At 56.2% G+C, this 57,671-nt stretch carries 53 protein-coding genes (2 of these 53 running past the window's edge); 23 read left to right on the top strand and 30 right to left on the bottom strand.

Features of this window, described 5'->3' with window-relative positions; genetic code table 11:
- Both Pan97_RS25940 and Pan97_RS25935 read left to right on the top strand, forming a co-directional pair.
- A protein-coding gene (locus Pan97_RS25940; protein ID WP_196782223.1) for an ABC transporter permease crosses the window boundary here: on the top strand, positions 1–679 show its 3' portion. It extends 362 nt beyond the left edge of the window; the window shows 679 of its 1,041 coding nt (coding positions 363–1,041); its start codon lies off the left edge, out of view; the stop codon is at positions 677–679.
- 445 nt (positions 680–1,124) lie between these two features.
- Entirely contained in the window at positions 1,125–1,442 is a 318-nt protein-coding gene (locus Pan97_RS25935) for an RNA recognition motif domain-containing protein (protein WP_174819560.1), read from the top strand.
- Positions 1,443–1,519: 77 nt separating this feature from the next.
- On the opposite strand, the gene Pan97_RS25930 is transcribed toward Pan97_RS25935, so the two are convergent.
- From Pan97_RS25930 to Pan97_RS25920, 3 genes are read right to left on the bottom strand one after another with little or no spacing between them, the layout of a single operon-like run.
- Entirely contained in the window at positions 1,520–2,698 is a 1,179-nt protein-coding gene (locus tag Pan97_RS25930) for a hypothetical protein (protein ID WP_144977936.1), read from the bottom strand.
- Between the two features lie 9 nt (positions 2,699–2,707).
- Positions 2,708–3,931 (bottom strand): hypothetical protein, encoded by a 1,224-nt coding sequence (locus Pan97_RS25925; RefSeq protein WP_144977934.1) that lies wholly within the window; start codon positions 3,929–3,931, stop codon positions 2,708–2,710.
- A 6-nt stretch (positions 3,932–3,937) separates the two neighbouring features.
- Complete coding sequence (locus Pan97_RS25920; protein WP_144977932.1) at positions 3,938–4,669, bottom strand: hypothetical protein; 732 nt, start codon at positions 4,667–4,669, stop codon at positions 3,938–3,940.
- A gap of 145 nt (positions 4,670–4,814) precedes the next feature.
- Between Pan97_RS25920 and Pan97_RS25915 the strand changes: the two genes are divergently transcribed.
- Complete coding sequence (locus tag Pan97_RS25915; protein WP_144977930.1) at positions 4,815–5,549, top strand: carboxylesterase family protein; 735 nt, start codon at positions 4,815–4,817, stop codon at positions 5,547–5,549.
- Positions 5,550–5,607: 58 nt separating this feature from the next.
- On the opposite strand, the gene Pan97_RS25910 is transcribed toward Pan97_RS25915, so the two are convergent.
- The 4 genes from Pan97_RS25910 to Pan97_RS25895 all read right to left on the bottom strand — a co-directional run bounded on the left by Pan97_RS25910 (position 5,608) and on the right by Pan97_RS25895 (position 9,113).
- Complete coding sequence (locus tag Pan97_RS25910) at positions 5,608–6,519, bottom strand: diacylglycerol/lipid kinase family protein (RefSeq protein ID WP_165698977.1); 912 nt, start codon at positions 6,517–6,519, stop codon at positions 5,608–5,610.
- Positions 6,520–6,541: 22 nt separating this feature from the next.
- Positions 6,542–7,369 (bottom strand): 3-keto-disaccharide hydrolase, encoded by an 828-nt coding sequence (locus Pan97_RS25905; RefSeq protein WP_206668914.1) that lies wholly within the window; start codon positions 7,367–7,369, stop codon positions 6,542–6,544.
- A 199-nt stretch (positions 7,370–7,568) separates the two neighbouring features.
- Positions 7,569–8,063: a hypothetical protein gene (locus Pan97_RS25900; protein ID WP_144977927.1), complete on the bottom strand. Its 495-nt coding sequence runs from the start codon at positions 8,061–8,063 to the stop codon at positions 7,569–7,571.
- Between the two features lie 555 nt (positions 8,064–8,618).
- Complete coding sequence (locus tag Pan97_RS25895) at positions 8,619–9,113, bottom strand: hypothetical protein (RefSeq protein ID WP_144977926.1); 495 nt, start codon at positions 9,111–9,113, stop codon at positions 8,619–8,621.
- On the opposite strand from Pan97_RS25895, the gene Pan97_RS25890 reads away from it, so the two are divergent.
- From Pan97_RS25890 to Pan97_RS25880, 3 genes are all read left to right on the top strand, one after another.
- Positions 9,112–10,623, top strand: coding sequence for a hypothetical protein (locus Pan97_RS25890; RefSeq protein WP_144977925.1), 1,512 nt, complete (start codon positions 9,112–9,114; stop codon positions 10,621–10,623). The genes Pan97_RS25895 and Pan97_RS25890 overlap by 2 nt on opposite strands.
- Before the next feature lie 782 nt (positions 10,624–11,405).
- On the top strand, positions 11,406–12,065 hold the full coding sequence (locus Pan97_RS25885; RefSeq protein ID WP_144977923.1) for a response regulator transcription factor: 660 nt from the start codon (positions 11,406–11,408) through the stop codon (positions 12,063–12,065).
- Positions 12,066–12,138: 73 nt separating this feature from the next.
- Complete coding sequence (locus Pan97_RS25880) at positions 12,139–12,570, top strand: hypothetical protein (RefSeq protein WP_144977921.1); 432 nt, start codon at positions 12,139–12,141, stop codon at positions 12,568–12,570.
- Positions 12,571–12,655: 85 nt separating this feature from the next.
- Here Pan97_RS25880 and Pan97_RS26395 read toward each other — a convergent pair whose 3' ends face one another.
- From Pan97_RS26395 to Pan97_RS25835, 10 genes are all read right to left on the bottom strand, one after another.
- Complete coding sequence (locus Pan97_RS26395) at positions 12,656–12,811, bottom strand: hypothetical protein (protein WP_165698976.1); 156 nt, start codon at positions 12,809–12,811, stop codon at positions 12,656–12,658.
- Positions 12,792–13,730 (bottom strand): hypothetical protein, encoded by a 939-nt coding sequence (locus tag Pan97_RS25875; RefSeq protein ID WP_144977920.1) that lies wholly within the window; start codon positions 13,728–13,730, stop codon positions 12,792–12,794. The genes Pan97_RS26395 and Pan97_RS25875 overlap by 20 nt, the downstream gene beginning before the upstream one ends.
- Before the next feature lie 373 nt (positions 13,731–14,103).
- Positions 14,104–15,861 carry an apolipoprotein N-acyltransferase gene (gene lnt, locus Pan97_RS25870; RefSeq protein ID WP_144977918.1) on the bottom strand — a complete coding sequence of 586 codons (1,758 nt, stop codon included), beginning with the start codon at positions 15,859–15,861 and terminating at the stop codon, positions 14,104–14,106.
- Between the two features lie 80 nt (positions 15,862–15,941).
- Complete coding sequence (locus Pan97_RS25865; RefSeq protein WP_144977916.1) at positions 15,942–16,385, bottom strand: ester cyclase; 444 nt, start codon at positions 16,383–16,385, stop codon at positions 15,942–15,944.
- A 120-nt stretch (positions 16,386–16,505) separates the two neighbouring features.
- Positions 16,506–17,717, bottom strand: coding sequence for a molybdopterin molybdotransferase MoeA (locus tag Pan97_RS25860; RefSeq protein WP_144977914.1), 1,212 nt, complete (start codon positions 17,715–17,717; stop codon positions 16,506–16,508).
- 12 nt (positions 17,718–17,729) lie between these two features.
- The gene (locus tag Pan97_RS25855) at positions 17,730–18,329 is read right to left on the bottom strand and encodes an anthranilate synthase component II (protein ID WP_144977912.1); all 600 of its coding nucleotides are present in this window, start codon (positions 18,327–18,329) and stop codon (positions 17,730–17,732) included.
- A gap of 117 nt (positions 18,330–18,446) precedes the next feature.
- Positions 18,447–19,355, bottom strand: a complete 909-nt coding sequence (locus Pan97_RS25850) for a hypothetical protein (RefSeq protein ID WP_144977910.1) — start codon at positions 19,353–19,355, stop codon at positions 18,447–18,449.
- A gap of 100 nt (positions 19,356–19,455) precedes the next feature.
- On the bottom strand, positions 19,456–21,729 hold the full coding sequence (locus tag Pan97_RS25845) for a tetratricopeptide repeat protein (protein WP_144977908.1): 2,274 nt from the start codon (positions 21,727–21,729) through the stop codon (positions 19,456–19,458).
- A 131-nt stretch (positions 21,730–21,860) separates the two neighbouring features.
- The gene (locus Pan97_RS25840) at positions 21,861–22,751 is read right to left on the bottom strand and encodes a LysR family transcriptional regulator (RefSeq protein WP_144977906.1); all 891 of its coding nucleotides are present in this window, start codon (positions 22,749–22,751) and stop codon (positions 21,861–21,863) included.
- Positions 22,752–23,036: 285 nt separating this feature from the next.
- On the bottom strand, positions 23,037–25,025 hold the full coding sequence (locus Pan97_RS25835) for an adenylate/guanylate cyclase domain-containing protein (protein WP_144977904.1): 1,989 nt from the start codon (positions 25,023–25,025) through the stop codon (positions 23,037–23,039).
- 305 nt (positions 25,026–25,330) lie between these two features.
- Between Pan97_RS25835 and Pan97_RS25830 the strand changes: the two genes are divergently transcribed.
- From Pan97_RS25830 to Pan97_RS25805, 6 genes are all read left to right on the top strand, one after another.
- Positions 25,331–26,554 (top strand): DUF1444 family protein, encoded by a 1,224-nt coding sequence (locus Pan97_RS25830; RefSeq protein WP_144977902.1) that lies wholly within the window; start codon positions 25,331–25,333, stop codon positions 26,552–26,554.
- A gap of 155 nt (positions 26,555–26,709) precedes the next feature.
- Positions 26,710–27,621, top strand: coding sequence for a protoglobin domain-containing protein (locus tag Pan97_RS25825; RefSeq protein ID WP_144977899.1), 912 nt, complete (start codon positions 26,710–26,712; stop codon positions 27,619–27,621).
- Positions 27,618–28,025 carry an STAS domain-containing protein gene (locus tag Pan97_RS25820; RefSeq protein WP_144977897.1) on the top strand — a complete coding sequence of 136 codons (408 nt, stop codon included), beginning with the start codon at positions 27,618–27,620 and terminating at the stop codon, positions 28,023–28,025. The genes Pan97_RS25825 and Pan97_RS25820 overlap by 4 nt, the downstream gene beginning before the upstream one ends.
- Positions 28,026–28,081: 56 nt before the next feature.
- The gene (locus Pan97_RS25815) at positions 28,082–28,423 is read left to right on the top strand and encodes an ATP-binding protein (protein WP_196782222.1); all 342 of its coding nucleotides are present in this window, start codon (positions 28,082–28,084) and stop codon (positions 28,421–28,423) included.
- Positions 28,423–29,013: a SpoIIE family protein phosphatase gene (locus Pan97_RS25810; protein ID WP_165698975.1), complete on the top strand. Its 591-nt coding sequence runs from the start codon at positions 28,423–28,425 to the stop codon at positions 29,011–29,013. Before Pan97_RS25815 ends, Pan97_RS25810 begins: the two co-directional genes overlap by 1 nt.
- Entirely contained in the window at positions 29,010–30,311 is a 1,302-nt protein-coding gene (locus Pan97_RS25805; RefSeq protein ID WP_144977891.1) for a PP2C family protein-serine/threonine phosphatase, read from the top strand. Before Pan97_RS25810 ends, Pan97_RS25805 begins: the two co-directional genes overlap by 4 nt.
- Here the strand turns inward: Pan97_RS25805 and Pan97_RS25800 are convergent.
- The 9 genes from Pan97_RS25800 to Pan97_RS25760 form a co-directional block, all read right to left on the bottom strand.
- Complete coding sequence (locus Pan97_RS25800; RefSeq protein WP_144977889.1) at positions 30,304–30,813, bottom strand: class IV adenylate cyclase; 510 nt, start codon at positions 30,811–30,813, stop codon at positions 30,304–30,306. The two genes, Pan97_RS25805 and Pan97_RS25800, sit on opposite strands and share 8 nt — an antisense overlap.
- 15 nt (positions 30,814–30,828) lie before the next feature.
- On the bottom strand, positions 30,829–32,091 hold the full coding sequence (gene lysA, locus Pan97_RS25795; RefSeq protein ID WP_144977887.1) for a diaminopimelate decarboxylase: 1,263 nt from the start codon (positions 32,089–32,091) through the stop codon (positions 30,829–30,831).
- A 143-nt stretch (positions 32,092–32,234) separates the two neighbouring features.
- Positions 32,235–33,920 (bottom strand): hypothetical protein, encoded by a 1,686-nt coding sequence (locus Pan97_RS25790; RefSeq protein WP_144977886.1) that lies wholly within the window; start codon positions 33,918–33,920, stop codon positions 32,235–32,237.
- 396 nt (positions 33,921–34,316) lie between these two features.
- Complete coding sequence (gene infA, locus Pan97_RS25785) at positions 34,317–34,538, bottom strand: translation initiation factor IF-1 (protein WP_105331308.1); 222 nt, start codon at positions 34,536–34,538, stop codon at positions 34,317–34,319.
- 253 nt (positions 34,539–34,791) lie between these two features.
- The gene (locus Pan97_RS25780; protein WP_144977884.1) at positions 34,792–35,943 is read right to left on the bottom strand and encodes a GNAT family protein; all 1,152 of its coding nucleotides are present in this window, start codon (positions 35,941–35,943) and stop codon (positions 34,792–34,794) included.
- A gap of 434 nt (positions 35,944–36,377) precedes the next feature.
- Positions 36,378–37,742 (bottom strand): efflux RND transporter periplasmic adaptor subunit, encoded by a 1,365-nt coding sequence (locus Pan97_RS25775; RefSeq protein WP_144977882.1) that lies wholly within the window; start codon positions 37,740–37,742, stop codon positions 36,378–36,380.
- 45 nt (positions 37,743–37,787) lie between these two features.
- The gene (locus Pan97_RS25770) at positions 37,788–40,166 is read right to left on the bottom strand and encodes an ABC transporter permease (RefSeq protein WP_144977880.1); all 2,379 of its coding nucleotides are present in this window, start codon (positions 40,164–40,166) and stop codon (positions 37,788–37,790) included.
- Positions 40,163–40,903 carry an ABC transporter ATP-binding protein gene (locus Pan97_RS25765; RefSeq protein WP_241676343.1) on the bottom strand — a complete coding sequence of 247 codons (741 nt, stop codon included), beginning with the start codon at positions 40,901–40,903 and terminating at the stop codon, positions 40,163–40,165. Before Pan97_RS25765 ends, Pan97_RS25770 begins: the two co-directional genes overlap by 4 nt.
- Positions 40,904–41,065: 162 nt before the next feature.
- Positions 41,066–43,582, bottom strand: coding sequence for a prolyl oligopeptidase family serine peptidase (locus tag Pan97_RS25760; RefSeq protein WP_144977878.1), 2,517 nt, complete (start codon positions 43,580–43,582; stop codon positions 41,066–41,068).
- A gap of 228 nt (positions 43,583–43,810) precedes the next feature.
- Between Pan97_RS25760 and Pan97_RS25755 the strand changes: the two genes are divergently transcribed.
- Positions 43,811–44,560 (top strand): hypothetical protein, encoded by a 750-nt coding sequence (locus tag Pan97_RS25755; RefSeq protein ID WP_144977875.1) that lies wholly within the window; start codon positions 43,811–43,813, stop codon positions 44,558–44,560.
- Positions 44,561–44,586: 26 nt separating this feature from the next.
- Here the strand turns inward: Pan97_RS25755 and Pan97_RS25750 are convergent, their stop codons facing one another.
- Positions 44,587–46,470 (bottom strand): thioredoxin domain-containing protein, encoded by a 1,884-nt coding sequence (locus tag Pan97_RS25750; protein WP_144977873.1) that lies wholly within the window; start codon positions 46,468–46,470, stop codon positions 44,587–44,589.
- A gap of 97 nt (positions 46,471–46,567) precedes the next feature.
- Here Pan97_RS25750 and Pan97_RS25745 point away from each other — a divergent pair, with 97 nt between their 5' ends.
- The 3 genes from Pan97_RS25745 to Pan97_RS25735 all read left to right on the top strand — a co-directional run bounded on the left by Pan97_RS25745 (position 46,568) and on the right by Pan97_RS25735 (position 47,596).
- On the top strand, positions 46,568–46,789 hold the full coding sequence (locus Pan97_RS25745) for a hypothetical protein (protein WP_144977871.1): 222 nt from the start codon (positions 46,568–46,570) through the stop codon (positions 46,787–46,789).
- 95 nt (positions 46,790–46,884) lie between these two features.
- Positions 46,885–47,238, top strand: coding sequence for a hypothetical protein (locus tag Pan97_RS25740; protein ID WP_144977869.1), 354 nt, complete (start codon positions 46,885–46,887; stop codon positions 47,236–47,238).
- 19 nt (positions 47,239–47,257) lie between these two features.
- On the top strand, positions 47,258–47,596 hold the full coding sequence (locus Pan97_RS25735; protein WP_144977867.1) for a DUF3307 domain-containing protein: 339 nt from the start codon (positions 47,258–47,260) through the stop codon (positions 47,594–47,596).
- Between the two features lie 154 nt (positions 47,597–47,750).
- Here the strand turns inward: Pan97_RS25735 and Pan97_RS25730 are convergent, their stop codons facing one another.
- Positions 47,751–48,707 carry a DUF1559 domain-containing protein gene (locus Pan97_RS25730; protein WP_144977865.1) on the bottom strand — a complete coding sequence of 319 codons (957 nt, stop codon included), beginning with the start codon at positions 48,705–48,707 and terminating at the stop codon, positions 47,751–47,753.
- Between the two features lie 266 nt (positions 48,708–48,973).
- Between Pan97_RS25730 and Pan97_RS25725 the strand changes: the two genes are divergently transcribed.
- The 3 genes from Pan97_RS25725 to Pan97_RS25715 all read left to right on the top strand — a co-directional run bounded on the left by Pan97_RS25725 (position 48,974) and on the right by Pan97_RS25715 (position 51,637).
- On the top strand, positions 48,974–49,384 hold the full coding sequence (locus Pan97_RS25725; protein WP_144977863.1) for a hypothetical protein: 411 nt from the start codon (positions 48,974–48,976) through the stop codon (positions 49,382–49,384).
- A gap of 118 nt (positions 49,385–49,502) precedes the next feature.
- Positions 49,503–50,759 (top strand): serine hydrolase domain-containing protein, encoded by a 1,257-nt coding sequence (locus Pan97_RS25720; protein WP_144977861.1) that lies wholly within the window; start codon positions 49,503–49,505, stop codon positions 50,757–50,759.
- Positions 50,759–51,637: a thermonuclease family protein gene (locus Pan97_RS25715; RefSeq protein ID WP_144977859.1), complete on the top strand. Its 879-nt coding sequence runs from the start codon at positions 50,759–50,761 to the stop codon at positions 51,635–51,637. Before Pan97_RS25720 ends, Pan97_RS25715 begins: the two co-directional genes overlap by 1 nt.
- A 42-nt stretch (positions 51,638–51,679) precedes the next feature.
- Here the strand turns inward: Pan97_RS25715 and Pan97_RS25710 are convergent, their stop codons facing one another.
- On the bottom strand, positions 51,680–52,153 hold the full coding sequence (locus tag Pan97_RS25710) for a hypothetical protein (RefSeq protein WP_144977857.1): 474 nt from the start codon (positions 52,151–52,153) through the stop codon (positions 51,680–51,682).
- A gap of 430 nt (positions 52,154–52,583) precedes the next feature.
- Here Pan97_RS25710 and Pan97_RS25705 point away from each other — a divergent pair, with 430 nt between their 5' ends.
- The 3 genes from Pan97_RS25705 (at position 52,584) to Pan97_RS25695 (ending at position 54,983) form a co-directional block, all read left to right on the top strand.
- Positions 52,584–53,549, top strand: coding sequence for a DUF1559 domain-containing protein (locus tag Pan97_RS25705; protein WP_144977855.1), 966 nt, complete (start codon positions 52,584–52,586; stop codon positions 53,547–53,549).
- A 48-nt stretch (positions 53,550–53,597) separates the two neighbouring features.
- Positions 53,598–54,008, top strand: coding sequence for a carboxypeptidase-like regulatory domain-containing protein (locus Pan97_RS25700; RefSeq protein ID WP_196782221.1), 411 nt, complete (start codon positions 53,598–53,600; stop codon positions 54,006–54,008).
- Positions 54,009–54,098: 90 nt separating this feature from the next.
- Positions 54,099–54,983: an alpha/beta hydrolase gene (locus Pan97_RS25695; RefSeq protein WP_144977852.1), complete on the top strand. Its 885-nt coding sequence runs from the start codon at positions 54,099–54,101 to the stop codon at positions 54,981–54,983.
- A gap of 11 nt (positions 54,984–54,994) precedes the next feature.
- On the opposite strand, the gene Pan97_RS25690 is transcribed toward Pan97_RS25695, so the two are convergent.
- Positions 54,995–56,737 carry a cytochrome c peroxidase gene (locus Pan97_RS25690; protein WP_144977850.1) on the bottom strand — a complete coding sequence of 581 codons (1,743 nt, stop codon included), beginning with the start codon at positions 56,735–56,737 and terminating at the stop codon, positions 54,995–54,997.
- A 171-nt stretch (positions 56,738–56,908) separates the two neighbouring features.
- Here Pan97_RS25690 and Pan97_RS25685 point away from each other — a divergent pair, with 171 nt between their 5' ends.
- Positions 56,909–57,671, top strand: the 5' portion of a protein-coding gene (locus Pan97_RS25685) for a lactonase family protein (protein WP_144977848.1). Its footprint extends 434 nt past the window's final position; only the first 763 of its 1,197 coding nucleotides appear in the window; it begins with the start codon at positions 56,909–56,911; its stop codon lies off the right edge, out of view.

Genomic DNA, 57,671 nt, shown 5'->3' with positions numbered 1-57,671 from the left:
CGAAGTCGACCTGGTCCTGCAAGCGGCTGCCGGTCGAGTCAACGCGGCGGAGGTGACCTCGACCGAGCTTAGTGCGCCCGGCGGCCGGTACATCGACTTTCTGGTGCCGGGCCTCTTGGGCATGGGGCTGATGGGGGGCGGTTTGTGGGGGCTGGGCTTCGTGGTGGTCGACATGCGGCTGCGAAAACTGCTCAAGCGGTTCCTGGCCACCCCGATGCGCAAGACCGACTTTTTGGCATCACTGATGATCAGCCGTTTGATCTTCATGGTGCCGGAGGTGCTGCTATTGTTGGTCTTTGCCTGGCTGGTATTTGGGGTGCAGATCGCGGGAAATCTGCTGACCGTAGTATTCTTCATTCTGCTAGGTGCGGTCAGCTTTGCGGGGCTGGGGCTGTTGATCGCCTGCCGGGCCAAGACGCTGGAGACCGTTTCTGGGCTGATGAACCTGGTGATGCTGCCGATGTGGGTTTTGTCAGGCATCTTCTTCAGCCGCGAGCGCTTCCCGGAGTTCCTGCAACCCGCCATTCGGCTGCTGCCGCTGACCGCATTGAACGATGCGTTGCGGGGCGTAATGCTGGAGGGGGTGGGGCTGTTTTCGTTAGCGCATGAAACGATTGTTTTGGTGCTGTGGGGAGTCGTCTCGTTCGTGGTAGCGCTGCGATTCTTCCGCTGGCATTAAGGACCTGGAAAAGTACCGGTTGAGCCGTCAAATCACAGGTAAACGTTATGTGAGGGTGAATTTTTGACTGTTTCGAATAAACAGGGGCAATCGGTACGTTTTCCCATTGACTCCACTTCTCGGGGGTCGATACATTCAGGCTTGAATCTAAGCATGGCTGTCAGTCTGCCTGCAATGATCGACCTGTTAGATGTGTTTTCTGAGAGACGTAATGGCGGATAGGGCCTTCTTGCCCGAGTTCGTCCGTTTGTTCGGATGCCCGATTGGCATCGCTCGAACCACCTACTAGTTGACGATTTTGGCGACAGAAAGACGCGGTGGGCCCGACGCCACTGCATAGATGATGTGAATGACGCACTGAGCCCACGGGCGAACGTGCGACGCCCGATCGAGCGAATCGGTCACTTCCGATTTTATGTCTTTCTTGCTAGTAGGTTTTAGATCCGTGAAGAAGAAATTGTACGTAGGGAATCTCCCTTACAGCTACACCGGTACTGACTTGGAAAACCTTTTCGGTGAGTACGGTCCCGTCGCTTACGTTAGCGTCATCTCCGATCGTGAAACGGGCCGTTCGCGCGGTTTCGGTTTCGTTGAAATGGACAACGACCAGGACGCAACGGCCGCTATCGACGCCTTGAACGGTTTCGATGTCGATGGTCGTAAGCTGGTTGTTAACGAAGCTCGCGAACGCGAAGGTCGTCCAGGTGGCGGCGGCGGTGGTGGCCGTGGCGGCGATCGCGGTGGATACCGTGGCGGTCGCTAAGCTTTAAAAGCTTCCGTGCACAAATCAATAAAGCGGCCCGAGAGAGTTTCTCTCGGGCCGCTTTTTTTATGGGGACGCTAGAAAGGGATGTAGTCTGTCATCGTCATCTCGACCTGAGGATGACGCCGCTGTATCGGCTGCAATTCTTCTTCCGTGACGGACGTTCCCTGCAAGTAGATCGTCCGCAGGCCGGGTAGCGCAGCAGCGGTTTCGACGTGGTGTGGCTCGATCGCATTGCCGCGAAGCACCAGCGTACGAAGAGTAAGCTTCCTGAGTTGCGGCAAATGCTGCGGTTGGAAAACGGGATCGTTCGTTCCGATAATCCGCTGAGGCGCCTTGGAATCCATCTTAGGCAGAATCAAGGAGTCTAGCTGAGGGCATTTCGCAAGCTGCTCGACGGCCTCCAAAGGAAGCTGCTCGCGAACGTCCACGACCTCGATAAAGGGACGCTCGGTTACGGCTTCGAAGGTGGATCGCCAATCGGCACCGGGCTGAATCTCGGCATAATCATCGTGATACAGCAATTCGAGATACTGATCGCCACCCAACAATTTGCGCAGCCACTGCGGTCCTTCGTAGTTCTGTCGCGTGATCATCCGACCGCTGTAAAAACTTCGCCCAAATCGTGTCGTCCAAAACGACTGGGGTGGATCGATTGCCTGATCTTCCAACGTAGAGATGCGATGATGATAGGTGTAGTAGCCCATGGCCAAACCAAGAAACGTCAGGCCGATCAGGAGATCCGACAAACCGAATTTCAGGAGTCCTTGGCGGCGATGAATTCTCCACTGGATCAGTGCTCCGGCTAAGGCGATTAAAAGGATCGCGATGCCGAAATCGAGCAGGAACGCCCCAGGACGAAAGAGCCAGTTCTCGGCTGAAAAGGGCCAGTTCTCCAGGTTCGTCCACGAGATTTCCTCACCTGTGGGAAACGGGACAGCATCGACAACCGCTCGAGCCAGGAAAGGACTGGGCCAGCCGTGTTCAATAATCTTCAAGTCGGGCGGGCAGATGGTGCTTCCATTTTCGGGATAACCCTCCGACATGCACATCGCATCGATGGATTGTTGGTAGGTATCGGCCTCCAATTCCATGCATGCGTCATACCACGGCTGCGGACGCTTTTCCAAACTTAGGTACAGCGACTCTCCCGGCACCATGATCAAAACCAACGCAGTCGCCGTCAGCAGCATCGCGCACCAGGTTGCCCGGTGCAGACGTTTGAGCAGCGATAGTCGCGGCCAAAGATGTTTCATGCGTAGCAATTACCCTGGCGAAGAAAACACCTGAAGGTCCGGTATCTCGTGGAAGTCGACTTGGGGAAACTCCTGGCGAAGTTCTTCGATCTGCTCTTCGGTCGCGCTGGTCGATTGGATCTTGATTTGGCGCATTGTCGGTAAGGCGGCAAGTTGAGCGATGTGCTGCTTTTGGATGAAGGTGCCGCTGACCGTTACCTTCGTCAGATGCAACGCTTCCAACTGGGAAAAGTCCTCCGGTTGCAGGGCCTTGTCTTGGGTACCGGGGATGAGCCGGGGTGTGTCCAGCTCATACATGCCGAGGTAAATCTCTTCTAGTTGCGGACACTCTTCGAGAATGGGGATGGCAGCGACGGGTAGGCCGAATCGCGGGTGGATCGTTCGCAGATAGGGGTATCTTCGAAGCCGCGCGAAGTTCTCTCGCCAACGGTCGTCGACGGTGATCGATACGGTATCAACATGATGGAACAGCGGCAGGTAATACTGATTCCCGACAAGCTTCCGTAGCCAGATCGGTCCCTGGTAGTTTTGCGCGTACGTCGTCCAGCCATCGGTGGAGGTAAACGCTGGGACCGCCATCGGTCGACCATCGAAGGATTCCCGTCGGCGCAGATTGTCGTGGTAGAGGTACGTTCCCAGGCCGATGCCGATGATAGTCATCACTGCCAGCATGTCGGCCAGGTGAAAACGCAGCAGACCGCCGTTACGTTCGATCCGCCACTGAACGAGCCCTCCCACTCCGGCCACAATGCCCAGTGCCACCAGCAGATCGAGCAGCAGCGACCAGGGCCGCAGCAGCCAGCCATCGGCCGAAAGGGGCCAGTTGTCGTAGTTGCTCCACGAGACGTTGTGATAAAGCGAGCCCCCCCAAGATGTAAACGAACTCTTCTTGCCTAGCCACGGTTTGCTCGGGCTTCGACGGTAATCGTAAACCAGGGCCCGAACTAAAAACGGACGGGGCCACCCGTGCGTGTACGCAGCCACATGCGTCGAGAGGTAGAAGCTCGGAGGCTTCAACTCTTGCTCAGCCGCCTTCTGGCGTTTGGCAGAAGCATCCAGTCGAAGCTGGTAGCACTCTTTTTCCCAATCGGTCAGCGGAAGAATAGAGCCCTCGATCTGGTATTCGCCTGGGACGACGATCAGGAACAAAGCCAATAGCGTGACGGACACGGCCACCCAGGTTGCCCAGTGCAGTCGTTTGAGCATCGCCAGATAGGTCAGCACGCGGCGCATGTCGGGTCAGGCCTCCACCGTAAGAAGCCAGCTGGCGAAGTTCTCGAACTTCTTCAGCGTGTTCCCATTTTGGTGATGGGTGTTGTTTCCCTTGGACATCCAGGCGAAGCCAGGACCGATCAGCGCATCGGGGCTGCGCATATGCAGGGCGATGCAAAGAGCGCGAAAATTCATCTCGCGGCTGGTATGCATCTTCAGGCCGGTCGACTTGTAACGAAACAGGTTCCGATCGATACGCATTCGCAGGATTGGATCGGAACAGACGATTTCGAGAAACACGCTCACATCAAATCGCGATCTCCGTTCGGTTCGATGGGAATGGCTTTCTCCATCACTTTCTTCGATGGTGACGAACTCCACTTTTTCCGCCACCTCTTGCACGATGTCCAGCAGGCGGATGTTGTCCCAGCGAAGGCGCCCTTCCCATTCGACCGAACGGAAAACGAGGTGTTCCTCCGTGAACTCCATCCCTCGAATGGCAACGCGGGGAGGCGTCGGCACCCGGATAAGGTGATCGTCATGCACCACGCGACACGGCATGCCTGCCAGAATCAACGCCTTGGCCATGTCTCTGGCGGCATCGTAGGGAACCATCTTGGCCAATACGCCCGGTCGATCGTGCAGGGCTTGGAGCATGTCGGCCTTGGCCAAGCCCAGGCACGGCCCCATGATCTCGGCAGCTTTGTCGAGATCTACGCGACAATCGGCTTCACGCAAAATGGCATACGTGTCAGGCATGTTCCTACCTGGGAGAGAGACTCAGTGCACTTCGTTGTACCAAGGGGCTACCAATCGAGCAAAGCTTTCTGCAGCATGTAGAAATCGATACAGGCCAGGAACTAGAATAGAGGCACTATCTCCTTCTGTTTACGAGGTTTTTTTCATGAAACTATCACGCGTATTTTGTCTGTCCTTGTTCCTCTTGTTTCCACTTGCCGTTGGCCTGCAAGCCGCCGAGGAAAAGCCGGCGACCCAATCGGAAGAGACGTTCGAGCTTTCCGACGGGAAGGAAATGAACTTCCTGCTCTATCTGCCCAAGGGATACGAACAGCAGCCGAAGTGGCCGCTGGTTCTGTTTCTGCATGGTGCCGGCGAGCGAGGGGACGACTTGTCGTTGGTCAAGAAACATGGCCCGCCGAAGCTGATCGAAAAGGGAAAGGAGTTTCCCTTCATCGTCGTCTCTCCCCAGTGCCCCAAGGGAACGTGGTGGGTGACCGAAGATGTGGTGGCACTGATGAAGCACATCATGCAGATCCACAACGTCGATAAGAATCGCGTTTACATCACCGGGCTGAGCATGGGAGGCCGAGGTACCTGGCAAGTCGCCGGTGCGATGTCTGGCGAAGTCGCCGCGATCGCTCCGATCTGTGGACCTTCCGACGTCAGCGTGGTCGAGAAGATCGCTCACTTGCCGATCTGGGTGTTTCATGGCGCGAAGGACCCGGTCGTGAAGATCTCGCACTCCGAAGACATGGTCAAGCTGCTCAAGGAAAAGGGGAACGAGCCCAAGTTCACGATCTACCCGGAAGCCAACCACGATAGTTGGACCGAAACGTACGACAACCAGCAGCTGTACGAGTGGCTGTTGTCGCACAAGCTGGAGACCGACCAAGAGTAGTCTCGTGAATTCTCACGGCGCGACCGAGGCACGCCGACGTGTGCTTCGGTCGTTCATCTTAGGCTGAAGCGTTTCCGTCGAACGCCGCATGCATTCCACCGACAACCATTCTGGCTGCCGGCACGATGCGGAACTTCAGCGAAGCGAACGTCGCCTTCTCTCCATCCAGGCTGCAGGGAACCTCCGGCGAAGCTTCGAATTCCACTTCCTGCGCAGCGTAGGTAACGATTCTTCGTTCGGCATCCTCGTTGGTCAGCATGAAGTTAAGTCCCGATTCGAAGAGTTCGGCCGTGGAAAGTGCCGGTAAGACGGTCACATGGATCTTGCCGTCGTTCAGCTGGGCCTTGGGGGCGATGACGAAGCCCCCACCGGCGCAGCGACCGTTGGCAACGCAGAAAGCATACGCTTCTTCTTCGATCACTTCCTGCCGATCGAGCGTTAAGCGAATGCGAAAGACAGGCGGATCGGATAGTACCGAGAATGCCGACATCCAGTAGGCCAGCGCCCCGTAGGTCTCTTTCGTTTCGGTTTGAATCTCTTCGGCGACGACACCCCCGATGCCGGCCGTAACCGCATTCATCAGTAGCTGGGGCTGGCCGATGGAAGTTTCGAGAACGTCCATCGCTTTCGCCTCGCCACTTACGGCCAGATTCCAGGCTGCTTCGACGTCATTCAGGGGAATATCAAGCGACCGAGCCAGGTCATTTCCAGTACCGGTCGGAACGATGCCGAACTGCAGATCGCTGGGAGAAGAAAGGACGCTCAGCGAGCGAGAGATCGTCCCGTCACCCCCGACAAGAATGACCCGGTCGGGGTTTTCCGCTTGAATGACCTCGATCAACGCTGCGTCGCCAGAGAGTTGATCGATCGGGATCCAGCAAAGCCCGTCACGCTCCGCGAGCTTTTTTACCTGCGGGCCGATCGCTTGGGCTCCGCCCGATCGGCCATTGAAGAGCGTACAGATTTTCATGCAGTCCTTTGGCTCCGTGCGACTACTCGTCCAGCAACATGATTTCCACTTTGCGGAACTGAACAGGGTGGCTTTCCGATTGCAGCGAGATCGTGCCACCGGACAGCATGACGCCGCCATTCTTTTCGATCAGCATCTTCGTGTGATCGGGTTCCGAGATGGAACCATTGCCTGGGTCGAGCTGCGACTTTTCGTATTCCAGGACGACTTTGCCATCCATGATGTGCTTGATCGTGCCGTTGCCGTGCACTTCGATCTCGCAAGTAACCCACTGGTCGCCACGGTACGTTTCCGACGTACTGCTCGTGCAGTGCGGCTTGAACAGCTTGCCATCCATTTCGACGTGGGTGCCTGGGGTGCACAAGTTGGCGGTCGTACGACTGCCGGTTTCCTTGCCGCCTAAAAGCTGCACTTCGATGGAAGCCGGGAAGTTCTGATCCTTGCCCATGTCCTGGGGCGATTCGCCATGAATCATCACGCCACTGTTGCGGAAGGCCCAGCCTGGACCATCTTTGCACTGGTCGCCGATGAAGCGGTATTCGACGCGCAGACGATAGTTGCTGAAGGGCTTCTCATAAAACAGGTGGCCAAACGTTTCGTTGAAGCCGTCTTCGTAACCGTCGGCATACGAAACCGTCAGTAGACCATCTTCCACGCGAAACGTGTCGCCAGGGTTTTCGCCAGCTTCGTGATAGCGGATTTTGGGAATCCAGCCGGTAAGGTCCTTCCCGTTGAAGAGCTGAATCCATTCCCCTTTGGGTTCAGTCGTTTGCTTATCTTCCGCCCGAAGAGCCACCACACATGTCAGAACCAACAACAACGAAAGGGACAGAGACCGGTGCATCGTCATGGGGGAACCTCATTGATAGAGTCGGACCGCACAGGGGGCGGCGTGGATTTCAGTGAATGATCGACTTGGGGCGTCGAAAGAGATTCCCCCAGTTTAATCCACCGCCAGCTGCGTCTAAAGCCGCTACCGGCAATCCCATTGAAAAACTACCCAGCAACAAATGATGGGTAGTTTCAAGTTTTTTATGCTGGCACGAGGACTAGTAGCCAATGATCGGCATTCCGACCGTCCGAGGGACCGGAGCCGGCGTGCTGTACCAGTAGGTCTTGGGATAGTAGTTCACTGTCGTTGGGGCGGAATAAGTCGTCGCGGGAACCACCTGGGACGTTGGTGCGTAGTAGGTGGTGGTTGCCGGCGGCGCGTAGTAAGCCGTGGTGACCTCTGGCGTGTAATAGGACGTCGTCGGAGTGTAGTAGGAAGTGGTCGGAGCGTAGTAGCTCGTGGTTGGCGTGTAATAGGTGGTCGTCGGTGCATAACTGGTGGTGACGACCGGTCGGTTCACGACGGTGGTTGCTGCACCCGGCACGACGACCGGCTGAAGTTCGGACCGCAGACCGAACAGTCCTCGACGAACGGGAATGTAACCGACTGCCGTCGGTGGGGCTACCGTCGTATAAACTTGCGCCTCAGCCGTGTTCACGGCAAACAGCGGGGCCAATGCGACGGCACCCACAATCAACCATTGCTTGAACATCTCGATCCCCCTTAGGTATGGATAAGTTGTTTTTGTTTCGGTGGCGACGAACAGCGCATCAAAGCATTGTTCCCTGGCTCGAAGGTGAGACAAGGCAAACCCAGTGCCAATATCTCAACAGATAAGGATTCTGCACCAGTTTAGGACACGGTTGGTCGCATACCCGTCAGGTTGATCGTTAGAATTCAATGGTTTCGAGCCCGACGATGGATTTTCCGCCATTTATGGTCATATTGAAACAATTGTTATCAAAATGATCGCAAATCTTCTCATGACGCTTCCAGTCGCAGCCGGAAGAATCGTCATAACTTGCCGCGTGGTTTGAGTTTTGGGGAATCAAATCGGATTGCGTCCCATTGGCATGGACCCTGCACTTGGGTCTGGTACGCACAGTTACGTACCTAGTCCGAAGACCGGAACGTGTTGCCAAAACGTAAATGGCACTCAAGCGCGTTCGGTTGAGGTCGAGAATAACCAAAGGAGTTCCATTATGTTCACGCGCTCCGTCTGGCTGGCAGGTCTATTGATTTGCCTGATCGGACTTCCCCAACTGGGTCAGGCCCAAGACAAGGGGCGAGGCAGTTCGCGCGGGTCCGACAAGGGCAGCAGCGCCCGCGGCAACAGTTCGCGTCCCACCCCAAGTGTCAGCCGTAGTCGCAGTAGTGCAGCGCCGTCGGCATCGTCCTCGTCGCGCAGTCGTGGTCCGTCTCCGAGCAGTCGAAGCATCCAACAGCCGACGCGATCAACACCCACACCACCGTCTTCGCGAAGCACCCCTTCGATTTTCAATCGATCGTCGCAACCAAGCGTGACCCCTGGCCGCACGCCAAGCCGCAACTCAACGAGTCCTTCTTCGATGGGAAATCGTGGATCGTCATCGCTGGATGCCTTGCGAGACCGGCTGCGATCTTCGCAGCAACCGAGCAACGCTTCGGACCGATCGCGTTCCCCGAGAACGCCTTCGCAAACGCCATCGAGTGATTCCAATCGAAGTCGGACATTCAGCCCGCGTCCTGAAACGTCGCAGCCGACACGCGACCTGCGTGACATGTTCAATCGCACGAACCGCCCTGATTTTGATCGGGATCGTGGATCGTCGGCGACGCCCAGTACCACGCGACCAGGCTCAGATCGTCCGACGACGACCCAGCCAAGCCGCGACATTCGCGAAATGTTCAACCGTACCAATCGGCCGAATCTCGATCGAGACGGTGGTTCGGGTCAGCCGTCCGGCAATCGTGGATCCGATGCGAGCCCCAGTCGTACGCCAAGTACCGATCTCCGCAATCGATTCCGCCCTGGCGATGCCAGCGATATTCGTGATCGCCTCCGTGAATTGAATCGAGGGGACGCCAATGCACGGCCGGCGCTGCCGGATCGCGGCAGTCAAGATCGCTCCAATTCGACGGATCGCGATGGTCGACCCAATTTCGATCGCGAGGCGTTGCCGTGGAATCGTCCCGGCTCCAACCGCCCCGATGGAGATCGGTTAAACTCCGATCGACCAGGGTCAGGTCCCGGTGACCGTGATCAAGCCGATCGCAATCGCCCCGACCGAGGTTCTTCGGAACGTGACGCGGACCGCAATCACGCGCGACCCAATTTCGATTGGCGAGATCGGGCGACGCGCGACCCGCAGTTCCGCAACCAGTTGGAAGATGTTCGTCGCCGCGGAACGCTCGACGACGATGCGATTCGCGATCGTCTAGCAAATGTCGAAAATCGTTTCCGCGATGGGAACCGAGGGGACCGCGACGGCAATCGAGATGGCCGCCGTGGTGATTGGGACCGCGACCGCAACTGGGATGGCCGTTGGGATGATAACCACCGACGCCATGTGCCGGACGACTGGTACCGCCATGCCCGCAATGTGGGTCATCACCACCACGACCGGTTCGCCTATGGGTGGAACAGCCGCTGGTACCCCAACAATCGGTATCTCAACAATTGGTACTTTCATACCTACCGTCCGCGACCAGGCTACTGGTGGACGTGGTGTTCGCCGTATCGTTTGAGTACCTGGTCTTTCTGGGGTAGCTACCCTTCGTACCCGGTTTACTACGACTATGGTTCGACGATCGTCTACGACACGCAGTATATCTACGTGGAAGAAGAACCGATCGCCACGCGAGAGCAATACGCTCTGGAAGCGATCGCTCTGGCGAACGAAGGACGCAAGATCCTGCAAAGCCGACCGCCGACCCAGGGAAATGGTAATCCCGATGACTGGCTGCCGCTGGGGGTTTTCGTCCTGACCGATACCCAGTCAGGCCAGGGAGACATCTATCTGCAGTTGGCTGTCGATAAGCAAGGTCTCTTGGCTGGTACTTACTACAATGCTTCGACCGGGACCTCGCTTCCCGTTTGGGGTAAGGTCGATCCGCAATCGCAACGCGCGGCATGGCTGATCGGCGAGAGTTCGAGCACGGTCATGGAAACAGGGATCTACAACCTGTCCCAGGAGGCCGCCTCGGTTCTGGTGCACTATGGTACCCAGCGCGACGAGACGTGGATGTTGGTTCGCTTGCCCGAGGACGAAGTCACCAATCCTGGCGCGTAGTCGCAACCACATCATGATCAACGCAAAGCCCTTGCTACCTTTTGGTTTCAGGGGCTTTTTTTTAGGCGTTTCGCTGCAGAAAACCAATGTCAGACAAGCTTCTGGTGGGGGGAAAGTTTGGGAAAAAAGGGCGGTCTCCCGCATTTTTTCGTTAGGAGTGTAAGAAAGTTTCTGCGAAAATTATTAAGATGAATCGCGCTTCGTCCCGCCGTTGCTCATCCCGTCTTTGCAGCTACCTTAGTGACGCAGCTAAGCGCACTAAGGCAACTCATCAAGCGTTTCACGAAAAAAAACGACCCAGAAAGGATAACCTTCCGTACGAAGTAGAAACGCGACCTATATTTACGATGGGTCAGAGACCTTCAGTGGCAAGACCGTGGGATTTTTGCGGTCGAAGCGCAGCGAAAGCCTGAAATTGCCTGTTTTGTGTAGTCTTACTAGACAAAACAGGAATACGATGGCTTTTATTTGAGGTGCCTCGATGGGAATCCGATGAAGGTACTGAAAGTAGAATCTGATTCAACATTCGTTAAGGTTTTGGTGACACTGGCAAGCAGCCGGCGCGATTCTAAAATCGCCGTTTCGGCCTTTCCGATTCACAGCTATTAACGACCCATAGACGTTCTCACCAAGATTCTCGCTGGAAATTGTCGCACTCGCACGTGCGGCACTTCACGGGGCAGCGAGATTTCACCTCTTGGCGGTGAACGGAATCAAGGGCAGCAACATGACTAGGGGTAAAACCGGTATGACCGTTTTCCTGGGTAGACAGTTTGCATCCCATGACTTCAGAATTGATTGTTCATTTCGTCGATGATGATCCCGCCGCGCGCGAATCCCTCCTGCAGCTTGCAAGATCGGTAGGGCTGATTGCCTATACCTACGGCTCTGGTGAAGAGTTTCTCGACCAAGTACAGCCAACGCAGCCCGGCTGTGTCGTGCTTGATATTCGCTTGCCCGGTATTTCAGGACTGGAAGTGCATCGTCGGATCAATCAGGCGAGCTTGCCGCTGATCGTGATCTACTTGTCCGCCCACGCCGACGTTCCAACGACCGTTCAGGCCATGAAGCTCGGCGCCTTCGAATTATTTCAAAAGCCGTGCAATACCACGCGATTGATCGAAGCCATTCGTCAGGCATTGGATAAGAATCAACGGACGTTTGAAAAGCACATCAAACGCAAAGAAGCGGATCAGCTGTTGCAAGATCTCTCGGCCGAGGAAACCAAGGTCCTCGAACTAATGTTCCTGGGACGGACCAACCAGGAGATCGCCGATCGTTTGCAGCTTAGTCTGCGAACTGTGCAGTTCCGTCGATCGAGCATCTTCCGCAAGACGAACGTCACCTCGAAGGCCCGGTTGTTCGACATGCTGTTCGATGCCGGCTGGAGCCCGACGCCGCAGGTCCCCCAGATCCAAGAAGCCGGTCGTCATGACGGCTAGACCCAATTCCGGCGGAAAGCTTCCCTTCTTTCTATAATGCGAGAGGGCCAAGTTACTTTGCCAGGGATCTGTCGTGGATACGCAAAACCCTTACCGCTCACCTCAAACCGGTAGTACGTCCGAGGTCTACCTGAACAGCGAGATCTTTTATGGAACGACGCTGGCTTGGTTCGTCGATCGGTACGAGTTCTTCGTGCCGGAGATCGCCGAGGTCGTGCCGCAAGCAATTGCGTTCTACGAAGGATCGGGTGCTCGGCTCGTTGCCCAGGAACCTCTGACGTTCTGGCGCGGCAATTGGTGGTCGACGCTGTTGGGACCCGAACGCCGTGCCCGACAGCGGATTGTCCTGCGAACGTCGGCCAGCGAACACCGCGTCAACGTCGAGTATCACATCAATATGATTCTGCCGACACGCGTCTATTACAGCAGCCAGCGAGAAGCGATGCGCCTGGCCACCGATCTGGGAGCCGTCCATCCGGAGACGCTACGCCAGGCGGACAGGTAGCTTCTCTATGGCGAGCTGCGAGCAATAAAAAAGCGAAGCCTGATGGCTTCGCTTCGTTGTTTTGATTTCTACTTGTTCAGGTGAACTAAGTGTTCCACTGAGGCCAGGTGCCGTAGCGCTGGAGTTCCATGAACAGCAGGATGGCTCCGGTCGTCAATGCGATGAACGACAGGATCAGCATCATGGTGTAGACGTTGAGGTTGGACTTGCGTCCCGACTTATCAGAGCTTTGTGGAGACATAGTCACCCTTCTTAATCAGGCCGCGGCGGTAGTCTCGAAGAATTTCACCAACCGCACGGTCTGGAGCGGTTTCCTTAATGACGATGCGGCCGAGATAGGTATCGCCGTTGAACACGTCCAGCGTATTGCCTCGGCGAATGCCATCGTCAGATCCGACCGAGATCTCGACCATGTTGTTGTCGTTGACGGCGGTGACGACGGCTTCCAGCTGTGGTGGAATGCCATCGACTGGAGTGTACTGGTCCATTCCGTGTGCCGTCAAAACACGCTGCATGCGAGCGGTCGTGTTGACCAATTGCTGTTCGCGTTCCTTCAGGCGGTCTTGTTCGACTTTGTACTGTTGAAGCTTGTCGGTCAGCAGGACGACTTCCTGGAAGTTGGTGTCGCGATCGGCCTGAGCCGTCTTGATGTCGCCACGCAGTTGAGCGACTTCCTGCTTGAGGTTCTTGGAATTGGTTTCGGACAATTCCAGAAGGATCTTCATGTCAGCTTCCGACTTGACCAGACGCTCGTTCTCTTGATCCAAGCGTTGCAGTTCAGCTTCTTGCAGCTTGGTGCGAGCCTGCAAAGCAGCCAGAGCGTAAACGCGAGCGGCGCGCTCTTGCTCGATCTTCGTCTTCAGCGTTTCGATCTCGTCCTGCAATGCCGCGGCGGCGGCCTTTTGTTCGGTGATGGTTGCTTCCATCCCCTGGCTGCCGGCGCCGTCCCCTTTCGCCACGTCGCGCCAGTTCTTGTGCGTGGCGTACACCATCATGGCCACGGTCATGAAGACCAAGCTCATGATGAGAATCAGGACGGTAAAGATCTTTCCGATCAATGTCATGGATGTGACTCCTTCAATGGCATTCGCCAAGGCCTTGCCTGGGTCGGTTTCTCGTCGCTCGCGGCCGCGTGAAAGGACTTCACGCGATTCAGGCAAGCCGCGTCCATGCAGATTGACGGATCCAACAACCGAAAAGCAGCCTCTTCAAGACCGCGCTTAAAGAGTGCCGGGTGTTTGGTTAGGGACAAGATGTGTGAGTATTTACGGCCAGTATAATTCTGGGGTTTGAACGGTGTCAACAAATCGGACAAATTAGTTTGGGGGTTCTGGGAAATGTGGCTGTATAACCGGAACTCGCTTCGCAGTGCGCCCAGTCCCTGATCTAATATAAACGACAATAATGCTTTACGACGGACTCAGACTGAGAAATTTGCCTCTCTTCTGCAAGCCGTACGTCCGATGGGGGAGCATCATTCGCTTTCTGCGGATAACCGATCACCGGGATAGGCAACCGAAACCCCTCTGTCGCCTAGCTTGCGTTGCCTGCCAGAGGGGCTGGGGCGGTTCTCGCTTTCACAAGCCATCCCACGATCGCCCCTACAATCGTCAGAACCAGACAGCCGGCCGCAAACCAGTCGCCGTAGCGGGTGTAAGAGGTAAGAGGGCGATGGGTCGGGTAGATCTCGGCGACCAGGTAGGTTGTCTTTCGCACCGGCGTGTACTGGGTCAGGTGCCCCGAGGGACTAATCACGGCCGAGATACCGGTGTTGGCCGCGACCAGCATCGGGCGACGGTTTTCAATGGCCCGAAACCGCGCACAGGTGAGATGCAGGTCTAGGATGCTCGAACCCCAGAACCAACCGTCGTTGGTGAGGGTGATCAGTGCATCGACGTTGTGCCCTTGGTCGTGGAGTTGGCGTACTTGCCCGGCAACGAGTTGAGGGACGGTGTTCTCGAAGCAGATGCAAGGGACGAGCGAAACACCTTCGACGTCGACCACCACCGGCCCCTTCCCCGGCGTGAGACCTCCGCCAATGGGGAGCCAATCGTAGACGAACGGAACGTACTCGCCGAAGGGAACGTACTCGCCAAACATGACCGGGTGGACTTTGTCGTACCGGTTGACGATCGTCCCCTCGTGCCCCACGTGAATGGCCGCGTTGTATTGATCCAGCCGCTGATCGCCATAACGCAAGACGGACGTTCCCAGCAGTAAGGGGGCCTTCCAGCGATTGACGGCCAGGTCCTTCAAAAAGCTGTTGAACCCTTTGGCCCGAGTAAGAATCCGCTTCTTGTGCTCTTCGACGCCAATGGGCAGATCGGCTGGCGGAGCGTAGTCTTTCCCCAACTCGAATACCATGTGATCCCCCATCGTCGTTTCCGGCCAGACGATCAAGTCGAGATCAGGATGCTTCTTCACCAGGTGATCGGTCAACGCCGTGTACTGCTCGAACGTGCGGGACGACTGCGTCGGGTCGCCGAAGACGGTGTCGATCGATCCTTGAACCAGGCCGATGCGAACGCTTTCGGCGTTTTCGTCGGTATGGTCTGCTCGGTATCCCCACACAACCATTCCGTTCATGTCGACGACGAAGTAACCGAAGCAAACGTAGCTTACACCTATTAGCAAGGCGGCAACAACGAGAAAGACTTGGCATACCCACTGTGGGATGTGCGGTAATAGCGTACGCCGATTGGCCGTTGGAATGGCCATCGTGAGTAGCGCCGCGACCGTCATCAGCACGAAGCTCACGCCATAGGCACCGACGAACTCCGCGATCTGAACCAGCGGCAAAATATCGACTTGGGTGTGTCCCAGCATGGCCAGCGAGAACCCAGTGACAAAGTAGGCCCGAAAGTATTCCAGGGCGGTCCACACGATCGGGGCCACGATCGCCAGCGGCGCGTAGGTGCGATGTACGATGAGGCGGCTGAGGGCGACGAATAGCGGGATGTAGCAGGCCAAATACCCGCTAAGCACCGGCCAGCCGAACGCCCGGGTGGCCCAGTGGGCGTTGCCGACGCCGTAAAGCACCGTCAACCAGAAGAGCAGGCCGGACAGGTACAGGATCCAGTACGATCGTTTGGGGAGCACTGGCGTCTGGATCAGCAACAACCAGCCCATCGGGGCGATCCAACCCAGCGGAAAAAAGTTCAACGGGGGAAACGCGGCGGCCAGCAACAAACTGCTGGCGATAGCAAGCGCCAACACACCCCGCCAACTGAGCGAAGGGGTCGCTAGGCTATCAGCGACGAAGGTTGTGGATGAAGTTTCGGAAACGTGCACAACGATACTCGTGGGAAACCGGGCGATGGAGAGCCTCTAATCTAAGCGGTTTCACGAGTCAGTCCTAGGTCGACTTGCGACTACGGCTCGTCTTCTTCAGGCGGAGGATTCCCTTTGGCGGCACCCACAAAGATCTGCAGCATGCGCCCCTGGTTCCAGCAGTCCCATCCTTCGACGAATTTGTCGTTTTCGTCGGCTTTCAGCCAGGTCATGCCGCGGAGCGCGACACGCGAAAGGGTGGGAGTGAATCCAAATCCATCTCCGGTATGCGTTCCGGTCAGAAACCATCGGACGACGACGTGAGGTCGTTGTTCGATTACCGCTTCGATATTCATGTGAAGGTCTGGCATGGCGGCCAGAACGTTGTCTCGGAACTCCTTGAACGTCTCCATGCTGAAATAACGGATGTCTGACTCGGCGTATCCGACAGCGTTCTTGGCAGACAAATCAAAGATGGCTTCGTCACTACGCTGGTTCCATACCAGTTCGAACCAATCCCTGGCCAGCTTCGTCAATTGACTCACGTGATGCCTCGACTTCAATGTGCCCCTTCAAGTCGAGAGTACCCTCAGTTCTGGTACTCCGTATATCACGGAGAAGTGTAACCCACATTCGGCTATTGACCAATGACCTGTAAGCAGGGGCTAGACCATCACAGCCGACACGAATTGTCCAGCTTCGTACTGGCTATTCTCCTCGAAACAGGCCAGTGCGTTGGCCTGGGCGAGCGTGGCCAGATCGGCTGAGCCCTTCCAGTTGAGTGGAGCGATCGTCGCACCGCCACCCTCTTTGCGACTGGCAAACGCCGGGAAGAAAACGGGGCGATTACCAGGATTGACGAAGTCACGTGTCAGTAAGAAGCCGGAAACGAACGGGGAGACGTTGCTTCGCCCCACCAGTTCATTCAACGCCGTCCGCACAAACAAGTGGAAGCAAACCAGGCTACTGGCCGGGTTGCCTGGCAGACCAAAGACGAGCGTCGGATTGTCGGTGCCACCCTGTTTGCCAAACCAGAGTGGCTTCCCAGGCTTGAGCTTGACTTTGTGAAAGATCTTTTCAACCCCCTGCTCTGCCAGAAGCGAAGGCCCCAAGTCCTTCACGCCCACCGACATTCCGCCTGAGATCAACAAGACGTCCGCTTCCAGGCCCTCGGCGATTGCAGCGGAAAGTTCATCCCGGTTGTCGCGAACGATGCCCAATTGTTTGACGACCGCACCCGCCTCGATCGCCATCGCTTCGAGCATGGGTCCGTTGGTGTTGCGGATTTGTCCGGGGCCCGGTTCGATGTTGGGACCCACCAGCTCATCTCCGGTCGAGATGATGGCGACCGTTGGGCGGCGATGGACGAGCGCTTTGGCTCCGGTGAAATCAGACAGGATGCCCACCTCGACTGGGCGAATGATCGAGCCGGCAGGGATCACGACCTGCCCTTTGCTAAGCAGTTCCCCTTTTTTCAGCACGTGGCTGCCGCGCTTTACTTGTTGGAGAATCTGCACGCGATCGACGTTCTCGGAGTCGATCTGCGTATCTTCGACCATGATGACCGAATCGGCACCCGGCGGCAGCGGTGCTCCGGTCATGATGCGTGCCGCTTGCCCCGACTCGATGGCTTCGCTGGCCGTGTTTCCGGCGGTGATCTCTTCGACGATTTCCAGATTGACGTTGCCGTGGTCGGTATCGGCGGCAATCAAAGCGAAGCCATCCATCATGGCTTTATCGAAGGCGGGGGACTCGACCGGGCTGATCACGTCTTCTGCGAGAGCCATTCCCATGGCTTCGATCGCGAGGCACTCTTGCGTGGGTAAACGAAACGCGTGGCGAGATACTTCTTCGAGGGCCTCAGTGACCGATAACATGGGTGAACTCCTTTAGGGACTCGTGGCTGGTTGAATCTCCAGAAAACGCTTTAGCATGTCCGTACCCGTTTCACTGAGAAAGCTCTCAGGATGGAATTGCAGACCCAGCAAGGGAAGCGATTTGTGGCGGATCGACATGATTTCCTTCTCGCCATTGGGCATCACGCTCCAAGCGGCGACCTCGAAACCATCGGGCAGGGTATCCGGCTTGATCACCAGGCTATGGTAGCGCGTGGCGATGAAAGGATTGGGCATCCCTTCAAACAGCCCCTTGCCATCGTGGTGGATCTCGTCGGTTTTGCCATGCATGAGTCGTTCGGCACGTACAATCGTTCCACCAAATGCCTGTCCCATCGATTGATGCCCCAGGCAAACGCCGAGGATCGGCAGCTTGTCGGCGAAGTGCTTGATTGCTTCGACCGAAATGCCAGCTTCGTTGGGCGTGCATGGCCCTGGAGAAACGATCAGATGCGTCGGCGCGAGCTTTTCAATCGTCGCGCAGTCGATCTGGTCGTTTCGGTAGACTTGAAGATCCAAGGTCGGATCGATCTCCCCCAGCCGCTGTACGAGGTTGTAGGTGAACGAATCGTAGTTGTCGATCAGCAAAATCATGCGTGGTTTCAGCGGGGCTTAACGTGCTTACAAGGGGGTAACGCCATTTTTCCCTAATCCGCCGTGAGGGACAATATCGGACACCAAAGAGTTCGCCTGCGTGAACGCTTCGTTCCATCACGACTGTGAGGAATCGTGCTTCGAATCAGAATCAGAAGCGCCCGAGGCATCGCGATCGGTTTTCTTCTGAGCCCGTGCCATGGCTAGAATGTCCGCCGTACTCGGCTTTTTAGGGGTTTCTTCCGTGGCGGATGAATCGGATTGAGTTGGCTCGGTTTGCTTCTCGCCGCGCAAGAGAGCCAGTTTCTCGGCGGTTGAGAGCTCCTTCTCCTCTTTCGGGGAGGATTCTTCTTTTTTCTCTTCCGCCGGCTTCTTTCCTCGAGCCATGGCCAGAATATCGGCAGTGCTCGGTTTTTTCTGCGCGGCGGCGTCGCTTTCCGATTCGTCTTTCTTTTCTCCGCGAAGCATCGCCAACTTCTCGGCCGTGGAGAGTGATTGCTCCCCCTGCTTCTCTTTCGGCTCGGCCGTTTTGCCTCGAGCCATCGCTAAGATATCCGCCGTGCTGGGCTTGTTCGCCCCTGGCTTCTCCATCGGGGGCTTCTTCTCACCTCGAGCCGCCGCCAAAATATCGGCCGTGCTCTGCTTGTTGGGCTTCGTCTCGGTTGGCTTCTTCCCGCGGGCCATGGCGAGTATGTCGGCGGTACTTGCACCGGAGGCCGACTTGGCAGCTGTCTTGGCCGAGGGCTTTTCCGGCGTCGCGTCGTTGGCGATGACCTTTTTCTCAGGCTTCTTTTCTAGCCCCGGTTCCGGCGGTCGATCGACGATTCTGAGGAAGTCGACGTCGATGTCGTACCACGAAATGTCGTTGGTACCAAGGAACTCAACCAGCGCACGGCCACTCATGTTGACGGTCCGGACGATACCGGTTCGCCCCTCGAATCGCTTCAGTTCGGGGACCATATGACCAATGGAAACGTACTTGTCGGTATATTCCCGTTTGAGCTTCTCGATGTGTTCAAAGACCATACGCGGCTCGGAATGCAGCTGCCTGGATAGAAGAATCCGGTGAACTCGTTCACCAGTTCCATCATAGAGAATGCAAATGGCTGCGGAAAGTGAACCGCGGTTATCGCGAGATCGTATTGTCGCCCAGCGCCTGGCGGATTTTCTGGGCCGATGCCGTATATTGGGCACTCTTCTGGGCATTGCCCAGTTCGCGATGCATCTCGGCCAGATTGTCGAGCGGAACGATCAGCTTCTTCTGCAAGGCCGCGTTTTGAGCGGTCGCCGACTCGATCAGCGACTTGCCTTGCTCGGTCAACGCAACGCCTTGCTCGCGGTTTCCGGTCGCCCAGAAGGAAACACCCATGCTCACCAGCGATTCGCCGCGGCGATCGAGCATGATGTTTTGCAGGGACTGGTCGGTGAGGTGCTGCATGGCCAGTTCGTACCAGTGGACAGCTGCGTTGTGATCCTGCTTCTGGACGGCACAAATGGCACCGGCACGAAAATAAAGATTCCCGAGCAACAGGTGATCGGCGATGCCGACTTCTCGGCCGGCCAATCCACCTCGGAGAAAGGCTCGGGTCTGATCAGCCAGTTTCAATGCGGAATCGTGCTTGCCGCGCGAGTGTTCGATGAAGACGGCCTGCGACAGGGCCTGGCCTGTTTCCCATTCCAAAGCACGGTGGAAGAAGGGATCGTCCGTCTTGCCATGCAACTCGCGATATTGACCGACAATCTGATCGATCGAATCGCCGGGATCGAACGGAGCATTGTAAAAACTATGCGCCATCAACGACTTAGTCAGCCATGCCATGCGAAGCTCGCCGGTTCCCTCTTCGTTGGTGACCATGTCATCGATATAGACCTTCGATCGCAAGAGCCACTGATTGACGGTCTGTTCTTTCTTTTCCCAATCGCCGGTGGCGATATCGATCGCCAGTGCCATGTGAGCATCGACGAGAACCTGCTTGGCTGCGCGGCGTACCTGCTGATTGGCATCGTTCACCAGCGGCGAGGCGATCTCGATCGCTTTGACGTGATGCTGCACTGCTTCGCGGTTTTTTTGCGGTCCTGCCATCTGCAAGAGATCGCCCCATTGGCAATGCGCTTTAGCCCGTACGTGCTCAGGCACGGTCACGTCTTCCGCGATCTGCTGCGTGTTGTGGATGCCGCTGGCCAGGTTGCCTTGAACGACGGTCAGCAGCGTGCGATGCAGACGATGTTCGGCGGAAGAGCCGACGCCGGAGGTTGCTTTTCTGGCCGCTTCGAAGGCTTCCGTATCCCGTCCCAAGCGATGCAGGATCAACGAGGTTTCGTACCAGGCTTCCGCGGAATACGGCTCCTGGGCGATTGCCAATTGATAGTCGTTCAATCGGTCGCGGAATTCGAGCGGCGAGCGACTGCTGGCCCGGATCATAAACGATTCGGCCGATGGAGCTTGAACGATGATGCGATCGACCTCCAGAGGACTTCCTTCCGCGGACTGGGGAATTAGGACGCCGCGTTCGGGATAAATCTTTCCGAGGTGACGTCCCGACGAGTCGCGCACGGCGGCTGGTTCGATGTTGGTGAGATCAAACTTCTGCTCTACCAGGTCAAGCGACATCGGTTTGGCAGGGATCAGAAACACTGAAACGATCTGATCCTTTTCGACCGCGATTTCGACTTTGGCGAAATCTTGCTGCTGGTATAGCCGAACGTGCTTGTCTTGATCGATACGTCGTGATTGAACGGGCTTGCCCCATTGACTTTCGATTTGCGCCAGCGATGTTTTACCAGGGAAGATCTGCCAGACCGAGAAAGCCTCGGTTGCGGCTGCCATGGTCGTAGCATTCGAAGGCTCGACAGTCGCCGGGGATGTTGTCTTAGCTTCAGGATTAGGCGTTACCGAAACCGGTGCCTGGGAGAATCGCGAGAGTGGTGCCTCGTCCATCGGTGATGCATCGACCTGGGCTTTTTTGGTTGGCTGGAGCGGCGTGGTCGACTGGGTGAATCTCGAAGTCCCTTGGAGGGCCGCAGGATTGTCGATTTTCTCTTCGTGAATCCCATAGACCCGCAGCGGGCCGTTGGCTATCGGCTGTGCAACCTGAGCGCCATCGGGGGGGCGGACCGATACCCTGGTGTCTTGGTTGGGTGTTGGTGGCTCTTGGGCGGAAGCCTGACGAACGGCGGAAGATTCGGGCGGATCTCCATCCGCGGTCAGCGAAAGGGAGAATGGGCGCGAGGCGGTCGGGCGGATCGGCTCGGTATGTTGTACTGGGGCTACCGTTGCTGCGGTGACTGGCTGGTCGGTCTCGTCCAACGTGAGACGAACCGGTTCGGCAACAGCCCACCCGCAAGCAGCGAGGACCAAAACCCCTGAGCAGATCAGTTTGTGAGTCGATAAAATACGCATGGTTTCCTCGGCCAGGCCACTCTGCCTCATGCTTTCTTACCCATCAGAGACAGTTCCAGGCGGGCGAGAGTATAGCGACGTGCCGAATTCATCCAAGATCAATTTGTGCTAGCACGCTTGCGCTGGGCTGCTTACTTGGTCGCAACCGGTTCTTCACGACGGAGAATGTCGAGCAACAGGTTCTGAGGACGCGTGACCGTTCGATGCCGATTCCAGGCCGCGGCGATGGTCCGGAAGGGTTGGATTTTGCGAATCGGCAGATAAACACAAGAGTCGTCCGCTGGGTCAATCGCCATTTCGGGAAGCAATGAAATCCCCACGCCCAGACGAATCAGTTCCTGGATCGTCGAGATCTGGGCGCTCTCGCAAACGACGTGTGGCTGGAACTCTTGTTGACGGCAGAAACCCAGAATCTGTTCCCCCAAGCAATGCACTTCGTGCAGCAGGACGAACGGTTCCTGGCGGACCTGGTTGAACGAGAGGGAAGGCTTATCGGCAAGTGGGTGCGAATGAGGAAGCACGACCATCAGCGGCTCGCGAAATAAGGGTTCAACCTGGATGCGCGCGTCGTCGATAGGCAGGGCCAAAACGGCGACATCCAGGGTGCCCTTGAGCAGCCGATCGAGAAGGTGGTCGGTATAGTCTTCGACTAGCGTCAACGTGACTTGTGGCATCTCCTGTCGAAAGTGCTGGATGATCTGCGGCAGCTGATAGGGAGCGATCGTCGGCAAGGCCCCCACGCGCAGACTGACCGACTCGGGGCCTTCCGGCTTCTTGAACCAACCTTCGGCCGAGTCGACTTCCTTGAGGATTCGCCGGGCGCGCGGCAACAACTCTTTGCCTGAGTCGGTCAGTACGACCGTTCTGCCCAGCCGATCCAGGAGCCTTGTCCCCAGTTCGCGCTCCAGCTTGGCAATTTGCTGGCTGAGCGACGGTTGGGTGACATGACATTGCTCGGCGGCACGCGTAAAGTTTTCGAGTTCCGCGACCGCGACGAAGTATCGCAGCTGATGAATTTCCATAGGTAGCACTTATCACCAAGATAGGAACAACGAATTTCCGTTATACCTGGATGATCGCTATTCTGGAAGCTAGAGCGTTTCGAAGTTAGCGGTAGCGTCATGGGCGCTGCCGCAGCCAGCCAAGGACGCTACAGATGAATTGGAAACGCTCTAATGCCAAGAACGCGTCGGTCGGCCCTGTCGATGTGTGGGAACGGTGACCTGGTGCCGATCGACGCGTTCTTTTTCTCTTCAGGTAGTGGCTTTCTTAGGAATCAGCCACTGGGGCAGACCTGAAGAGAGAGTTTATTTCTGATCGAGCATCCAGACAGGATGTTCTTTGCCGATCAGCTTGGGATTCTGCAGAAGCATCAGGGCTCGATCGCGAAGGCACTTGGTAGGCCCGTCGGACTGGCATTCTTCGACTTTGGAAATCCCGTCCAGCGTATTGAGAGCTTCCAGGAAGTTGCGTTCTTCAAACTGGCGATAGGCCGCCTCGTAGTTCTGCCGCAATTGGTTCCAGCTACCGGAAGCTCTGGCAGACAGTTCATACACGCGAACAGGCTCGGGAATGTTGACGACTTTGATCGTTCCGAGGAAACGAGTCGGCATGTTGGTCGTTACGCCGAGCCGAGTCGATTCGGTGATCAAGATCTCCGGCGGATAATAGAGCGTTCCCGATTCGTCCCGCTCCTGCTTGGGACAGAACTGCTTGGTGGCACCTTGAATTCTACTCGCGATATTAACGGTGGGGCCAAGCGGTCCCCACATGTATTTGTAATCGGTCCCCTTTTTTCCGACCACGCAGTCGCCGGTATTGATCCCGATGGTCAATCCGAAGGGAAGCAGATCGTCCGGGATACGATCGGACCATAGCTGATTCAACTGGTCGAGCTTGCCGATCATGTCGATGGCTGCCTGACAGGCGAGGTTGGGGTGTTCCGGTTGATAGTCTGGGGCACCCCACATCGCGACCAATTCGTCGCCGACGTATTCCAATAGCACGCCATCGTGGCGAATGACGCTTTCGGAAAGTTCCCCCAACACTTCCCGTAGCCACTGCAGCGTTTGAACCGAGCCCAGCGCGGAACTGATGGTGCTGAAACCACGAATATCGCAGAAGAGCACCGTGATGTTCTCTTCGCGAGTTTCCAGCAGGGTCTCGTCGTACAGAATACGATCGGCGATGCCGGGTGGGAAGAACTGGGCCAGGCAAACTTGTTGCTTGGCGGCCTCTTGCTCCTTCTTGAGTCGCTCGAGCCCGACCGTGAGGCAATCGCGAATGACTTCGACGAACTTGACTTCGCAATCGGCCATCGTGTCGTCGCCGAGTTTGTGCGGCCGCTTCGATGCGTAGAGCGCCCCAACGACACTCTCGTGGGAAACGACGGGAGTTACGACGACGCGCTCTTGAGGTTGCTGCTCTCCGTCGATGATGGGCGTCGACCACGTTTGGCGATTGGACCAAATGTACTCTAGTGCCTGGCTGTCGAAGACGGGACCTTCCAACGAGGCGGAGTCGGTCGCCGGCCAGGTTGCTTCGCACTGCCACTGGTTGGCAAGTTGATCGAGTCCCAGGTACGAGCACGAATCGAAGTTGCCGAGTTTGCAGACATTCTCCGCGGCTGAAGAAAAGAAGTCAGGCGAGCTGGCTGCTTTCTCGAGAACGTCACTTACCGCGCCCAGGATTCGTTCGACATCGGCACTGGACGGACCGCTGGGTGTGGCGTAGCCGTCAGCCATACGACTTTGTCGCATCATTTCGGCCACATCCGCCACGCTCTGCGAGATGTTCGTGGGGCTTGGTTCAGGAAACGGATGATCGACCGGAGCGCCGTAACCGCTTAATTGAATGGCCAGGTTGTCCCCGATCAACAAACGAACGGGGCTATGGGCCAGCTCGCTGGTCACGAAGGTACGGACTTGCTGATGGGTGATTCGACCTTCCGACGAAGGAGACATGGGAACTTCGTGATTGCCGATGTTCCCCACGCGGAGATAGTTGCCGGCGGCATCGGGAGCAATGTCGAGCGAGCGACGCGAAACCTCTCGTTGCTGAAACGAGGTGATGATCAGCTTTCGATGGTCGGTGAACGTGATCGTTCGGAACGGACCTGGATCCCCTTTGGCAACATCTTGCCGACCAAGAATGATTCGCTGTTTCAGACTTAACTCGAGAACCTCTTTCCCCAACTGATCGTCGAAGATCGGTTGCTGTTGACCATCAACGAAGATGCTCAGCGAGACTCCGGCAGAGCCTTGCGGGTCGTGTGGTCGGGGGTGAGGATTGTGCATTGCTGGCAGACGAAACTTCTCAAAGTGTCAATCAATGGATCCGCCATTAATTATTATTCTTCGGCCCTAGTCCGTACCAAAGCCTCAATCTTTCGAATTATCGACGATTATCTTGCCGAATTTTCTTAAGAATAGCTGAAAGAATCCCAGATTTCCAACCTGGAAATGGGGTTATAGGACTTACTAATCCTCAGTTTGAACTCGCCCCCCAATAGTGATTTTCGTTGGTGACTACTACTTAACACGATAGAATAGCGTTGAGCTTTCCATCGCACCAAAGTCGCCAACTTAAAGCAGCATGTGCCATGGATTTACTACGGTACCTATTTGGTTCTTCCAAGCGTGATCAGTTCGCCGAGCGCTTGATGCATCGGGTCAAGCAAGCCGGTGAGAGCCGCGAGATCCGCTACGAAAGGCAGGCGTACCAATTCAGTTTTTACGACCAAGGGGAACTGGCTGGGGTTGCCAGTCTGGGCAACATCTTTCGCGAGTATGATCGTCTTCCGGAAAGAGAACAGGAAGCGTATTTATGCCAAATTACCCGGGCCATTCTCTCGCATCACAAGTCGATTCCTGAAGAATTCGAGGACGCTCGGCCCGATATCTTGCCGATCGTCCGCAGCCGCGCCTACCTGGAAATCGGCAATCTGGAACGTCGGCTGCGTGGAGAGCAACCCGCCGAAATTACTTCGACGATGGTGGGCGATCATTTACTCGCATTGCCTATCTTCGACCTGCCTGAGGCGATGCGAACCATCGACGCAACCCGGATGAGTCAATGGGGACGCTCGATCTATGAGTTGATGGAAGTCGCGCTGGAAAACCTGGATGAGTTGACCGCCACGGTGACCACGATCGACGACCGAGTGTTTCTGTTCCGAAATCAAGATCATTACGACGCTTCGCGGCTATTGCTGACCGACCGCATTCGCCGACTCGAGTTGCAGGGCCTGCCGGTGGCAATGGTGCCGACTCGCGATTGCCTGATCGTTACAGGGGATGAAGATGAGATCGGGCTTCAATTGATGCAAGAACTGGTTAACCAGTACATTTGCGATCCTCGCCCCATTAGCTTGACGCCATGTCGTTTGACGGCTGAGGGGTGGGAGACGTGGCTGCCCCCGGTCGGGCATCCCCAGCACGGCGTTTTTTGGGAACTGCACCTGCAAGGTCATTCAGCCGAATATCGCGAGCAACACGAAGCCATTGAAGTAGGGTTCGCTCAAACCGGGCAAGAAGGCTTTGTAGCAAATTACTACCTGCACCGTGATTTGAAGACACGACAACTCCATTCCTACTGTGTCTGGCCAGAGTGCCCGCACGCGCTTTTGCCGATGAGTGACGTCGTTGTGTTCATGGATAGCGCGCACATGAAACCATTGGCAAGTGGAACATGGGAAGTAGTTCAAGAGGTACTGGGCTCACAGATGGAGGACCTGAAAACGTATCCGCCACGTTATCGGGTGCTTGGTTTTCCCGATGAAGAAGCGCTACGACAAATCGGTTCAATTCCTCGTTTTCGCCTATGAATTAAGGAGTTTTTGACAAGTAATATATCGGCCAGAATGCTCGACTGTGCATGAAGGACGAACTACCATGGATCTACCGCTACGCGCAAGGCTTCGTTGATTTTCACGCATCTGGATCCACCACCGCAAAAGCCATCTACCCAATAGCCAAACTCATGAATGCGCATTGTGATCTCGGAAATCTGTCGGCTGGCGAACTTCGAGAACTCTATCATGTCACCGAGGAGGATCTCGAGTTAATAGTCCACTACGGCCAGATCGTCATGCCGCATCTGGATGCATTCATCAACGAGTTTTACCAGTGGCTCAGAACGCAACCGGAATTCGATCTTTACTTTAATGACAGCGCGACGTTGCATCGGGTGCAATCTCAGCAGAAGCGATATTGGGAAGATTTCTTCTCAGCCGACATCAGCGAGGTATACGTTCAGAAGCGGAAGTCGGTCGGAGCGAATCACGCCCGAATTGGCTTGCCGCTGCCGACCTACGTCTCTTCGATGTATCGCTCGCTGCGGATCTGGACGGACGTCCTGTATGACCACAGCTTAGAGCCGGAACGCTATGCTCGTTCGCTCAAGGCGATTACCAAGCTGATCATGTTGGACACGGCGATCGTGGTCGACACCTTCATGCGGCAGACCAATTGCATCATTGCCGAACAACACGATTCCTTGATGCAGATGTCGACTCCGGTAACGGAAGTTTGGAATAACATCTTGATGTTGCCGATCGTCGGGATCATCGATTCCAAGCGTGCTCAAGACATTATGACGGCCGTGCTGCACAAGATTGCCGACACGCATTCGCGTTGTCTCATTCTCGATATTAGCGGTGTTGCCGTGGTCGATACGGCCGTGGCGAACCACCTGATCAAAATTACCAAGGCGACTCGCTTGATGGGATGTACGTGTACCATCTCAGGCGTTTCGCCGGCAATTGCCCAGACGATTGTGGAACTTGGCATCAACGTAGGAGATATACGAACCACGGCAACACTCAAGGACGCCCTGCGGGATGCGTTCAACGATTTGAAACTGGTTTTACATGAAGACGGAACCCCTCCATGATTCACGATTCCTCGGAAGTGCCGCGCGTTCCCATGCAACTAACCAGCGGTTGCCTGGTGGCGTCGATTCAAATCGATTTGAACGATGAGGTTTTGTTCCGCTTCAAAAGAGACCTACTCGAAGAAATACGCCAGACGCAAACGCGTGCCGTTCTGCTCGACGTGTCGGGCGTCGACATCATGGACCGTATCGAGTTCGAGGCAATTTGTGAGATCATGCGAATGTCTCGCCTAATGGGAGCACGTGCGATGCTCGTCGGCGTCAAGGCCGAGATCGCTTGCTCGCTGATGGACTTCGATCTTGATTTCAGTCAAATGGAAACGGCCCTGACGCTTGATCAGGCGTTTGAGAAACTGCAGTCAAATGGGGCCAGTAACGGAGGTCGCCACGAGTCAATGCAATGAACCTGCCGGAGATGCGGATATGGATCAGTACGGAGGCAAACTTAGTTCGATCAATCATGGCATCTCGCAAGATGGCCGAATCGGCCGGACTTCAGGCAAACCAAGTCGCATTGGTCGCGACGGCCGTCTCGGAACTCGCTCGTAACATCATCAAGTATGCTCAACATGGCGAAGTGATTCTTCGCTACGTTACTCACGGACCAAAACAGGGAATCGAGGTAGTCGCCTGGGACCATGGTCCCGGGATTGAATGTGTTGAATCGGCAATGAGCGATCATCACAGCACCGGCGGAACACTGGGACTGGGACTTCCCGGCGTCAAGCGTCTCATGGACGAATTCGAACTAGAATCCGAAGTCGGCAAGGGAACCAGGATTACGGTGAGGAAATGGAAGTAATGACGCCTCGCAAATTGGACACCGGTAGCTTCGTCCGAACGGCTACCGGGCACTTCGTAGGAGGCGACCTGGCAATCGTCCGGTCGCACGATGACTATTTATTTCTCGCTCTTGTGGACGTATTGGGGCATGGCCCGCAGGCCTATTCCACGGCCTTGGAATTGGAGGAAGTTATCCTCGGTTGGAAAGACAAGTTTGACATACTGGCCCTCATGAAAGCGCTGCACAATCACCAGAAGCAGGGTCGAGGTGCCGTGATCAGTCTTTGCACCATCGAGTCGGATTCTGGAGACGTGCGTTACGTCGGCATCGGGAATGCGACCTGTCGCATGATGGGCGAACATCCCCATCACATGCTTACGCGGGAAGGGGTCGTTGGTCATACGCTTAGAACGCCTACGTTGGAACGGATGACGCTCGACCAGCATGACATCCTGCTGCTGTACAGTGATGGGGTGTCGAGCCATTTCGAGCTGGCAGAACCGTGTCAGCTCTTCTTCGAGCCGCTCAATAGCGTCGCTCGCCGGGTGGTTGAACAATTTGGCCGAGACCATGACGATGCTTCCTGCATCGCGGTGAGGTATGCATGAGGACGCACCTGGGAGACGTTCGTATTTTTGATCAATCGGCGGTCGTGGAAGTCCGCTCGAAAGTGCTCAGTCTGACCGCCGCATTTGGCTTTGGTTCGGCCATGTCGACCCGCATGGCCACGATCCTTTCCGACCTGGTTCGCCAACTGCTTAAGAATTCCGAGCCAGGCTCGATGTTCGTCGATCTCGAAGATATGCAAGGACAGCTCATTCTAGGGTTGAGATTTCTCACGTCGGAAACGATTCAGATCTCGCCTGCTTTACACGATGTATTTGATGACGTCCGACAGTTAGCCAACGGGGACGCGGTTCGGGAAATTTCGTTGCGCAAGATGATTCGCAACATGCCGGGTTCACTGACGCCGGAGTTCCTTGATTTTCAGCGCGATCGAATCAGCCTTAAGTCGCGCGCGGCATTGCTTGAGGAACTGCGTGAGAAGAATCAGCAACTCGAACGATATAACGCCCACCTCGAGGACCTGGTTCGCGAACGAACCAACGAGTTGGAACTTACCAACCAGCGTATGCAGCGAGACTTGGATGCCGGAGCAGAATACGTCGCGCGGTTGATCCCCGAGCCAATCACGGGGCAGATCTCGATCGATTGGCGTTATGTTCCCTCCGAAGAGCTGGGTGGGGATGCGATGGGTTACCACTGGATCGATCCCGATCATATGGCGATCTACCTGCTTGACGTCACCGGGCACGGAATCGATTCGGCCCTGCTGGCCGTCAGCATCATCAACGTGGTGCGTGGAGCTTCGCTGCCGGGGGCCGATTTTCGCAACCCCAGCGAAGTCCTCAAACGACTCAACCAGTCGTTCACGATGGACATGCACGGCAACAAGCTGTACACGATGTGGTACGGCGTGTTCCATCGCCCCTCGCGGACGCTGACCTGGGGGGGTGGAGGACATCCCGACGCGCTGCTGTACGTCAAAGACTCGCGCGAGCCGATCCGGCTGGCATCACAAGGGCCCCTCATGGGGATGATCGAATGGCCTCACTTCGAGACCGACTCGATCGTCATCGAATCGCCGTCGAGCATGTTTCTTTACAGTGACGGGGTGTTCGAGATTCATAAAGAGGACGGAAATGAATGGACGTTCGAGGAATTCGTCGACTTCATGAACCAGCCGGTACCCAAAGGGGATACCAAGATGGACGATCTTTACCGCTATGTCCGTGAGTTATGCGGCTGCGAGCATTTAGGGGACGACTTCTCGATTCTTGAATTGCGCTTCAATTTGCGCGACGAACACTTCGATGGCGTGCATGGGGCCGGGGCGGCTATCTAATCAGGTGGTCGAGATAAGCCCCCTCAACGAGATCCTCGCTTTGAATCCCCAGCTTTTGCATCAGCTGATGGGCAATCGCTTCCCCTTCGGCCTCGGTTTGCGATGGATCGAGAACGACCTCCAGTTCCAGGTAGCTACCTAAGTCTTCCACCTCGTCCAGATGGATGCGCGTCTGTCCGACCAGGTAAAGCGTTCGCGTCTTCTTGACGATGCCAAGCGGCTCTAGCGCCAAGGTCAGCAGTTGGGCGAGCTGGTCGGGGTGAACAATGGGAACTCGGGAATAGTCTGAAGTCTTCGGCCCGGCTGTGTCCCAGCGGCGATAGAAAATCAACTCGGCGTGCTGGCCATTGATCTGGCGTAGTTTCAGCCGCCCATCGGGGACGCGATAGAACTGATCGATCTGTTTGAGAACGATCGGACCCGAGTCGGCGATCGGAGCGATACGGTCTTCAAGTTCCGATCGCTGAGTGAGTCGGGCTTTGATTTCAATATTGCGAGCCATCGTCGCTTCTCGCGGTTAAACCATTTCGTCGGCGATGAAGCCCTCGAACGTTTGGCGACGACGAATGATGCGTGCCTTGCCATCTTCGATCAGCACTTCCGCGGCCAGCGGCTTCGAGTTGTAATTGGAACTCATGCAGTAGCCATACGCCCCGGCACATTCGATAACCAGCAAATCGCCAACCGCAGCCGGTGGAAGCTTGCGATCGCTGACGAAGCCACCTTCCTCTTGCGTGAAGATGTCGCCTGATTCGCACAAAGGACCGCCCACGATCACGTCGTGTTCTTCGCCGACTACCTGGCCGTCTTTACGGGCCACCGAAATCGGATGATAGGCGCCATACATGATCGGACGCGCGAGGTTATTGAAGCCTGCGTCCGCGACATAAAACAGATTGTCACCCATCTGCTTGACGGCGCGAATCTCGGTGACGAGATACCCTGCTTCAGCGGAAAGATATCGACCCGGCTCGATTTCGAGCGAGATACTGTGGTCGAAGGTCTTTTCCAGCTTCTTGCGTGTAGCGTCCCACAGCTCGAAGTACTTATCGAGATCGACGTACGTTTGCTGGCTGTTGTAGGGAATTGGCAAGCCACCGCCGGCGCTGATGGTCTTGATGCTACGACCGACTTCCAAGGCCGCTTTTTCCATGGAATCGCAAACCTGCGAGAGGTGATGCAAGTCGGTGCCGCTACCGATGTGCATGTGGAGACCGGTGATTTGCAGCCCGTTGGCATCGGCTAGAAGCAGACAATCGTTGAGTTGCTCGTGCCAGATGCCGTGCTTCGATTGCTGACCGCCGGTGTTGGTCTTCTGGCTATGACCATGCCCAAATCCGGGATTGATGCGTAGCGTGATCTCGCGTCCGGGAGCCAATTCACCCAGCTGCCGAATCATGTCGGGCGAACCACAATTGACGTGCAGGCCGTGTTTTACGCACAGTTCCAACGCTTCGCGATCGAAGATATCGGCCGTATAGACGATTGGCGGCGGGTCGCCATGAACCTCATAGCCGGCGGTCAGAGCTCGACGGATTTCCCAGGCACTGACCGCATCGACGACCACGTTGTTTTCGCGAACCAGTTTCAGAATTGCCAGGTTCGAGCAAGCCTTCTGGGCATAGCGGACGACGTCAAAAGCGGCGAGGTCTTGGATACGCTGAACGATCTTCGCGGCGTCGTAAACGTAGGTCGGGGTACCAAACTGAGTAGCCAACTGCAAAACGGAAACGCCGGCGATTTCCTGGCGAGAGGTCGAAAACGTGGGGACTTGTGGCATAGCGAGCACCAAAACTAAAAAGGGCGTGAATCGTACACGTTATTGTAGTGAGACACGAGATTTCGCCCACCGGGCACAAAAAAAGAGACCTTTCCGTAAAAAGGTCTCTTTCATGGTTCAAACTGTCGAGTTTCGAGCCTTATTTAGAAGGCCGGAGCGTCCTCAAACTCGGCGTTGGCGTCGGCGGCGTTCTGGGCGGCGACACCGGCACCGATGGCCTTGATCACCCCTTCCTGAAGCATCATTCGCAAACGCATGTAGCGCTGTTCCATGTCGACCGTGACCATGAACTTGTCTGATCCACCGGAAAGAGCCTGGACCGCGGCATCGACGCCTGGCACTGGCTCTGGGCTACTCTTCTGAATCGTCTTCAAGATCGGCAGAATGGCTACGTGCATCTGCATTACGCCAACCTTGGCATCGGTACCGGCGATCGATGCGTCAATCGCCTTCTTCAGGTTTGCCATGGCTTCGTTGCCGCCGGCGAGGTAGACGCTTTTTTCGCCAATGCCGAGGATCACTTCCGGGTTTTCTCCCAAAACGTCCTTCGCTTCCGGCGGGGCGTCGTCCAGCGGAATTTGCATCACGTGCAAGCGAATCGCCTGGTAGGTGTCGGCGTCCCATTTGACCGGTGGAACTTCCCCATCGGCTGCGGCGAGCTTCAGCATTTCCTTCACGCCATCTTCGACGCGTTGTCCATCGGCGACATGAGCACCGGCCAGAAACGTTCCCTTGCCGTCGGTCATGTCCACCATCATGGCGCCATCCAGCGAACCGGTACGAGCCGTTTCGACCAGGGTGTCGATGGCCAGATCGATGACCTTTTTGGCTGATTCGAGTTCATCCCCTTCCAGTTCACCTTCACTTTCGAGCTGACGGATCCCTTGTTCACGCAGATCGTTCATCTGCTTTTCCATTCGGGCGATGTCAGTTTCCGAAAGCTTTTCGGTAACTTGAAAGTTGATGGCCGCGGCGCTGCTGCTGAATCCGGCGAACTCCGTAGTGAGGTCCGAGTTCATGGCCATCGTTTTGGCGAAGTCACTTCCGTCGACTGCGGTGTAGGCGAAGTCCAGGTACGTGCCCTGCTGCGTGGCATCGACGTTCCAGCCGATGATGATGTCCTCCAACTCGGTGAACATTCGTTCCATTTCGGCCATCTGATCGGCGATCTGCTTCTTGCGAATCTCGAACTCTTCGTCCGTTTCATCGGCCTCTTGTTCCAGCGAAAGCTCGATCCCCGTCTTCATCTGTTCGATGATGACGTTGCGGTAGATTTCTGGAATGTTGCCAGGGAAGAATTGTAATGCCAAGTCGTACTGCTCGGGCAGATCCTTCAAGAACGCGGTAGGATCGTCCAATGGATTGGCCAGTTTCTCCTGATCCATAGCCAGGATCGCCCAGTTGCCGGCGTCCTTCACAAAGATTGGCATTTGGTTCGGGGTGAACATCTTGATGCCATCACCGACGTCTTGCGGTGGACCAATCTGTTCGGTCGCAGTGGTCACCAGTTTGTCGAAGTCGGATACCGGCAGGTAAGCGGTCGGAGCGAAGTCCTGACCGTTGGTCATGACGACCACACCCACTGGGCGAGTCTTGTCGATTCCTTCGGTAAACGGAGCCGACAGCAGAACGGCCATTCGGCCTGCATCCGTCTGACCAGCGGCATCGGCAAGATATTGAACGTCGGCTAAAACCTTCTTCACAGGGGCAACCGAAACCACGGCAACTGGCTTGAATTCGGCGTCCTGAGCATGAAGTGCGACCAGCGGCATGGCGGCAAGCAGCAAGCCTGCGATTGCCAGTCGACTACGTTGAATGAATTTGTTCACTGCGTTCGTCTCCTGAGAGGTGATCTTTAAATCGGAACCCTGTCCCCGGCGGCCGAGGGGAAGGGTGGGAATTCGTTCAATGGCTAATCCTTGAGAGGACTTTCCAAATGTACCGCAGACCGGGTGCCCGTTAAAGCCAAGGCAAATAGCAGAAGCGATGCGCGCATACCGAGTCCATAAAACCTACCCGGCGGATTGAATAGCAGTTTCACGACGGGCCAAAAAGTTTCCGGCGCTTGATGGATGCTCAAGCAGAAGCGGCAATGGAATGCCTATAAAACCTTGGCTGTGGCGAAACACGAACCGCGCCAGGAGAGAGTCACTCAACAAAGTGAGCGCACTGTACTAACCTGGGGGATCTAGGCGAGAGTGCAGAAACCTCCCGCGGTGCGAGCTTTAACGCTCTCGGAAGACAATGCGACCTTTGGTCATGTCGTATGGGGAAAGTTCCACTCGGACACGATCGCCAGGAACAATACGAATAAAGTGCTTACGCATTTTCCCGGCCACGTGGGCCATAACCGTCGGGCCAACGTCCAATTGGACGCGGAACCGTGTGTTGGCAAGTGCTTGCGTCACTGTGCCTTCGACTTCGAGAGCCTCTTCTTTCTTAGACATAATACTCCTTGAGGTAATCTACATATTCTCAGATACGGGGGGACAATGACAATCGTCCCAGCATTAGTATATCGGGAAGCCCCTTAAAATCAAACGCATATTGCGTACCAGTGGAAAGCTGGTGGCGCAGAGAGATGAATCGCGGTTAACTAACGGTCGGTGGGTGCGAAAGCCCCTAACGCCTTACCCGAATTGCTAGTAGCGCACTGGTGTTGGCGTCGTTTTGGGAGGCCCCATGGATGCACTCAACGCTTTATGTCGTGCTGTCCCCCGCAGCTTCGGCGGGTGCATAGTCGAACATGCGGTAGGTCTTCGATTTCTTGGCCCCGCCCCGCTCAAGAGAAGCACGGGAGAGATGATTGCTTTCCAGAACCCAGGAAAACTCTACTTCCTGAACCCCCCACTTTTTGATGTCAGGGACCAGACGTTCCAGGATCACCAGGCCGATGCCCCAGCGCTGGTACTCCGGGACCACGTTCGTTGAGATCAATCGCATATTCTTGATCGCCTTCTTATTCCATAAAAGGCGCATGAAACCGAAGGGGAACAATTTCCCGTCGATCTTTTTGATGCGTGGGTTGTAGTCGAGCATCCCAAACATCGAACCGATGACCTTGCCGTCGACTTCACAAACGGAAGTCAACTCCGGCACCAGCAAATGCTTCAGGTCCTCGGCCATCTTGTCGACTTCGGCCATATCGATGGGGACGAACCCCCAAGTCCCGACCAACGAACGATTGTAGTTATCGAGAAACGTGTAGACGTCTTCCTTAAAACGCTTTCGATCCATCCGGCGCAGCTTCAAATTGAAACGACTTTTGGCTTCATCGACGATGAACTTCAGCTTCGGGTCCAACCCTTCCAGCATGTTGATATGCCCCCAAAACGCATACATGTCTTGGGTTTTCTCGTTACCGTAGTCCGTGATCAGCTTCTCGTAATAAGGGGGGTTATAGGTCATCATGAATGCAGGTGGGCTGTTAAAACCCTCAATCAGGGTGCCTACCTCATGGTTGAGTGACGGATTGGCTGGCCCCCGCATCTTGTGAATGCCTTGCTCGGCGAACCATGTTTTCACGGCGTCGAACAATGCGCCGCTAACCTCCGTATTATCGATCGACTCGAAAAAACCCCAGAAGCCTCGCTTCTCGTCGTACCGCTCGTTGTGGCCGACATTCAAGATGGCAGCAATGCGTCCGACTACCTGTCCTGCACGCCGCGCCAAAAAACACTGGACCTTATTTCGCGCATAGAAGGGATGCGGGGCAAAATTGACTAGTTCTTTTAGATTCTGTCGAAGCGGCGGTATCCAGTTGGGATCGTCCCGATATAACTCCCAAGGAAACTCGACGAACTCGTTTTGCTGTCTTTTCGTAGTGACTGGCTCGGTAGTGATCGAGGACATTCGTCTCCGCTTTGGTCAAAGGTGATGGACGAAATAGAACGACTCGGGATGGAAATCAGCCGGAGAATGGATCGCCACTAAAGGTGAAATGCCCTGCATAGGCAGTCACGAACATGTTCAACGATACCGAGATGACAAAACCACCGCAAACCCATCACTCGCTTCTTCATGCCCAGATCGCCATGTAATGACTGAATGGGGGAAAACGTATGAATTTTTGGTGAATCGACTTTTGGAGCGAGACAAATTTGCAATAATCTGAAATTCATATGAACAAATTGATATGAGCTTTCCATGCGTTACACTAAACCGTCTGACGTTGGTGAAATAGCGAACTAAGTGAATCCATTGAAATGAAGCTGGTCGCGCTAGCGTGACTAGGATCGGCCCCACAGGCTCTGCCCCGTCTGTGGGGTTTTTTTATGCGCCGGCACTTAAGGGCTGTTTTCGATCGGCGTTACCTTCGCTCCGTCCGACAGTGAAGCCGCGGGAGAAATAAGGATTTGATCTCCTGATTCAATCCCCTGGGTGACTTCAACACTCAGATCATTCATCAGGCCTAATTGCAAGTTTCGCCGTTGTAGTTTACCGCCCGATACGGCATACGCCTGCCAGTTGCCAGAGACGTCGCGGAAGATGGCGGACCGCGGAATCACTAAGGCCTGGGCTTTCTCTTCGGTATAAACACGAACCTGCACACGATAGTCGACGCCCAATCCATGCTGCTCAAGCACCTGTGCGAGTTGACCGGACTCGAAGCGAAGAATGACCAGCACGCGCTGCTGTTCAACCCCCAATGAACTCACCTTGGTGAATCCAGTTGGATAGACCCGCTGCACCTTCATGGGGATCCCGTGGCCTGCTTCTTTTCCCAGGGACGGACCGTAGATCTCGGCGCGGTCTCCTGGTTTGATTCGGGTTGCATCCTGACTCAGGATTTCCGCTTCGACTTCCAACTGCGAGAGCTGGCCGATCTCAAGCAGCGTTGTGCCGGCGGCAACTTGCTGTTCGCTGGTCAGTTCCTTGGTAAGCACAATGCCGTCGACCGGGCTGGTCATGGTCGATCTCTGCATCCGTAGTTCGGCCGTTCGCAGACGAGCCTCCGCTTCGGCCTTCTGCTGCTGAAGTACGGCAACCGAGAGATCTTTGCGATCGATATATTGAGAAACCATGCTGGGAAGTAGTTTCGTTGCCGCGTCGATCGACAAGATGGCCTGGTACGTCAGCGCGTCGGTTTGAAAATCGGTATCGCTCTCTACTTTTTGCAGTTGCGCTCGATCGAGGTCGTCTTCTGTTTTGGCTCCCTTGTCGATCAGTTGTTGAACACGTTGGAGGTAGGTCGTGGCATATTCAAAGCGCGACCGGCTGGCCGTCATTCGCGTTTTGGCGGCTTCCACCGTGTTGACCATCGAATCGACAAAGAATTCGGCCTGTTGCCTGGTTGTCTGTTCGACCGATTTGTCGCCGGTTTCTCGAATCGATGCGGCCAGCCGCTCGACGGCGGCCTTCGATTCGTCGTACTCGGCTTCGACGTCTTCTTGCACGATCTTGGCGACGACCTCCCCCTTGGTGACGTGGTCCCCTTCTTCGAGCGTGATCTCGCCCAACCGGGCGTCGAAGGGCATCGAGATAACGTACGTACGAGGAAGTCGCGTCTTTCCCTGCTCGTCGACGTACTCTTGGATCGGGGCCAAGGAGGCCGTGACGACGTCAACCGGCGGGCCGCCAGACTGCGTGACGTAGACGATGCCCCCCACGACTAGGATGGCGCCCACAATAATGGCAATCGTTTTGATCATGGTAAATATCTTTCTGCCCACCCAAGCTGCAGCGGGCCTGTCGGTCTACTCACGAACTTTCAAAGATTCCAGCCAATTCATTTGATGAATTCGCCATTGCACCACCGCGTGAGCCAACAGCGTGAAGAGCAATGCGGTAACGAATGCACTGACATAGATCCAGGGCGCGGTCACGATCGGAAAACGCACCAGGTCCTGATCGATCATCTTGGTCATTAGATGAATCAGCAGGTATCCAACGGGAAGTCCCAGCACCGCGCCCAGCATGTTAATCACGATACTCTCGCGGAGAAACAACAAACCAATTTCCCAGCGCGTGTATCCCATGGCTCCCATCGTTGCGACTTCGCGCTGACGTTCGGAAAGGTTCACCAGCGACGCATTCAACACATTGCCAAAGAAGATGGTGCCGGCGAAGACGACGATCATGCCAATCGCCACATTCTGATTCTGAATGATCGTCTCGCGCATGTTCTTGATCAATTCCAGGCGGGAATTGATCGCTTCCATCGCCGGCATCTGTTTCAGCGTGCGATACAGTTCTCGCTGGGCATGTTCGGTCTGATTGATTTTCAGCTGAGCGCCACTCATGGCAAACGACTCGTCACGAATCCGGCAGAGGTATTCAAGGTCGGCGTAGACATTCAGCCCAAACTGGCTCTCGCTGATGACCGCCAGGGGAACTTTCAGCGGGTCGCGCCGCCCCGACTTGGGGTGAATTTCGACTAGGTCTCCCACCCTCAAGTGAAGGTGATCGGCCAAGCGGCGTTCCATGACCAGGCCTACACTGGGGATGCTGATGCGTCGTTTTTGCTTGTCGGTCGGTACGGTTAACTGAGCATCGCGGATAATTCCCTGGATGGCTCCCTGCCGATGGTACGGACCATTCGCAAAGTCACAGGCCACGCTGAAAAGCGGTTCGGCCCGATCGACCCCTGGTAAATGGGACAAGTCGTACCAGGCCTGGCGGTCAAGCGCATCTTTGAAGGTCAGGTCGATGTCGCTCCGATTCCGCAGTTCGAATTCGTCGCGGATGAAATACTCGGTCGCTTCCATCATCATCAAACCACTGACCAGGATGCCTGCCCCGACGGTACCGGCGAACAGGGCAATCGCCGTTCGCGTGCGATGACGAACCATCGACCGCAGTGTGACGCGCCAGCCGGGAGAAAGCTTGTTCCACAGCAGCGTGAAGTGCTCCAGGAAGATCCGCCCCCCGGTCGCCGGCGGCTCAGGACGCATTGCCTCAGCCGGACGCAGCAAAAGCATCTGCCGTGCACCGTACAGGCTGCCGAGCATCGCACAGATGATGCTCACACCCCAACCAATGACATGGGTTTGCAGATAAAAGTCGTTGCGTAGGTCGGGGAACTGAAAAAACTGTTGGTACTGCAACACCATTCCAAGCGTGACCAGTGTTCCCAGCCCGCTGGCCAGGATGCCTGCGACCAGCCCGACGGCGACTCCAAACTTCAGGAAGTGCAAGAAAATGGTTCCGTCGGTGTAGCCAAGCGCCTTGAGGGTTCCGACCGTCGTCCGCTGCTGCTTGGCAAGCCGGGTCATCAGCACGTTCAAAATCAGCGCCGCCACAATCAGGAACATGCTTGGCAGAAAGCTCGACATGGTGCTTAACTGGTCGATCTCGTTGCTGACGAAGTAGTTTGAAGTGAAATCTTTGAGCAGGGTGGCCGAAATGAACCCGGACGATTCCAGCTTTCGCTCTGCCAAATCAAGGACCGCACTCTTTTGCTGGTCGATGTCCGGTGTGAATTGACCAACGACCTGGTTGGCGGCTCCTTCGAAGTCGAATAACTCTTCCATCTGCTTGCGTGGCAGATAGAACACGCCGAAGTTTTCCGGATCTGGCGTCAAGCTGCCGGGGCCAATCAAGTAGGTAAACTCCGAACTGATCGCCGTTCCAACAATCAGGAATTCTTCTCGGCGATTGTTCAGCAGTAGGTGCAGTTTCTGACCGGGATGAAGACGATTGGCCTCGGCGAACTTGTCGTTCACGATCACCTCTGGCTCGCCACGATCGGAAAAGTAGTCGCCGCGAATCAGCACGATGTCGTTGGTCACGGTCTGCCGGCGATCAGGCATCGAGATCACGCTGCCGTTGAGTGGCCGCATCCGCTGATCGAGGTCGACCGTTACCGGAAATTGAATGCGTTCCCGCCAGCTTCGAATGCCGGGGATATCGTTTAGCACTTCCAACTCGGCGAGGGGAGCCTTCTTCAGATCAATCCAGAAACCGGCCATGTGACACTGGTGATAGTAGCGATCTTTGGCGGCCCGCATGTTGTAGAAGGTCGACTGCATGCCGATCAGCAAGGCCGAACCGAGCATCATGATGCTGATGATGGCGAGCAACAATCCGCGAGCCGCAAACAGGTCTCGCAGCAACTTGCGGTTGAGAATGCTCACCAGACCACCTCCGAGGGAGGCAGCGGCTGTTGATTTTCTTCGACGCTGACGATCTCTCCGCTACGAAGATGGATCACCCGGTGCGCGACGGCGGCCAGAGCCGTGTTGTGTGTGATGATCAGGATGGTGGTGCCCAGATCATGATTGAACTGCAGCAGAAGTTCTAGCGCACGAATGCCGGTTTCAAAGTCGAGCGCGCCGGTTGGCTCGTCACAGAGAAGCAGCTTAGGATTCTTGACCACGGCTCGTGCGATCGCCACGCGCTGCTGTTCGCCGCCAGAAAGTTGCGATGGAAAGTGGTCGGCGCGATCGGTTAGCCCCACCTTGTCGAGCATCTCTCGTGCATCGAGTGGATTTTCGGCCAGTTCGGCGGCAGAGAGAACGTTCTCTAAGGCCGTCAGATTCGGCACCAGGTTATAAAACTGAAAGACGAAGCCAACATGCTTGCGGCGATAACGAGTGAGCACACTCGAAGAAACGTTCGCCATATCGATTCCGTCGAACACCACGCTGCCGCGATTAGGTTGATCGAGGCCGCCGATCAGGTTCAAGATGGTCGACTTGCCGGACCCGCTGGGACCCACCATTGCCAGGACTTCGCCGTCGTAGACATCAAAGGAAAGATGTTTCAGAACTTCGACCTTCACCTCTCCCATGATGAAGGTACGCTCGACGTCGCGTACCGTTAAAACGGCTGGCGTCGACAGAGGCTGCTCGTCCTGGCTTCGATTGCTCACAGTACCATGGGGGTATGGGGGGTCCGAAAAACTGCACGATACTCCGCTGCGTGGCGGTCGAGAACAAAAGCGCAGCTTTCAGGCATACATTCCATGGTAGTCGAATGCGTCACACAATGCCGCCACCCTGGAAGAAAATCGGTTTGTGAGGCTTGGGTTGGCTCACCGTCGCGGCTCGACGCCGTAGAGCTTCCGGACGAAGAAGTCGCGTGTGCGCCGCATGCCGTAGCGGCCGCTGCCGATCCCGTGCCCTTCCCCAGGAACGACCAACAGGTCAAAGTCTTTGTCGGCTTTCACCAGGGCGTTGACGACCTGCATGGTACTGGCCGGATCGACGTTGGTGTCCATTTCCCCCACGATCAGGAAAAGATCTCCTTGCAACTTGTGGGCGTGGGTGACGTTCGAGTTCTGAGCATAGGAGTCATCCACTGGCCAGCCCATCCACTGTTCGTTCCACCAGATCTTGTCCATGCGATTATCGTGACAACCACAGTCGGCAACCGCCACGTCGTAGAAGTCGCCGTGCCAAAGCAGGGCCGCCAGCGCGCTCTGCCCGCCAGCCGATCCGCCGTAGATCCCGACTCGGCTGAGGTCCATGCTCGGGAACTTCTCGGCGGCCGCTTTCATCCAGGCAATCCGATCAGGAAAGCCCGAATCGGAAAGGTTCTTCCAGCAGACGTCATGAAAGGCCTTGCCGCGATGGTTGGTACCCATGCCGTCGATCAGAACGACAATGAAACCGAGTTCGGCCAGTTCGCGCTGCTGATCGAGCATCGAGAAACGCTTCGGCACGAAAGCGCTGTGAGGCCCAGCATAGATGTACTCGATCACGGGATACTTCTTGGCCGGGTCAAAGTTCGTGGGGAAGTAAAGCACACCGTAGATATCGGTCTCGCCATCGCGCCCTTTGGCGGCAAAACGCTCGGTCATCTTCCAGCCGGTTTCCAGCAACTGGCTGGCATCCGCTTGTTCTAGCTCGCAAACGAGCGAACCATCGTCGGTGCGTCGCAGCGTGTGCACTGGTGGAAGATCGACGCGGCTATATTCGTCAATCATGTAACGACCCTCCGGCGAGAAGTTGATCATGTGCGTGCCATCTCCTTCGGTGAGGACCGTCAGCCCGCTGCCGTCGAAGTTCACCCGGCAATGATGCAGAAAATAGGGATCTTGCCCAGACACGATGCCCCCGGCCGTGAACCAGATCTGCTTTTTGTCGCGGTCGACTCGTTCGATTTCACGAACAACCCACTCGCCGCTGGTGATTGGATGCAGGACTTCTCCTTTCGCGGCGTCGACCAGGTAGAGGTGATTCCATCCGGTGCGCTCCGACATCCAAACGATTTCGTTCTGGTCATGCTCTGGGTTGTAATAGACTTTGTTGGTGTAATCGACAAAGGTTTCGCTCGTTTCTTCGACGACCGTCCGTACCGCGGCGTCACGATCGATGGCCACAACGCGGATCGCCTGGTGACCTCGCTGGTTATAGAGAAAACGAAACTCGCTGCTGTCGGTTTGCCACGACGCTTCCGAGATGGCAAAGGGGTTCTCAAACAGGCTGCGGTCGAGCAGTAGCTCTTCTATCTTCTCCAGGTCGAACAGCCGCGGCCACTGCTGGCGGATCTTGTCGCCTGGCTTGTCGTACGAGAAGGTATGCACCTTGGGCTGCAACTGGTCTTCGGGAGATGACTCCACGAAGGTGACTTCCCTCCCCTGCCCCGGCGTCACTTCCATCACGATCAATCGTTTCGAGTCTGGCGACCAATAGAAGCGATCGTCCAAATACTTATCCGCGGTCCCGTCCGTCGTCAGGCGAATTGGTTCGCCGGATTTCTCTTGGCGAATCACCAGGTTGTGATTCTCGATCGAGGCGGTCCATTGGCCGTCAGGTGACGTGCGGCCTGAACGTGGCCTACCGTCGCGGCGGCGACGTCTGGGCAGCTCGCGGGCATTCTTTCCGTCGACCTTTAAGACGCTGATCGGATCGATGGCTTCGTAGACGGCCAGTGCCTGGTCGCGGCTGTTGAGCACCAGCCAGACATGCCCCACGAACGTGCGTCTCTCGTGTTCCTTCTGGGCGGCGATATCGTTGTAGAAGACCGGTCGTCCGTCACGATCGATCCAGAATAGTTTTACGGTGTCGGTCGTTTCATTGACGACTTTCAACAGGATCTCGCCCCCTTTGTCGGTTGACGGGTAGGGTCGCCGAAACGCTGGTATGCTGGAAACGAGCGCTTCGGCTGGTTGATCGAGCCGCGTTAAGGATTGATCGCCGCGATCGACTTGAAAGGTGTCTCCCGAGACGTTAAAGATGATCCGCTCGAAATCTTTCGAGAACTGAATGCGCTCGAATGGAAGCCGCGTCGGCGCGACTTCTCGCTTCAGCTGATCGCTCAACTGCTGTGCCAGTTTGCCGTGATCGAACGCTGGCTCGCGGAGCCCCTTGGTTGCGTCGACGAAGACGAACTCGTGTTCTCCTGATCCCGTTCGCACGCGATACCAGAAGTGATCTCCTCCCGGCAGCCAGTTGGGTGTGACTTCGTCGCGAAAGACCTTGCCGCCTGTCATGCGGCCTAACTGCTGCATCCGCTGATAATCGGCCGCCGTTCCCTGAGCGAAGATTGGCGCGGTCAGGGCGAATAACAAAGTAGCAAGCAGGCAAGTACGAAGCGCAAGCGACATAATAAACCGAGAGAAAGAGGGAACAGGCGGGGTTCAAGGGGTACTTTCATCATAGATCCAAGCCCGCTGGCAGCAACCAGATCGATCCCACGACCGGGCACCTTTTCCCACCGCAGCACATTTTGCATCGGACACTGGATTTTGCGCATAGAGTCAGGCATGCTGGAACTGCTGGCAAGTGATCGAAGGACTCGCCACATGCGTTCATGACACTCAGGGAGAACGAGCATGTCTTTGGATGAAGACCATGACTTCGCGTCAGTCGAAGAGGCGTCGCTTCCAGCTGCCCAGTCGCAATTGACGCTACTTGACATAATGGTTGGCGTGACGGTCGCCGCGGTTACGTGTGGATTCTGGTTTCAGATGTCACAGTCGCAGATGCCGATGTTCCAATTCGCGATGATGGTTCCGACGCTGATCATCTTCGTCCTGGGTGGAACGGCCCTGTTCTCGTTTAGTCGCCGCTACTTTCTGAAACAGCCCATCGATTTCCAGCCAGGGCATTGGCTGCTTTGTTTGATGGGGGTGACGTTCGTCATTCAATCAACCGCTCACCTCTTGCGATGGGCGGTCATTACTTCGGACGACTTCACGGTGTCGATCGACCAGCACGGTGTCATGTTGTTCTTCCTGGGGCAGCATGCGGTCTTTTTGATCGGCTTTCTTTTAGCAGGAATCTTGCTGCCGGTGAGGCCTGCTTGGCGGTTGGCGCTAGTAGCCCCGGTTCTGCAAAACTTGCTGACGATCTTGCTTTTCGGCAACTTGCTGTTGGAAAACCAATGGTATTTATTTAGCGCTATCTACTCGTATGCCAACCTGACGTTCAACTTGCTAGGAATATTCACGGTCCTTGCTCTAACCGCGTGGGACCGGGCGACTACCCACGATCGCCGAGACTGGCTGCACTGGCTCGGGGTAGCCGCGATGTTGATATGGGACCTGCCGACGTTGATCATTCAACTCTCTGGCTGGTTTTAGAGTGACCGCAGGCTCCTTTCGAATGCCTATGGTTCCACTAACTCTGCCGCCATGCGCGACGTGCTGTTGGGGTGATCGTTCAAGAGCGTCGAACTCGACTCAATCGTCTTTTGCGCCAACGTGTTGTACTGCTCGGCCTGATCAGGGACCAGCTTGGCGAGCTTCTTCAGATTGCTGACCGAAACGGCATTTCCGCTGGGCAGAGCGCCATCGGTGTATAGCTTGCCGCGGACGATCAGGTTCGAGTTATCGTTCGGGGTGAAGTAGAACCCGCCGAACGCCTCGTCCCCGTAGTGCTTCTGCTGCATGCCTTGCAGCTTGACCGCTTCATCGAGCCAACGCTGATTGTCGGTCGCCTCGTGCAAAGCGAGAAGACCATCGATCAGCATGGCATAATCATCGACGTAGGCCGGAGGATGATTTTCCCTCTTTTCGGACGTACGGCGGAGGCGACCATCGTTAGCGGCGGCCGATTTCAATAAATAGTCGGCTGCCTGGGAAGCGGCTTCAAGGTAACGAGGCTCATCCAGGATTCGCCCGGCATCGGCCAGGCCGCGGATCATTTGCCCATTCCAGCCAGTGATTACCTTCTTATCGAGAAACGGCTTGGTTCGCTCGTTGCGTATGGCCAGGAGCGCCTCTTTCAATTCGGCCAGCTTCTCAGCTTCCGGGGCGCCGTAGAACTGGGGAATGTAATACGCTTTCTCGAAGTTGGGCTCGCCGGTCATGCCGAAGGCCTGTTCGGCCAGACGCAGTTGATCGGCCGAGAGTTTCTCTTGAAGTTCTTCCGGCGTGAAACGGTAGTAGGCCCCTTCTTCGCCGTCCGAATCGGCATCGACGGCGCTATAGAACTGTCCTTCCGGTCCCGCCATGTCGCGGATCACAAAGTCGGCGATCCCCCGGGCAACGTCGGCGAACTCCGGCTTGTCGAGCGACTTCGAGGCTTGGGCATAGATGGAAAGCAGTTGGGCGTTGTCGTACAGCATCTTCTCGAAGTGCGGGATCTTCCAGTGCCGGTCGGTGCTATAGCGATGGAAGCCGCCGCCAACCTGGTCGTAAATGCCGCCGTGGGCCATCTTCTCGAGCGTCAGCTCCAGCATGTTTCCGGCGTTGGCGTCGCCGGCGTCGTTTCGCTTCAGCAGATAAACCAGGTACGAAGGCTGCGGGAACTTGGGAACGCGGTCGTTCCCCTCCTCGAACTCGAAGCCGCCGAAGCGTGGATCGAATTCCTTTTCCAGCGTCCGGTCGAACGTGCGGAAGATGCTGTCGCGATCGGCGAGCTCAGGCGGCAACAGGGGACGGCCAAGAACTTGTTTCAGGGCCCGGGTGACGTTGTCTCCCACTTCTTCGAGTTGCGGCTGCTGCTCTTTCCAGGCAATCGCGACACGCTTGGCCAGGGTCAGAAAGCCTGGCTGCACGCCGACCGTCTGACCGTCGGCAAGTGGGACTTCGCGATCTTCCGCCGGTAGATAGGTCGTGCCGATAAAAGGCTTGGCATCCGGCGTCAGAAAGACGTTCAACGGCCAGCCGCCGCTGTTGGTCATGATCTGCGTGGCAAGCATGTACACCGAATCGACGTCAGGGCGTTCCTCGCGGTCGACCTTGATGCAGACGAAGTGCTTGTTGAGGAACTCGGCGATCTTGGAGTTAGAGAAGCTCTCCTCTTCCATCACGTGGCACCAGTGGCAACTGGCGTAGCCGATCGACAGAAAGATGGGCTTCTGCTCGGCCTTGGCTTTAGCCAGCGCCTCGTCACCCCAGGGATACCAATCGATCGGGTTGTCGGCATGCATCTGCAAATAGGCCGAGGTTTCCAGCCGCAGTCGATTTTGCTTGGGGGCTTCTTCGGCCCAGGCGAAATGCGCCGCGAATACCACTAGGATTGGGGCCAGGGTGGCGAAGTATTTCATGAGTCGGTGGCCTTTAGGTGGGATGCCGTTCGAGAGGAATGTCCCTTGAGGATAGGCGATCGGCGGTAAGATTGCGAGCGCGAAAGGAGAACCAAACGTGGATGTCAAGTGTCCTGACTGTGACGTGTTGATGGAAAAAGGGTTGGTGCCGGAGTTTCTTCACTCATCCGTCGTGATCCAGTCTCGCTGGATGAAAGGTCCAGCAGCGTTTTCCAGCCTGGCCTCCTTGGCGTTTGGCGGTTATGCGCATGCCATGCGAGTGACGACGTTCCGCTGCCCGGAATGTGGACTACTGCGAGAGTACGCACTTGGCAAATGAGGCCGATAAAAACTCGCGTTGCCTCCGATCTCCCTGGCAAGGTAAGTTGATCGTCATGGCAGGTTCCAGGTGGAGCACTTCCCAGGAGAACGGAGATGACTGGACGGATTGGATTCGCGTTGTGGCTTTGTAGCTTGCTGCTGCCGGTTCCCCTTTCGGCCGAACAGCCGGAACGAACAGGACGCTTGAGCGGAAGCAATTCGCCACACGACAACCGCGTGAGCGTGATGATCTACCGCCAGGGGCAGGCAGCCTCGGCCTTGCCCCACTGGTGGCACGATCCCCAGCGGATGGTCCTCCCGGTGAAGCAAGTGGTGGAGCAAGTGGTGGAGCAGGGGCCTCTGGAACAAAAGATCATCAAGGACAACCATCAACCACCAAGCTTTCAGTACTTGGGACCACGCGGCCCAATCATTCAAGAAGAAGAGCCCCTGCTCGGGCTCGACTGACCACAGGGCTTGCAAAAACATGCCGTACATCATGCTGATCCACTGGGTCGCCGACTTCCTCTGTCAAAGCCGGTGGATGGCCGAGAACAAGAGCAAGAACCTCCTCGCCCTTTCATCCCACGTGGGCGTCTACACGGCCGTACTCGGCGTGGCCTGCATACCGATGCTGGGGCTGGTGCCAGGCATCCAGTTCGCGCTGATCAACGGCGTGCTGCACTTTGTCGTCGACTTCTGCACCAGCCGCGTCACCTCGTACTTCTACCAGAAACAAAACATGCACGCATTCTTCGCGACGGTGGGGTTTGATCAGTATTTGCACTTCGTGTGTCTGTGGTACGTCAAAGCGTGGGTCACGTAAATGAAGCCTCGGGTACCCCATTCAGAACGAAGGCTTCCAACAAAAAGCCCAGGGAGGACACCCTGGGCTATGATCTTTGGTTTCGTTCGATTGTAATGACTGCCTGAATCGTGAAGCGGGTACCAGGTGTCCGACCCGCGACCCCTGCCGACGCTTAATAAGCATCCCCAGAAACCACTTCACCACCGCTACGTGTCGCCAAGGCTTGATACACGCCCAGGTCGATCGTTTCGGTGATCAGGTGGGCCGAGCCGTCGGCGAAGACGAAATTCGTTCCGGCTGGGTGGCGGCTGCCGAAGTCGTCGAGGTGATGTTCTCCATGGTCATGATCGTCGTCCCCGTCGTGATCATGGTCGTGTTCTTCGTCGTATTGGCTGTTGGGGGCGTGATCGGCGATGCCCAGGATGCGGGCAATTGCTTCTTCGCCGCCACTGACCGAACCGACCCACGTACTGTACAGAAGCTCATCCGTTCCACCGATCGAGGTGGCTCGTTCGCCGACCATCAGCGTATGGCTGGTACCATCGGTCACGTCACGCATGGCCCGCTTGGCATTGTGGCCGAGCATACCGTCGCCGTCGCAGCGCTGGCCGGCCGGCAGGCCTTCGCAGTCATGCAGTTCGACCGTACCGAAGCAGCCAACGTAGTTCGCCGAAGCCAAATAAGTGAGTGGATTCTCACTCTCATCGTGCAACTCGAAAATCTCCGGCGAACGATCACTGGGACAAGCATACGGTAGAATGATTGTTTCGCGGGCCTGTTGGTTGCTGCCATGGGTGATGCTTAGGCGATAGTCGATCAGGCTGTCGGCGATGTTGCCTTGCTCCATCTGCGGCAGAATCAGCGAAGCCCAGCCCCAGCCGGGTTGGCCCTCGGCCAGAGGCGTTTTGGTGTCGGAACTGGTGGCGATGTAGCCGCTAGGGAAACTGCCGAAAGTGTCGTGATAGTTGTGCATGGCCAGGCCGACTTGCTTCAGATTGTTGAAGCAGGAAGTCCGGCGAGCCGCTTCGCGAGCCTGTTGCACGGCAGGTAAAAGCAGAGCGATCAGCACTCCGATGATGGCGATCACAACCAGAAGCTCGACGAGCGTAAAACCTTTGCGTAGGGTCATTTCTCAAGTTCTCTATGGATATGGGCAGCCCAAAACACACCGAGTGTGTCCGGGGGACTTTATGAAACCTGGTAAACGTAACGATGCCGGCTTCGCGAGTCGCGCGGAGCCTGGGCGGATGAAAGTGGATCGTGAAGGGGAACCGGGGCGATGGTGCCGCAGACCCTGGACCTCTGTCCTCAACTCTTGAGGCAGTGGAATTCATCGTCGGCGCACGAGCGATGCGCCGTGGCAGAAAGTTACGCGACCGGGGGTGCCCGAGGAGAATGAGGACCCAAACATTTCGCCGTGATCAGGCGAGTCGATTGCGGGACAATCTCGCGGAGAACCACGCGATCGACCGTGGCAACAAGGGGCGTCTGAGCCATTTGACCCAGGGCCAGATGTTGGCAAAGCAAACAGCCGTCAATGACGACGCCATGCGAGTGTTCGCCGGTGTGCCAGCCGGGCACTTCATGCGAAACAGGTTCAACATGGGCGTGACCATGATGATGTCCGTGATCATGGTGGTGATGGCCATGATCTTCAGCAGCCGCGACGGGCCCATGGAAATGACCCGGCAGGTGCGCGTACTCACAGCCCGACCAGGCATGGATTACCTGACCAAAAAGCTGCACCACCAAATAGGTGGCAATCAGGGTGTAACTGCCGAACTTCCGCATGACATTCCTGGATGACATCAACAATCATTAAAGCGACCGTCATTCTAGTCAGAGTAACTCGGTTTGCTCAACGCATTCATCAACACTTCATGGCGAATTCGCGGAAACCACCGACCCCAACCGAGGGGCAAAAATGCTTGACAGCGGTGTGGTTTGCGGTACGCTGCCAGCTTCTTCCGCCCCTACGTTCACCTTTCGAAAGCCCATCGCGATGCGAACCTCTCCTTGGACACTTTGGCGCAGTTGGACCGCTGTTCTACTTCTGGCGGCCATGGCCATGCCGATCCTGGCCGAGGATACCGGCCGAAAAGTCCCCGTCATTGACCAGGTCGATCAGGCCGTGGCCAAGCTGGTCGATAAGAACGTGGTGGCTGGGGCCGTTACCTTGGTCTCGGAAGACGGCAAACTGGTCCATTTGAGCGCCATCGGCAAAGCCGATATCGAATCGAACAAGCCGATGACGCGGGACGCCATGTTTGCGATTGCTTCGATGACCAAGCCGATCACGGCTACCGCGTTGATGATTCTGGTGGAAGAGGGGAAGGTGAATCTCGACGATCCCGTTTCCAAGTACATCCCTGAGTTCGCCGACGTCAAACTCGATGGGAAGAAGCTGGAGAAGCCGATCACATTGCGTCAAGTGTTGACGCACACCTCGGGCTTGGGGGGCGATCAACGCGTCGTCAGGTCGCTGGAAAACCAGGGCAAGATCCTGGCCGAGCGTCCTCTGCATAGCCTGCCGGGTACCAAGTGGCAGTACAGCCCCGGGCTGAATGTCGTCGGCCGCGTGATTGAAGTCGCTTCCGGCAAGCCCTACGGAGAATACCTGCAAGAGAAGATCTTCACGCCTCTACATATGAACGACACGACGTTTGCCCCAACCGACCAGCAGAAGTCGCGCATCGCCACGCTTTACGCGCTGGATAAAGATAGCGGCGAGTTGAAGCCGAGTACCAGTTGGATTGGGAACGTTAAGACGGACCCCTACCCTAACCCCAGCGCGGGACTTTACTCGACTGCCAGCGATCTGTTTCGCTTTTACCAGATGATGCTCAACGGGGGCTTTCTCGGGGACACGAAGATTTTGTCGCGCGATTCGGTCACCGAGCTGACCAAGGCCCAAACGCCTGATGACATTGTGACAGGCTTCACGCCTGGCAATCGCTGGGGACTTGGTTACTGCGTGGTGCGTGAACCTCAAGGAGTGACCGAAGCGTTAAGCCCTGGCACGTTCGGGCATGGTGGCGCTTTCGGTACCCAAAGCTGGGGCGATCCCAAGACTGGCCGCGTCTATCTGCTTCTCGTTCAGCGTTCCAATCTCGGCAACAGCGACGGAAGCGACCTGCGGAAAGATTTCCAAAACGCAGCCAATGCCTGGCTGAGTAAGTAATGGCCAGCGTTCCTGTAAGTGTGTTGCACTCGTGCCGATTGGTAGTCGTTTGGGCGGTGCTGGCAATGCTGCCAGCGTCGCCGCTTTGGGCTCAAGCCCAGCCTGATCCGCCACTGGTCGACTCATTTCGCCAGTGGCATGACGCCAGCGGAAAACTTCTGACAAAATCGCGCCTGGCCTATCTCGACGGCGATCGTATCGCGCTTTGGGCGGAAAGCGGGCAAATGTTGCTCATTCCCCAGGCACAAGTTTCCGCGGCGGATCAAAGCTGGATTATCGCGCATCCGGTGAAGATTCTTCGCGGCAAGGTCATCTACGTGGCCGATGGCGACACGATTGGTCTGCTGGACGCTGATGAGAAACAGCATCGGATTCGCTTAGAAGGAATCGACGCACCAGAACGCGGACAGGCCTTCGGAACCAAGAGCCGACAGGCGCTCAACGATGCGGCTTACGGCAAGGATGTCATCGTCGCCTACGAAAAGCCGGATCAGTACGGAAGAATTCTTGGCCATATTTACTTGAACGAGCGCTGGTTGAACTACGACCAGCTCGTCAGCGGAATGGCCTGGCACTACCGTCACTTTAGTGGTGACGCTTATCTGGCCCAAGCACAAAAGAGGGCCGAGGCCGAGAAGGCAGGACTGTGGCGGGATGTAAGTCCGTTGCCTCCCTGGCGATATCGTTTAGCAGAGAAACGTCAGCAAGAGATGAAAGATTCCGAAACCGCCGCCAAACCGATGCAGCCCACCGGCTACTGGCTGAACACTTCCAGCGGCGTGCGGCACAACGAGACATGCGAGCACTACGGCAAAACGAGCCGTGGAAAATATTGCGGCGCGGAAGATGGAAAGCCGTGCGGCATGTGCGGCGGGTGAACTAAATCACCATCGCCGTTGGCTTTTCGCCTCACTCGCGAACTAAGCAGAGGCCTTCGTTTTGACCTGTTGCTTGTTCCAGAACCGCGTCCAAAGAGCAACTCGTCGAACCATTGGCAGGATTGTTGCCGCCAATTGATCGGCCTGGATGGCTTCTTCGTGGTGGAGGAACAAAGCGCGAGCCAAGGTCGGAATCTGTCCTTCCTTCTTGGCTTTGGTCATCTTGCGATGCCACGAACTGAGCAGGTCGTGCTTGTATTCCAGCGGATTCCAGAGATCGATATCGGTCAGACGGCCCACTTCCACGGGGCGTTTGGCGATGGTCGTTCCTAAGAACATAAGTCCTTGTATTCCCTCCGTTTGCGTCTTGTTGACGGCCCCGATTGGCGTGGTTGGAAGGAGCTGTAAGTTGGGGAGCGTGTCCGCTTCGAGGGCATCGACGATGCCTCGCAAAAGATACATTCCGCCAGCCAGCTGGTCGTCAAGCGAGACGACAACAACGGCTTTTTGACCCATGGTTTGGGTTCCTGATGCAGAGAATAAGTTGATCGTGCGTAGCGTATTAACGCTTATTTGGGCCTGACTTAGCAAGACGAAATGGAGAAGATTGTTACGATCTTCACCAAGCTTTGAAGCTTACGCTACAAAGCGGCTTGGTCCGTTCGTTTGGCAAAGCTGAGCACTGCTCTATTCAAAGTGCAAACTGTGTGCCTCTTGGGCTCTTCGCACGTGCTAGCCGCGTCGCTCTCTTGGTATTAGATCCCATCGATCAGGCTGATGCCGAAAATTCCCTTGGACTCACGAAAATATGGGAAATTTCTAAAAAAATGTTTTTCTGTCCCGGAGAGTCGCTACGATAGGGGGATAGATGACAAGCCTTTCATGTGGCTTGAGCTTTTTGTCGCCTCTCTCTACTCATCCTATCTATTCTTGTTCGGAGACCACCATGCGACACCTAAAGGGTTTCACCCTCGTTGAGTTATTGGTTGTGATCGCCATTATTGGCGTCTTAATCGCTTTGCTTTTGCCTGCGGTTCAACAGGCCCGGGAGGCTGCTCGGCGGATGCAGTGCTCCAATAACTTGAAGCAGATCGGCATTGCCGTTCACAACTATCACGACGTCTATGGGAAGTTCCCCAGTGCCATGATGCTGGATCAGGCTCGCTTGGCCGTAAGCAGTTGTCCCGAAGGTAAATGTGGTACCTGGACATGGACCGCGTTTTTGTTGCCACAGGTCGAGCAGGACAATCTTTACGATCTTCTTCAGGTGGGCATTCTGCCTGGGGAAGTCTCGCTGGGGGACGCTACCCGGCTCGCGGCCGCGAAAGAAGGCTTCGATGGATATCGTTGTCCATCGGCCAGTGGCCCTGATCAAAACACGGAGCGCAAGGTGCCCTCAGGCAGTGGAGACAGTAGTGCCGATTGTACTGGAAGCGGCTGCGATGCGATCGCTTTGGCCAATTACGTGGGCGCGAACGACAGCAACACGCTCGATCGAGACAACTGGAATGGTTTCATGGCCAAGGATACCAAGCGGCGAGTATTCACCTTCGCCGACATGATCGATGGAACCAGCAATACAATTGCCATTGGCGAGCGCGCCTACAAGCTGGCCAATCGGACGCTGCGGGCCGGAACGCAGCTGGTGGCCAACGGCGACACCGCCAACCATAGCCGCCAGGGACATTCCTACATTACCGCCGGCGGTCGCTGGCCGATCAATTGCACCAACTCGCAAGATTGTGATCGCGGCTTCAGTAGCAATCATCCCGGGGGCGCTCAGTTTCTGTTTGTCGACGGCTCGGTGCATTTCTTACCGGAAACGATCGACCACGATACCGACAGCGCCGTTGACAGCGTATACGAGTACCTCATCTGCAAAGACGACGGCAATCCGATCGGAGAATACTAAGCCTGAGTTGGTTGCCCATCTTCTTTTGCTACTCAACGTGAGGTCCTCATGCTTGTTCGTATGTTACTGATGTGGATGCTTTTTTGCTGCTTGATCGGATGCAGTTCATCCGGTCCGCAGCTGGGAACGGTCGAAGGATCGGTGATGCTCGACGGCGATCCTTTACCTGGTGCGGTGGTTTCGTTTCGTCCTGTCGAAGGGGGACGCACTGCGGAAGGGATTACCGATGAAAATGGTCACTTCACGATCGAATTCGCCGCCGGGGCCAAGGGGGCCCTGCTGGGGGAACACGAAGTCCGCGTGACCACATTCCGAGAGAGAGTAATCGGCGATAACGGTCGGGTAGAAGATCCCGGAATGCCTGAGAAGGTACCCAAGAAGTACAACGAAGAGTCGGAACTCATCCGAACCGTCAAATCAGGAGAAAATCACTTCGACCTGGAACTAACCAGTTCCTAGTCCAAGATTGCAATCGTTCCGTGGGCAGGCTAACCTCAAAGGTCGATCCTGCCCTTTCTCATTTCTTGCACTCTGATTGAACCACCCACCATGACTCACATACGACTACTCTCTGCACTCGTTCTACTCGCGATGGTTTCTACTTCGTTTGCTGCCCAACCGGTTGCGGTGGACTTGTGGCCCGAGGGCAAAGTGCCTGGGCTGGCTGCCGGCGAGAAGGAAGAGATCGTCGACGAAATCGACGATCGAATCGGAAACCGCGTGACGAAGGTCACTAAGCCGAAGATCACCGTCTATAAGCCAGATGCCGAAATAGACACCGGTGCGGCCGTGGTCATTTGCCCGGGTGGTGGTTACAACATCCTGGCCTACGACCTGGAAGGGGTCGAGGTTGCCCAGTGGTTGAACAAGATTGGCGTGACCGGGGTCGTTCTGCACTACCGTGTTCCTCGAGCCAAGGAAGGTGAAGTCTACGCGAACCCCCTGAGTGACGCTCAACGCGCGATTCGTGTAACGCGAGCCAATGCCGAAGCCTGGAAGATCGATCCGCAGAAGGTTGGCATCCTAGGGTTCTCGGCCGGCGGGAACCTGGCAGCCGTGACTTCCAACGCGGAAGACTCCGCCTATGAGCCAATCGATGACGCCGACAAGCTGAGTGCTCGGCCTGACTTTACGTTTCTCATCTATCCGGCGTATCTGAATAAGAAGGACGCCGATACCGAGCTGACGCCGGAAACGTCGGTCGATGAAAACACTCCACCGGCGTTCCTCGTTCATACCAGCGATGACCGGATTTCCTCGACCGGCAGCGTCGCCTACTACTTGGGGCTCAAGCGATTGAACATCCCGGCCGAGTTGCACGTCTTCACCTCAGGCGGCCACGGCTATGGCCTGCGACCGACCGAGAAGCCCGTCACCCATTGGCCAGATCTGGCGACGGGATGGCTTAAGACCGAGGTACTGAAGGCCAAATAAACGCGCAAGTCTTAAAGGCTGCGTAGAAACTGAATCAAGTCGTCCAACTGCTGATCGGTCAACTCGACCGCCAGCTGATGCCCGTGGACCTCGAACACGTCTCGCAGCGAGGTCGCTCGGGCGTCGTGAAAGAACGTATCGCGATGCCCGATCCCGCGAAGAGACGGCGGATTGAACTCGCGGTTGAATTCCTTGTCGTGCATCCCCACGTCGTAAACTTCCGGCGAAGTATATAGTGGCGGAGCGTGGCACTTGATGCAGTTGTTACGCAGGAAGATCTGCCGGCCATGGGCGACGGCAGTCATGTCGCGTGTGGCTTGCAGTGCGTCGATGGGTGGCGGAAGCGGCAAGCTCTTCATGTAAGCCGCTAAGGCCGAGGCCTGTTGGTCCGAAAGAGCACGTCCATGCATGGTCGATTTGACCGAACTCTTGGCTTGCTGTTCGAGCGTGTCGCTGACTGCCAGCCAGCCGAAGGGTGCCGTATCGGCTTTGCCCAGCAGGGAAAGAATCCGCTTGGGCGCCCCATACGAACGATCACTCAAGTTGTCGCTACTGAGCCCGTTGGTATGCCCATCGGTATGGCAGCTATGGCAAGACATCCATCCTTCCATCGACAGGCGGGCATTGTGGAACAGGCGTTCTCCCTGTTCGACCAGCTTGGGCTCTCGCACCGCTCCCAGCGAGATGCGGCCAATCGTTTCAGCTTTGTCGATGTCGACCAGCGAGATCGAATCGCCGAATCCATTGGCAACGTAAATGACGTCTTTCTCAGGCGAAACGACGACGGCGGTTGGGTGCTCTTCGACCGAGACGCGAAACAGTCCGAACGCTTCGTACTTGCCGATGCCAACTTGGCCGGTGCCTCCCATGGAAACGACGGCTTGCAGGTCGTCGATCACTGCGATATCGGTCGGGTCTCCTCCCCCCTTGCCTGGCTCACCGATGGGATGCATGAAACCGTTTCCGTAGAAGTCGGCTTCCACGTCCATGACGAAATCGAGCGGTACCCAGCGCAGCTCGTTGCTCATCACCAGGCCCCAGTGAATGTCGTTCTCGTTGGTGACCGCCAGGCTGTTGAGCAGTTGATGGGCAAACAGCAGTTTGGTTCCATCGGGTGAAAGGGCCATCGCGCGAATGTTGTGCGCCGGAAATTCGCGGATATGCCGCACGGTGAACGTATTGGCATCGACGATGGCCAGCCGCCCACCGAAGTTATCGGCCGCCAAGATCGATTGACCATCGGGCACAAACAGCACCACGCGCGGGGCAAATGGCAGAATCAGTTCCCGCTGAAGCTTAAGTTGTTCGCCGGTGATGCTGAGCGAAACGAGCTTTCTGGGCCAAAGGCAACTCACGCAGATCTGCTGGCCATCCGAGCTTACGTCCGACTTCACCGGCGAGTAGGGGAGCGTCACGCGCGAGAGAATGTCCAGCACGTCCCCATTTTGTTTCAACAAAATGGCTTCGTTTGCCTTGCCATCGAGGGCCAGTAGTCGCTGCCCGGGAAGGGGGAGCAGGTCAATGATCGATTGGCCGATACGCCATTCCGACGAAATCTTGCCTTGGTCGCGATCAACGATCGAGATCGTTCCGGTTCCGCGATTGGCGGTCAGCAGAAACTTGCCATCTTCGCTCAGGATAAGGTCTTCCGGGCAGCGAAGAGCCGGTTGCGAGGGATCCACGCGCTGCGCAGGTACGGCGTAGCTGGCGGACGCCAAGAGGAGCGTGGCGACGATTGCGGCGAAACGGATCATGAGCAATAGGTTTGCGGTGGGAAAAAGGTCGTGGGAATACTCGATTTTCCCATAGCAATCCCACTGGGACAAGCCAAAACGGGGAATCTCAGGTCCGTAAGACCGACGTGATTTGTGTTTTCAGCCTAAGTACAATAGGAGGACCTTACCCCAACACCGGAGATATCCCCTATGTTGACTCGCCGCATCGTCTTTACCGCTCTAACATTTGCCTGCGTGGCAATGGCTACGCAATTGGTTCAAGCCCAACAGAAATCGAAAGTGATCGAGATTGGGAAGGTCGTCAATGAAGGTCTCAGATTGGAGTTCTACATTGGCACCTATACCCGAGGAGACAGCAAAGGAATCTATCGAAGCGTGCTTGACCCCCAGACAGGTCAAATGAGCCTGCCGACTTTGGCCTATGAAATCGATAATCCGTCGTTTCTGGCAATCAGCAACGATCGGAAGAATCTGTATGCGGTTGGCGAAGTCGCCAACTTTGGCGATGGAAGCTCCGGTGCCGTGTCGGCGTTCACCTTTAACGAGGATGGAACTCTCGAGCTGCTTAACCAGGAAGCCTCTGGCGGTGGCGGGCCTTGCCATGTCGAGATCTCACCAGGAAAAGGATTCTTGATGGTTTCCAACTACGGAGGGGGCTCGTTCGCAACGCTGCCGATCGGAGAGGATGGCCAACTTGCCCCAGCGACGTCGTTCTTCCAGCACGAAGGTTCGAGCGTGAACGAAGCTCGCCAGAAGGGACCGCATGGTCACGGAATGTATCACGTTCCTGGTAGTCCGCTCATGTTGGCGGCCGACTTAGGGCTCGATAAGGTTATGATCTATCGAATGATCAGCGGATTAACCGGCGAGTTGACGTTGAACGATCCGGCGTGTCTCGAAATCACCCCTGGCTCAGGCCCGCGTCATTTGGCCGTGAGTGCACCAGGTCAGC

Origin of the sequence: Bremerella volcania, from assembly GCF_007748115.1 — a bacterium.
Taxonomy (GTDB): Bacteria; Planctomycetota; Planctomycetia; order Pirellulales; family Pirellulaceae; genus Bremerella; species Bremerella volcania.
The sequence above is the reverse complement of the archived record's forward strand: the minus strand, read 5'-3'. Positions and strand labels throughout refer to the sequence as shown.

Bases quoted from the DNA above. Each gene is read 5' to 3' on its own strand.
- Pan97_RS25930 (WP_144977936.1), bottom strand. From the start codon at position 2,698: ATGAAACATCTTTGGCCGCGACTATCGCTGCTCAAACGTCTGCACCGG.
- Pan97_RS25925 (WP_144977934.1), bottom strand. From the start codon at position 3,931: ATGCGCCGCGTGCTGACCTATCTGGCGATGCTCAAACGACTGCACTGG.
- Pan97_RS25920 (WP_144977932.1), bottom strand. From the start codon at position 4,669: ATGCCTGACACGTATGCCATTTTGCGTGAAGCCGATTGTCGCGTAGAT.
- Pan97_RS25915 (WP_144977930.1), top strand. From the start codon at position 4,815: ATGAAACTATCACGCGTATTTTGTCTGTCCTTGTTCCTCTTGTTTCCA.
- Pan97_RS25910 (WP_165698977.1), bottom strand. From the start codon at position 6,519: ATGAAAATCTGTACGCTCTTCAATGGCCGATCGGGCGGAGCCCAAGCG.
- Pan97_RS25905 (WP_206668914.1), bottom strand. From the start codon at position 7,369: ATGACGATGCACCGGTCTCTGTCCCTTTCGTTGTTGTTGGTTCTGACA.
- Pan97_RS25900 (WP_144977927.1), bottom strand. From the start codon at position 8,063: ATGTTCAAGCAATGGTTGATTGTGGGTGCCGTCGCATTGGCCCCGCTG.
- Pan97_RS25890 (WP_144977925.1), top strand. From the start codon at position 9,112: ATGTTCAATCGCACGAACCGCCCTGATTTTGATCGGGATCGTGGATCG.
- Pan97_RS25895 (WP_144977926.1), bottom strand. From the start codon at position 9,113: ATGTCACGCAGGTCGCGTGTCGGCTGCGACGTTTCAGGACGCGGGCTG.
- Pan97_RS25885 (WP_144977923.1), top strand. From the start codon at position 11,406: ATGACTTCAGAATTGATTGTTCATTTCGTCGATGATGATCCCGCCGCG.
- Pan97_RS26395 (WP_165698976.1), bottom strand. From the start codon at position 12,811: ATGTCTCCACAAAGCTCTGATAAGTCGGGACGCAAGTCCAACCTCAAC.
- Pan97_RS25860 (WP_144977914.1), bottom strand. From the start codon at position 17,717: ATGTTATCGGTCACTGAGGCCCTCGAAGAAGTATCTCGCCACGCGTTT.
- Pan97_RS25855 (WP_144977912.1), bottom strand. From the start codon at position 18,329: ATGATTTTGCTGATCGACAACTACGATTCGTTCACCTACAACCTCGTA.
- Pan97_RS25850 (WP_144977910.1), bottom strand. From the start codon at position 19,355: ATGGTCTTTGAACACATCGAGAAGCTCAAACGGGAATATACCGACAAG.
- Pan97_RS25845 (WP_144977908.1), bottom strand. From the start codon at position 21,729: ATGCGTATTTTATCGACTCACAAACTGATCTGCTCAGGGGTTTTGGTC.
- Pan97_RS25840 (WP_144977906.1), bottom strand. From the start codon at position 22,751: ATGGAAATTCATCAGCTGCGATACTTCGTCGCGGTCGCGGAACTCGAA.
- Pan97_RS25835 (WP_144977904.1), bottom strand. From the start codon at position 25,025: ATGCACAATCCTCACCCCCGACCACACGACCCGCAAGGCTCTGCCGGA.
- Pan97_RS25830 (WP_144977902.1), top strand. From the start codon at position 25,331: ATGGATTTACTACGGTACCTATTTGGTTCTTCCAAGCGTGATCAGTTC.
- Pan97_RS25825 (WP_144977899.1), top strand. From the start codon at position 26,710: ATGAATGCGCATTGTGATCTCGGAAATCTGTCGGCTGGCGAACTTCGA.
- Pan97_RS25820 (WP_144977897.1), top strand. From the start codon at position 27,618: ATGATTCACGATTCCTCGGAAGTGCCGCGCGTTCCCATGCAACTAACC.
- Pan97_RS25815 (WP_196782222.1), top strand. From the start codon at position 28,082: ATGGCATCTCGCAAGATGGCCGAATCGGCCGGACTTCAGGCAAACCAA.
- Pan97_RS25810 (WP_165698975.1), top strand. From the start codon at position 28,423: ATGACGCCTCGCAAATTGGACACCGGTAGCTTCGTCCGAACGGCTACC.
- Pan97_RS25805 (WP_144977891.1), top strand. From the start codon at position 29,010: ATGAGGACGCACCTGGGAGACGTTCGTATTTTTGATCAATCGGCGGTC.
- Pan97_RS25800 (WP_144977889.1), bottom strand. From the start codon at position 30,813: ATGGCTCGCAATATTGAAATCAAAGCCCGACTCACTCAGCGATCGGAA.
- lysA (WP_144977887.1), bottom strand. From the start codon at position 32,091: ATGCCACAAGTCCCCACGTTTTCGACCTCTCGCCAGGAAATCGCCGGC.
- infA (WP_105331308.1), bottom strand. From the start codon at position 34,538: ATGTCTAAGAAAGAAGAGGCTCTCGAAGTCGAAGGCACAGTGACGCAA.
- Pan97_RS25780 (WP_144977884.1), bottom strand. From the start codon at position 35,943: ATGTCCTCGATCACTACCGAGCCAGTCACTACGAAAAGACAGCAAAAC.
- Pan97_RS25775 (WP_144977882.1), bottom strand. From the start codon at position 37,742: ATGATCAAAACGATTGCCATTATTGTGGGCGCCATCCTAGTCGTGGGG.
- Pan97_RS25760 (WP_144977878.1), bottom strand. From the start codon at position 43,582: ATGTCGCTTGCGCTTCGTACTTGCCTGCTTGCTACTTTGTTATTCGCC.
- Pan97_RS25755 (WP_144977875.1), top strand. From the start codon at position 43,811: ATGTCTTTGGATGAAGACCATGACTTCGCGTCAGTCGAAGAGGCGTCG.
- Pan97_RS25750 (WP_144977873.1), bottom strand. From the start codon at position 46,470: ATGAAATACTTCGCCACCCTGGCCCCAATCCTAGTGGTATTCGCGGCG.
- Pan97_RS25740 (WP_144977869.1), top strand. From the start codon at position 46,885: ATGACTGGACGGATTGGATTCGCGTTGTGGCTTTGTAGCTTGCTGCTG.
- Pan97_RS25735 (WP_144977867.1), top strand. From the start codon at position 47,258: ATGCCGTACATCATGCTGATCCACTGGGTCGCCGACTTCCTCTGTCAA.
- Pan97_RS25730 (WP_144977865.1), bottom strand. From the start codon at position 48,707: ATGACCCTACGCAAAGGTTTTACGCTCGTCGAGCTTCTGGTTGTGATC.
- Pan97_RS25725 (WP_144977863.1), top strand. From the start codon at position 48,974: ATGAGGACCCAAACATTTCGCCGTGATCAGGCGAGTCGATTGCGGGAC.
- Pan97_RS25720 (WP_144977861.1), top strand. From the start codon at position 49,503: ATGCTTGACAGCGGTGTGGTTTGCGGTACGCTGCCAGCTTCTTCCGCC.
- Pan97_RS25715 (WP_144977859.1), top strand. From the start codon at position 50,759: ATGGCCAGCGTTCCTGTAAGTGTGTTGCACTCGTGCCGATTGGTAGTC.
- Pan97_RS25710 (WP_144977857.1), bottom strand. From the start codon at position 52,153: ATGGGTCAAAAAGCCGTTGTTGTCGTCTCGCTTGACGACCAGCTGGCT.
- Pan97_RS25705 (WP_144977855.1), top strand. From the start codon at position 52,584: ATGCGACACCTAAAGGGTTTCACCCTCGTTGAGTTATTGGTTGTGATC.
- Pan97_RS25700 (WP_196782221.1), top strand. From the start codon at position 53,598: ATGCTTGTTCGTATGTTACTGATGTGGATGCTTTTTTGCTGCTTGATC.
- Pan97_RS25695 (WP_144977852.1), top strand. From the start codon at position 54,099: ATGACTCACATACGACTACTCTCTGCACTCGTTCTACTCGCGATGGTT.
- Pan97_RS25690 (WP_144977850.1), bottom strand. From the start codon at position 56,737: ATGATCCGTTTCGCCGCAATCGTCGCCACGCTCCTCTTGGCGTCCGCC.